The sequence below is a fragment of the Novosphingobium resinovorum genome (genome assembly GCF_036352595.1).
GTDB lineage: Bacteria > Pseudomonadota > Alphaproteobacteria > Sphingomonadales > Sphingomonadaceae > Novosphingobium > Novosphingobium resinovorum_B.
Map to the genome: position 1 here is coordinate 57,340 of NZ_JAZFAX010000018.1, position 56,241 is coordinate 113,580.

A 56,241-nucleotide genomic window follows, 5' to 3' on the forward strand; every position below is an offset into this window, starting at 1 on the left:
GCGCGCGGCCTGCTCCTCACGCGTGACTTCTGCGGACGTCGCCGCCAGCAGCGCCTCGACCTCGGGCAGATCACGCTTGTAGGCCGCCGCCAGCTCCGCTTCGCCCAGCGGCGCATCCGATGCCGCCACCATGAAGCCCGTCAGCGTATCCGGGTTGTGCATCAGTTCGAGGTAGACGAGGTTGTTGCGCCCGGCGCTGGCGTAGGCGTCCGCCAGCCAGCGCGCGTCCTCGCCGTCGGCGGCGGGGCCGAACTTGCCGAAGCTGGAGAAGAACTGGCTGTGCCCGGAAACCAGCACCGGGCCGATCCCCTTCTGGAAGCCGCGCGTCGAGATCGCGTCGACCAGCTTCGCATAAGTGAACGGATCCTTCTGCGCCATCGGGCCGATCTGCAGTTGGGCCGGGCACGGTCCCGGCACGATGCGGGTGATCCCGGCATCGGCGCACATGCCCTTGGCCGCGGCGACCTTCAGGAAATCCTCGGCATAGACCGAGCCGCCCAGATGATTGTGCAGGTCACCGCCCTTGGGCATCGCCTGCAGGAACACCCGCAGCCGCCCGGCATTGCCCGCGAAATCGTCGAGCATGGCCGAAGCAGCGGCCTCGCTTGCGGAACCGGCGGGGGCGTCAGCGGCCTGCGCGACTTGCGCGAAAGCGCATGCGGCACCGGCCATGGCCAGCGCACGCAGGGTTGCCCACCGGGGGCGGCCAGATCGAATCACACGCATTGTACCCCTGAACCCCGCAATCGGGAGCGCACCTGCTCCGGTCTCCATGCCATGGCGGCATGAGGGCCGGAACGAATGCGCTCCCGTCCGAAAGTGCGGCTCTGGCGAGTGCTGGTGTTCGGGGAGAGGATCGAACACTTGCATCGGCCGGATCGCACCTTCCGGTATCGTCAGTGGTGGTAAGGCACAGGGGATGGTGCTAGCAAACTCAATGAATCCCACAGTCCGTTGCAAAAATTAGAGCAGGTCAGAAACTACCGCCATGCCCGCCTTCTCCCGTTTCCTGCGCTACTTCATGGTCGTCGGCCGCCACGGATCGATCCGCAAGGCGGCGGACGAGCTCAACGTCTCGGCCTCCGCCATCGCCCGGCAGATCCTCAACGTCGAGGCGGACATCGGCACCCCGCTGTTCGAACGCCTGCCCACCGGGCTCAGGCTCACGGCGGCGGGCGAGATCATGATGGCGGCGGGCAACCGCTGGCAGAAGAACATGCAGGACATCCGCGCCCAGATCGAGGACTTGCGCGGGCTGAAACGCGGCCATGTCGACTTCGCGATCATCGATGCGCTGGCCAAGGGCTACATCCCGGCCATGGTCCGCTCGGTCCAGGAACGCTACCCCGGCATCACCGTGGGACTGAAGGTCCAGGGCAACGACGAAGTGCGCAAGGCGGTCGCCAGCGGCGAGGTCGACTTCGGCATCCTGTTCGAACCGCACAGCTACCGCGACCTGACCGTGCGCTCCTTCGTCGAAGTGGTGCTCGGCTTCGTCACACCGCCCGGCCATCCGCTCGGCCGCCAGCGCGAGGCGCGCTTTTCCGCCGCGATCGGCGAGCCGCTGATCGTGCCCGCCGACAGCCTCGCGATCAGCCAGCAGATCGCCGTACTCGAAGGCACTACCGGCATGGAGATGGTCCGCAAGGCTACCTCGGACAACATCCAGATGATCTCCTCGCTGGTGCAGGAAGGCGCGGGCGTGGGCATCCTCTCCTCGCTCGACGTCATTTCCGAAGTCCAGGCGGGGCAGGTCTGCTTCACCCGCATCTCCGACGCGCTGCTGCGGCCGATGACGCTGGCGCTGTGCACCAATTCGGCGCGCACCCCGTCCTACGCGGCGGGGCTGGTGCTTACCGAGATCGAGAACGGCTTCGCGGGGCTCAGCTATGCCGAATCGATGCTGGCGGCGCGGGATAATGGCGGCTGACCGGCCCGAACCCGATTGCCCTCGCGCCCTACTCGCGATATCGCCCTGTCTTTCCCGACATCGCCGGAACAGGATTCGCTCCGCATGAGCCATGAAGCCGAGCCCCAGTTGCACTATCTCGAATACTACGAGGAATTCCTCGCCAAGGTCCGCCTGCTCTCGCGCAAGATCCGCGAAGGGGAGTGGCAGCCCGAATTCATCATCGGCGTCGGTCGCGGCGGGCTGGTGCCGGCGGTCTACATCTCGCACCAGCTCGAACTGCCGATGCTGTCGATCGACCATTCGGCCAAGGTTCCCGGCTTTGCCGACGAACTGCTCGGCAAGGTCGCGGGGATGAGCGCGGAAGGGCGGCGGCTGCTGTTCGTCGACGACATCAACGACAGCGGCGGCACCATCGAGTACATCCGCACGCTGCTGGGCGACAACGGCTGCGAGCCGGACAACCTGCGCTTCGCGGTGCTCATCAACAACACCCGTTCCAAGGCCGTCGCCGAACTGTGGGTCGATGCCATCGACCGCGACGAGGACAAGCGCTGGTTCGTGTTCCCGTGGGAATCGGTGGGCACCAAGGACGCCATCGTCGAGGAAGCCCGATCGGTTCCCGAGAGGCTGGGCTGAGCATGCGGATCTGCGTCTATCTCGGCTCCTCGGCCGGCGTTAACCCGCTCTACCGCGAAGCCGCGCATGCCTTCGGCACGCTGCTGGCGAAGCGCGGCATCGGCCTCGTCTACGGCGGCGGCATGGTCGGCCTGATGGGTGTCGTCGCCGATGCGGCCTGCGCGGCGGGCGGCGAAGTCATCGGCGTCATCCCCGAGGCCCTGCGCGCGCGCGAGCACGACCACCAGGGCATCACCGAGTTGCACGTCGTCAAGACCATGCACGAACGCAAGGCGATGATGGCCAACCTCTCGGACGGCTTCGTCACCCTGCCCGGCGGCATCGGCACCTTCGAGGAGATGTTCGAGGCCTGGTGCTGGACTCAGCTCGGCTATCACGAGAAGCCGGTCGGCCTGCTCGACGTGAACGGGTTCTACACGGGGCTCCGGCAGTTCATCGACAACGTGGTGGAAGAAGGCTTCCTCCAGCCGCGCCATCGCTCGATGCTGATCGTCGAGAGCGATCCCGAGACGATGATCGATCGCATCGTCAACTTCGTGCCGCCCGAGAACGAACACTGGCTGGGGCCGCGCGACGTCTGAAGCAGGCCGCAGAGAGACGCACTCTGCTTTCTCTGCCGTCACCCTGAACATGTTTCAGGGTGACGGTGTTCATGGCGCGGTGCCTTTCACCCCGCCGCGTAGGCGTCCAGCGTCTCCAGATGCCGCGCCACCACTTCGGGCGGCAGGAACGAGCCGGTGAAGCTGTTGCGCGCCAGCGTCACCAGATCACCGCGTGACAGCCCGCGTGCCCTGGCGACGGCGCGGTAGTTGTCCGCGACATAGCCGCCGAAATAGGCCGGATCGTCCGAATTCACCGTCGCCTTCAGCCCCGCCGCCAGCATCCGGTCGAGCGGATGGTCGGCCAGATCCGCCACCACGCACAGCTTGAGGTTGGACAGCGGGCAGACCGTCAGCGTCATGCCCTCCTGCGCCAGCCGCGCCACCAGCGCCTCGTCCTCCAGCGCGCGGTTGCCGTGGTCGATGCGATCGACGCCAAGCATGTCGAGCGCCTCGTGGACATAGGCGGGCGGGCCTTCCTCGCCGGCGTGGGCGGTGATCCTGAGGCCCCTGGCGCGCGCCGCCGCGAAGACGCGCGCGAACTTGGCGGGCGGATGGCCGACTTCCGAACTGTCGAGGCCCACGGCGGCGATCCGGTCCAGCCACGGCCCGGCCATCTCCAGCGTGGCGAAGGCGGCATCTTCCGAAAGGTGGCGCAGGAACGAGAGGATCAGCTGCGAAGTGACCCCGTATTCAACCTCCGCCGCCGCCATCGCCGAGAGCAGCCCCTCGATCACCTCCTCGAAGGCGATGCCGCGATCGGTGTGGGTCTGCGGGTCGAACATGATCTCGGCATGCAGCACCCCGTCGGCCGCCGCCCGCGCGAAGTAGGCCATGGCGAGGTCGTGGAAATCCGCCCGGGTGCGCAGCACGTCGGCGCCCGCGTAGTAGATGTCGAGGAAGTCCTGCAGGTTGGAGAAGTCGTAGGCAGCGCGCACCTCCTCCACCGAGGCATAGGGGATGGCGACCCCGTTGCGCTGCGCCAGTTCGAACATCAGTTCGGGTTCGAGGCTGCCTTCGATGTGGAGGTGCAGTTCGGCCTTGGGCAGGCCGGCGATGAATTGGTCGAGATCGGTCATGGTGTCCTTTTGTACGCGCATTCGCCCAGCACGTAAGTAGCCGCGATGGCGCGCTCGTCGCCGAGGATTTGGAGCGCGAAGAGGCGCGTGGCAAGGTCGGCTTCCGCCGTGCGCCGCGCCATCAGCGGCGTCGCGGCGCTGTCGAGCACCACGAAGTCGGCCTCCTGCCCCACTTCCAGCGCGCCGACGCGGTCGGCGATGCGCAGCAGCGCGGCGCTCCCCGCCGTCGCCAGGTACAGCGCGCGGAACGGATCGAGCCGGTCCTCGCGCGCCAGCGCCGCCTGATAGGCAAGGCCCGCCGTGCGCAGCAGCGAGAACGACGTCCCCGCCCCCACGTCGGTGCCGAGGCCAAGCCGCAGGCCATGGCGCCGCGCCTGCCCGAAGTCGAAATGCCCCGACCCCAAGAACAGGTTGGAAGACGGGCACACCGCGATCCCCGCGCCGCTTTCGTGCAGCCGCGCGCAGGCGCGGTCGGACAGATGCACCCCATGCGCGAAGACCGAGCGCGGGGTGACGAGGCCGAAGCGGTCGTAGGCATCGAGGTAGTCGGCGCTGTCGGGGAACCGCTGCGCAACGGCGGCGATCTCGTGGCGGTTTTCCGAAAGATGCGTGTGCATCAGCACCTCGGGATGCTCGGCCAGCAACGCGCCCGCGTCGGCCAGTTGCGCATCGCTGGAGGCGAGCGCGAAGCGCGGCGTCACCGCGTAGCCCAGCCGCCCGCGTCCCTTCCAGCGCCGGATCAGCGCCTCGGTCCCGGCGCGGCCCGACGCGACGGTGTCGTTCAGGCCGTCCGGCCCCAGGTCCATCAGCACCTTGCCCGAGACGATCCGCATGCGCCGCTCCAGCGCGGCTTCGAACAGGGCATCGACCGATTGTTCGTGGACGGTCGGGAAGACCAGCGCGCTGGTGGTGCCGCTGCGTAGCAGTTCGTCGAGAAAGAACGCCGCCACCGCGTCGGCATGGGCCTTGTCGGCGAAGGCCTTCTCGGCCGGGAAGATGTGCTTGTCGAGCCAGTCGAGAAGCTGTTCGCCGTAGGAGGCGATGCGATCGGTCTGGGGATAGTGGACATGCGCGTCGATAAAGCCGGGCACGACGAGGCCGGGGAGCACTTCGGGTTCGGGGTAGCGGCCGGCAAGCTCGGCATAAGGCCCGCGCGCGGCGACCACGCCGTCCTCGACGACCAACAGGCCGTCGGGTTCGTGGCGCACCGCATCGGGCGCATCGTGCGCGACCGAGAGCAGTTCGGCGCGATAGGTACGGATCATCGTTCCTCCCCCGCACGGGGAAGGAACCTGGCGGTGTTCATCATGTCCCTCTCAATTGCAGCAATTGCGCGCAGACCGCGATGGCGATCACGTCGGGCTCCTTGCCGGAGACGCCGGGCACGCCGATCGGCGCGGTGAGCCGGGCCAGTGCCTCGGGCCCGATCCCGTCCGACGTCAGCCGCGAACGGAACCGCGCGATCTTGGTCGAGGAGCCGATCAGCCCCGTGAACGCCACCGGCTCCGCGCGTCCCAGCGCGGCCAGCGTCAGGTGATAGTCGAGCGGATGGTCATGCGTCAGGATCAGCACCGCCGCATCCGCCGGAGCCCCGGCCACGCAATCGGCGATGTCTTCCTCGGCCACCACGGTCACGCCGTCGATATGTCCCTGCTCGGGCCGGGTATCGAACCACGCAAGCTGGAGCGGCAGCCCGGTCAGGTGCCGCGCGATCGCCTGGCCGACGTGCCCCGCGCCGAACAGATAGACCGGACGCGGCCGCTCGCCCACCGGCTCGACGATCCGCGCGCCCGGCTCCGGACGCTCGCCGCGCGCCGACTGGCGGGTCGCGGTCTCGCGATCGAAGACCTGCCGGACCACCGCGTCGGCGCCGAAAGTGGTCGCCAGCATGCGCCCCGGCTCGGCATCGTGCAGCCAGCCGAGCGCGGCCGGATCGAGCCGCTCGACCAGCAGCCGCACCCGCCCGCCGCAGCACTGTCCCAGCAGAGGCCCGAGCGGATAGTCCTGCACCCGCCACGTCCCCGGCGGATGATCGAGAATCGCACGCGCCTGATCGACCGCGCGATATTCCAGCGTGCCGCCGCCGATGGTCCCTTCCTGCCCGTCCGCCGTCACCAGCATCCGCGTGCCCGCCCCGCGCGGGGCCGAACCCTCGCTGGCGAGCACCGACACCATCGCGGTCGGAACCCCGTGGTCCAGCCGCCGCAGCCAGCCGATCCACTGCGTCATGCGTCGTCGCCGCTGTCTTGCCTGAACGCGGCCACGGCCCTGAGGATGCGTTCGGGCGTGCAGGGCGCATCGAGCTGCGGCAGCGCACGGCGCTCGGGCGCGACGGCGGCGACCGCGCGGTTGATCGCGCAGAACACCGAATTCGCCAGCATGAACGGCGGCTCGCCCACCGCCTTGGAGCGGTTGATGGTGGGCTCCACGTTCTCGCCGTCCCACAAGGTCACGGTGAAGTGCCGGGGGCGGTCGGAGGCGGTGGGGATCTTGTAGGTGGCGGGGCTGTGCGTCAGCAGGCGGCCCTTGTCGTCCCACACCAGTTCCTCGGTGGTCAGCCAGCCCTGCCCCTGGATGAAGCCGCCCTCGATCTGTCCCTTGTCGATCACCGGGTTGAGCGAGCGGCCGACGTCGTGGAGGATGTCCACCGCCAGCACCCGATGCTCGCCGGTCAGGGTGTCGACCACCACCTCGCTCACCGCCGCGCCATAAGCGAAGTAGTAGAACGGGCGGCCCTTGAACACCGAACGGTCGTAGTCGATCCCCGGCGTCGCGTAGTACCCGGTCGAGGACAGCGAGATGCGCCCGATATGCGCCTTTCTCGCCACCTGGGCGAAGGCCAGCGTCTCAGGCCCGACGATCACGCCGCCGGGGGTGAAGTGGACCGCACCCTCCTCCACCCCATACGTGCGGGCGAGGAATTCGGTGAGCCTGTCGCGGATCGTCATCGCCGCGTTGTGCGCCGCCATGCCGTTGAGGTCCGCGCCCGAACTCGCCGCCGTGGCCGAGGTGTTGGGCACCTTGTCGGTGCGGGTGGCGGTGATGCGGATGGTCTCCAGCGGCACCGCGAAGACGTCCGCCACCACCCGCGCGACCTTGGTGTAGAGCCCCTGCCCCATCTCGGTGCCGCCGTGGTTCACCTGGATCGAACCGTCGGCATAGACATGCACCAGCGCGCCCGCCTGGTTGAGGTGCGTGGTGGTGAAGCTGATGCCGAACTTCACCGGCGTCAGCGCAATGCCCTTCCTGAGCACCGGGTTCCTGGCGTTGAACGCCTCCACCGCGCGGGCACGGGCGTCGTAGCGCGAAGTCTCGCGCAGGCGGGCGATGATCTGGGGGGCGATGTTGTCGGCGACGACCATCTCGTAAGGCGTCGTCTCGCGTCCCGGCCCGTAGAGATTGGCCACGCGCACGTCGAGCGGGTCGAGCCCCAGCGCGGCGGCGACATCGTCGACCACGCGCTCGATCGCCAGCATCCCCTGCGGCCCGCCGAAGCCCCGGAAGGCGGTGGCCGAGACGGTGTTGGTCTTCAACCGCTCCGACACCACCTCGACATCCGGCAGGTAGTAGCAGTTGTCGGCGTGGAACATCGCGCGGTCGTTGATCGCCGGCGACAGGTCCACCGTCGCCCCGCAGGCCGAGGCTAGGTGCAGCGACAGCGCCAGCACGCGGCCCTCGTCGTCGAAGCCGACCTCGTAGGACACCTCGAAGGGGTGGCGCTTGCCGGTCATGACCATGTCGTCGTCGCGGTCGCAGCGGAACTTGGCGGGGCGGCCGGTCTTGGCGGCGACGAGCGCGGCGGCGGCGGCGAACAGGGCGGCCTGCGTCTCCTTGCCGCCGAACGCGCCGCCCATGCGCCGCACCTCGACCGTGACGTCGGCGGAGGAGACGTGGAGCATGTGCGCGATCAGATGCTGTACCTCGCTGGGGTGCTGGGTGGAGCACAGGACATGGACCTGCCCGTCCTCGCCCGGCGTGGCGACCGAGATCTGCCCTTCGAGGTAGAAGTGATCCTGCCCGCCCATCGCGAAGCGGCCCGCGCGGCGGTGCGGCGCGGCGGCGAGCGCGGCCGGCGCATCGCCCCGCGCCATGCGCTGCACCGGCTCGATGTGCGATCCGGCGCCTTGCGCTTCGGCGATGGTCAGCGCGGGAGGCAGCGGTTCGTAGTCGATCCTGCCGAGCCGGGCGGCGATCCGCGCGGCGCGCTGGCTGGTCGCGGCGACAAGGAACACCGCCTGCCCCTGCGTGACGACCTCGCCGTCCGCGAGCAGGCGATCGTCGCCCGCGACCGGGCTGACGTCGTTGGCGCCGGGAATGTCGGCGGCGGTATAGACCGCGACCACGCCGGGCGCGGCGCGGACCTCGGACAAGTCCATGGTGACGATCCGCGCCCGCGCCTCGGTGGACTGGCCGAAGGCGAGGTGGAGCATGTCGGCGGGCTCGCCCAGGTCGTCGGCATAGCGCGCCTGGCCGGAGACGTGGAGCCGCGCGCTGTCGTGCGGGTGCGAGGGTTTGGGCAGCACCTTCCAGGCGGGGTCGCGCTCAGCCATCGTGGGCCTCGACCTCCAGCACCGAGACCGCCACGCCCTGCGAGCGCAGCCACAGGCGGCGCAGCAGATTGGCGGCGGCGTCGAGGCGATAGATGGAGGAGCCGCGCACGTCACTCAGCGGCTGGTAGTCCTCGCGCAGCGCTTCGGCGGCGCGCGTCAGGGTGGCCTCGGAGAACGGCTTGCCGATAAGGGCCGCCTCGCACGCTCCGGCGCGCTTCGGCGTCGCCGCCATGCCGCCGAAGGCCACGCGCGCGGCAGTGATCGTCCCATCGTCCACCTCCAGCGCGAAGGCACCGCAGACCGCCGAAATATCGCTGTCGAAGCGGCGCGAGAGCTTGGCGATGTGGATCACCGCGCTCTCTGCGGGACGCGGGATGCGCACGGATTCGACGAACTCGCCCGGCTGGCGGTCCTGCTTGCCGTAAGCGACGAAGTAGTCCTCCAGCGGCATCGTGCGCCGCCCGGCCGCGCTGCGCAGCGTCAGTTCGGCCCCCAGCGCGATCAGCGCGGGCGGCCCGTCACCGATGGGGGAGCCGTTGGCGATGTTGCCGCCCACCGTCCCGGCATTGCGCACCTGCAGGCCACCGATGCGCCGCACCAGTTCGCCAAGCTCGGGATGCAGGCGCGCTATCGCCGCATGGGCGTCGGCATAGCGCACCCCGGCGCCGAGGGTCAGCGCGCCCGCCGTCTCCTCGATCACGCCAAGATCGGCCACGTCGCCGAGGAAGATCACCGTATCGAGCGTGCGCAGGCCCTTGGTCACCCACAGTCCCACGTCGGTCGCCCCGGCGACCAGCCGCGCGTCGGGATGCTCGGCCAGCAGCGCCGCCAGCTCTTCGGCCGAGCGCGGCGCGAACCAGCGGCGGCCCTGCCATTCGCCCGAGGCGCTCTCCCGGCCCAGCGCCTTCAGCGCCGCCACCACCGGCGCATCGTCCTGCGGGCACGGCGCGGCGCCCTCGCCTGCCTCGATGATCGGGCCATAGCCGGTGCAGCGGCACAAGTTGCCGGCGATCACGTCCGCGACCGGCAGGTCGCAGCCGCGCGCGCCGATCGTCCGGCCATGAAGCGACATCACGAAGCCCGGCGTGCAGAAGCCGCACTGCGAACTGCCGTTCGCCGCCATCGCGCATTGCAGGGCATTGAGCCCCCCTTCGCCGCCGCCCAGGCTCTCGACCGTCATCAGCGCCTTGCCGTTCAGCATGGGCAGGAACTGGATGCAGGCATTGACCGCGCGCCAGGCCACGGCCTCGCCCTCAAGCGTGCCGACCAGCACGGTGCAGGCCCCGCAGTCGCCCTCGGCGCAGCCCTCCTTGGTGCCGGTGCGGCGCATGCGGTAGCGCAAGTGATCGAGCACCGTCGCGGTCGGATCGACCGCGTCAAGCTCGATCACTTCGCCATCGAGGAGGAAGCGCACCGCCATGTCAGCTGCCCCGGTACGTCGAATAGCCGAACGGAGAGACCAGCAGCGGCACATGATAATGCCCGTCCGCATCGGCGATGCCGAAATCGATCGAGACATGGTCGAGGAACGGCGGCTCCGGCAGTTTCACGCCCTTCTCGCGGAAATAGGCGGCCACCGCGAACGTCAGCCGGTAGGTGCCGGTGGGGAGCGCCGGCAGGCCGGGGCAGCGCCCGTCGGCATTCGTCTCGCCGGTGAACAGGATGGTACCGGAGCCGGTCTCGAGGCACAGCGAGATGCCCGTGGCGGGCGCGCCATGGGTGGTGTCGAGGACGTGGGTGGACAGGCTGCTCATGCGGTGGCCTCCTTCGGCCAGATCCCGAGGAATTCGTGCTCGTCGTAGTCGAGGAAATCGGCCACCAGCGCCTCGCGGTCATCGAGGAACAGCTGGTCGGCCAGGCCCCTGACCAGCCGGGGCAGCGCATTGTGCAGCCCCGACAGCGCCGAGGCCGAAAGCCCGAGGCTGACCAGCGCGGAATAGTTGAACGCGAACAGGCCGTGCAGCGGCGCGCCGTCCACCCCCTCGCGCGGGAGGAACTCGAACGCCTCGCCCAGATAGGGATGCGCGTCGATCAGGGCATTGGACCTTCCGGGCGGGGTCACGCGGTCAGCCCAGCGGGCGATGAGATCGGCCACGCCCGCCAGTTCGGGACGCAGGCCGGGATCGCTGAGCAGGCCGGTGGAGATCACCACGAAATCGAAATCGTGCGTCCCCTGCGGCGTGGTGACGCGCACCAGTCCGTCATGCTCAGCCACGTCCAGCCACGGCGCGCCGAGGTGGAGGGCAAAGCCCGGCCATGCCGCCGCGCGATCGAACGTATCGTTGGTCGGCGGCTGGTTGTGGCCGAGGAAGGCGTCCATCGCCGCGTACTTGGTGGCGTCGTCCAGCGCCGGGTAGCGGGCGGTGAAGCCGACGCGCTCCATGAAGCGGATCGGGTTCACGCGCGGCAGCTGCTTGCGCCGCATGAACACTTCGGCCGCCGCCACGCCTTGCGTCAGCGCATAGTTGGCGTTGTCGAAGGCCGAGGCGCCGCCGCCGAGCACGCCGATGCGCTTGCCGTGCAGCGCGGTGAAGTCGATCGGCTCGCTGGTGTGCGCCCACAGCCGCCGCGGCAGGTTGTCGCGCACCATCGCCGGGGTGAACCACTCGCCGCCGCCCTGGATGCCGGTAGCGAGCACGACCTTGCGCGCATGCTCCACCGCGCCGCCCGCGAAATGCAGGCGATGCAGGCCAAGGGCGGGCAGCGGCTCGATCCGCTCCAGCTTCGCGCCGTTGACCACCGGCAGGTCGAGCACGCGGCGATACCAGCGCAAGTATGCCATCCAGTCGCCGCGCGCGATCTTGTCGAGAGCCTCCCAGCCCGCGAGACCGTGCTGTGCCTCCCACCAGGCGCGGTAGGTCAGCGAAGGCACGCCGAAGTCGATCGGGTTGAGGTGCTTGGGCGTGCGCAGCGTGACCATGCGCGCATACGTCTCCCAGGGCCCCTCGAACCCGGCCGCGTTCTCGTCGAAGACGCGCACGTTGGTGACGCCCTCGCGCCGCAGGCCCAGCGCGGCGGAGAGGCCGCACTGGCCGCCGCCGATCACCGCGACGTCGAGCACCGGCGCGCCGTCAAGCTCACGCGGGCGCACCCATTCGGGGCGAGCGAAGCCGATCAGCTCCAGCTCGCGGGCAAGCTGCGCCTCGAGGGCGGGAAGGCCGATTGCATCGTTCATGTCATGTCTTCCAGGCGCAGGCGGACGATTTCGCCGATCTGCTCCAGCGCGGTGGCCACCTCGGTCTCGCGGTCGTTGGCGAGGCGGCGGTCCATCGCGGCGAGGATACCCGCCTTGTCGGTCAGGCGCACGCAGATGATGAAAGGAAAGTCGAAGCGCTCGCGGTAGAGCGCGTTCAGGCGGTGAAACTCGGCATATTCGAGCGGGGTCAGGCGATCCAGCCCGGCGCTGGCCTGCTCGGCGGTGCTGGCCTCGGTCAGGGTGCGGTCGATCGCCGCCTTGCCCGCGAGTTCGGGGTGCGCGCGGATCAGCGCCAGTTGCTCGTCCGGGGTGGCGGCGTGCAGCACCGCCATCAGGTCGGCATAGCGATCGCCCGTCGAAGGCCGCGCGTCGGCGCGCGCCTCTACCCAGGGGCTGTGTTCGAACAGGGCGGTCACGAGGTGCTCCCCTCAAGGCTGACGTGGGCGGAGACGACCTTCCAGCCATCGGCGAAGCGCACCCACGACTGGGTCTGGCGGCCGCGGCGATCGGCGCCTTCGCGGAAGAATTCGGCGTCGGCCGTGGCGAAAGTATCGCCGTAGACGATGATCGCCACGCGGCCCAGCTTGCGCTGCGGAGACCCGCCGCGTCCCTTGCGGAATGCGCGGATTTCTTCGATGCCGTAGAGCACTTCGCCCACGCCGTAGCGGTTGGTGGTGGGCGCATCGTGGAACAACGCGTCCATCGCAGGAATGTCGTCCGCCATCAGCGCCGTCTCGTAGGCGTGGAAGGCGTGGGTGACTTCGGCGAGGAGCACGGGGTCATTGATCCGCATAAGGATGCACCTCCATCCAGTGCCGGGCGATATCGATACGCCGCGCCACCCAGGCGTCGCCGCTGGCGGTGACATGATCGAGGAACCGCGCCAGCCACCGCGCGCGGCCGGGTTTGCCGGCGATGCGGGCGTGGAGGCCGATCGACATCATCCGCCCGCCCTCCTCGCGCAGCTGGTCGAAGGTGTCGCGCATGTGACGGAAGAACTGCTCGCCCTCGGTGAAGCCGTTGAGCGCGACGATCTTCATGTCGTTGACGTCGAGGGTGTAGGGCACGATCAGCTGCGGCTTGCCGTACTTCGTATCCCAGTACGGCAGGTCGTCGGCGTAGCTGTCCGCGTCGTAGGCGAAGCCGCCCTCCTCGGCCACCAGCCGCGCGGTGTTGGGCGAGGTGCGGCCCTGATACCAGCCGAGCGGGCGCTGGCCGGTGAGCTTTTCGTGGAGCGCGATGGCCTCGGCGATGTGCGCGCGTTCGACTTCCTCGGGCTGGTACTGGTAATCGATCCAGCGCAGACCGTGGCTGGCGATCTCCCAGTCCGCCGCCAGCATCGCCGCGACCGCGTCGGGATTCATCTCCATCGCCTTGGCCACGCCGAAGACGGTGACGGGCAGCCCGCGCTCGGTGAACAGGCGATGCAGGCGCCAGAAGCCGGCGCGGCTGCCGTATTCGTAGAGGCTTTCCATCGCCATCGCCCGGTCCGGGTGGCTGCCCGCGCCGACCATTTCGGACAGGAACGCCTCTGAACCCTTGTCGCCGTTCAGCACCGAGTTCTCGGCGCCTTCCTCGTAGTTGACGACGAACTGCACCGCAACGCGCGCGCCGCCGGGCCACTGCGGGTCGGGCGGGGTCTGGCCGTAGCCGATGAGGTCGCGGGCGCTCATGCGTCCTCCCCGGTACGGGGAAGGGGACCACCCGCAGGGTGGTGGAGGGGCACAGGCGCTTTACGGAAGGTCAGACCGCGCGGCACGTGCCCCTCCACCATGCTGCGCATGGCCCCCCTCCCCGTGCCGGGGAGGAATGGCGATCCCATCCTCATGCCTCCCACGCCGCGATGGCCGCCGGCACCGCCTCGCCTGGCGGCAACGCGAATCCCTGTATCGCCAGGCACGATTCCAGCGCCGCGAGGGTAAGCAGGACTTTGTGCTTCATCGCGTTGTAACCCATCGCGCCGATACGCCAGATCTTGCCTTGAAGCGGCCCGAAAGCGGTGCCGATCTCGATCTCGAACAGCTCGCGCATCGCGCCCCGCACGGCTTCGCCGTCCACGCCCTCGGGGATGTACACGCCGGTCACGTTGGTCATGCGATGGCGGTCGTCGCCGAACACCGTCAGCCCCATCGCGCGCAGGCCCGCCGTCATCGCCCGGCCCGCCGAGGCATGGCGGGCATAGCGCGCCTCAAGCCCCTCGCCCAGCACGATGCGCGCGCATTCTCGGGCGGCATAGAGCATCGAGGTCGCCTCGGTGTGGTGGTTCAGGCGCTTCTCGGACCAGTAATCCATTATCATGGCGAGGTCGAAGTAGTTGGAGCCGATGCGCGGCCCGGCGCCGTCCACCGTCCCGGCGCTGCGGATGCCCTGCTCGACATGGCGGCGCTTGCCGATGTGCTCGGCCGCGCGGTCCGAGATCGTGATCGGGGCCGATCCCGAGGGGCCGCCGAGGCACTTCTGCAGGCCGCCGGTGACCACATCGACATCCCAGCGATCCGCCGCCAGTTCCATGCCGCCGATCGTCGCGGTGGCATCGACGTAGGACAGCGCGCCCGCCCGGCGGCACAGTTCTCCGAAGCCTTCCAGCGGCTGCGCCATCGTCGTCGAGGTGTCGCCGTGGATGGTCGCCACGATCTTGGGGTGACAGCGGGCGATGGCCTCGGCGATGCGCTCCATCGGCACGACTTCGCCCCAGGGCGCCTCGACCGTCTCGATGATCGCGCCGATGCGCTGGAGGATTTCCGTCAGCAGCAGGCCGAAACGGCCGAAGTTGACCACCAGCACCACGTCGCCCGGCGCGACGAGGCTGACCAGCGCCGCCTCGATCCCGGCGCGGGCGGTGCCGTCGACCAGCATCGTCCACTTGTTCTGCGTCCCGAAGATCGGGCGGTAGAGCGCCATGACCTGATTCATGAACCCGGTCATCTCGGGATCGAACTGGCCGAGCAGGTCGGCGCTCATCGCCCGCAGCACGCGCGGGTGGGCGTTGATCGGCCCCGGTCCCATCAGCAGGCGCTGCGGCGGATCGATCTCTCCGAAAAGCTGCGGATCAAGTGCGGGCGACAAAGTTCTCTCCAAGACGATCGATGAAGCCGAGCATCACCTGCAGCGCGATCTCCGCGTCCGCAGGCTCGACATGCTCGGCCGGATTGTGGCTGATGCCTTCGCGGCACCGGATGAACAGCATGGCGGTGGGGCACAACGCGGCCATGTTCATGGCATCGTGCCCCGCGCCCGAGACGAGGCGGCGCACCGGCTGTCCGGCGGCTGCAAGCGCGGCATCCATCATGTCCATCAGCGCGGGATCGCTGGGGCTGGCGGCCAAGTCGTGGATCAGGCTGACGGCCAGTTCTAGCGCCCGCGCCTCAGCGATTTCCTCGATCCGCGCGAGGATCGCCTCGGCTACCGCGTCGCGCCGTGCTTCCGCGCCCGAGCGGACGTCGATGGTGAAGCGCACTTCGCCGGGGATGACGTTGGGCGCGCCCGGCAGCGCCTCCAGCACGCCCACGGTGGCGACGACGTCGGAGTTGTCCGCGCGGGCGATCTGCTCCACCGCCAGCACCATCGCCGCCGCACCCGCCAGCGCATCGCGGCGCAGGCGCATCGTCGCGGTGCCCGCGTGCCCGGCCATGCCCTTGACGGTGACGCGGTAGCGCAGCTGCGCAGCGATGCCGGTGACGGTGCCGACCGCGAGGCCGTCCGCCTCCAGCACCGGCCCCTGCTCGATATGCGCCTCGAGATAAGCCAGCGTGGTATCGGGCGCGCGGGCGGCGGTGAGATAGTCGGGAGCGGTGACCAACGCCTCGGCCAGCGTCACGCCTGCCGTATCCATGATGTCGAGCGCGGCGGCATCGAGCGTCCCGGCCACCGCCCGGCTGGTCAGCATCGCGGCGGGGAAGCGCGAGCCTTCCTCGTCGCCGAAGGCATAGACCTCGATCGGGAACGGCAGACGGCGCCCTTCGGCATGGAGCGCGGCGACCGCCTCGATACCGAGCATGATGCCCAGCGGGCCGTCATAAGGCCCGCCATCGCGCACGGAATCGAGATGACTGCCGATCAACAGCGCCGGGGCATGGCCGAGGTGACCGTCATAACGGCCCACCAGATTGGCGGCGGCGTCGACATGGATGCGCATGCCTGCGGCCTCCATCCACCGGGCCAGTTGCTCCTGCGCGGCGGCATAAGCCGGAGTGAGGTAGGCGCGGAACAGGCCGCCTTCCATGTCGCTGTAGGGCGCTATCCGCAGGGCATCGCACCGTGCGACAGCGCGGGCGCCGCCCGGGATGTCGAGGGCGGTCATGCGATTGTCTCGGCATGGAGGAGAAGACAGTGCCCGGGCTTCGACAAGCTCAGCCTGAGCGGGGTGGAGGAAATGCCGACAGGTTTGACACACTCCGCCCAAATCCCGCTCAGGCTGAGCTTGTCGAAGCCCCCAAGGCGAAGCGCAAAGCTCACCATCCGGCTGCTTCGCCATCGCTGCGGGGGTCGGATGCGCCCTCGAACCAACCGTCCGCAAGGCGCACCACCGCACCCGCATGCCCCATCGTCGCAGTCAGCCCCCCGACGCGCTCGACGTCGTGGCCGGCATCGGTGAGCTGCGCATAGAGCGCTTCGTCGAAACCATCCTCCAGCTTGAGCGAGGTCGTGACGTCCCCCCAGGTCCGGCCGAGCAGCCAGCGCGGGGCGCTGATGGCGTCCTGCAGGTCCATTCCGAAACGGGCATAGCGCGTGAACAGCGCCGCCTGCGTCTGCGGCTGGCCCTCGCCGCCCATCGTGCCATATGCCATGACGCGCCCGTCCTCGAACACCGCCAGTGCCGGGTTGAGCGTATGGAACGGCTTGCGTCCGGGCTTCAGGGCATTCCAGCCGGACTCGGCAAGGCGGAACGAACTGCCCCGGTTCTGCCAGGTGATGCCGGTCTGCGGCAGCACGAGGCCCGAGCCGAACTCGAAATAGGTGGACTGGATGCACGACACCACCCGCCCCTCGGCATCGGCGGCGCCGAACCAGCAGGTATCGCCCCACTGCGGCGGCTGCGGCCATTCCAGCGCCTTGGCCGGATCGATCCGCGCGGCGAGTTCGTCCAGCGCGGCGGGGTCGGAGAGCAGCGCCTGAAAGTCGAAGTCCGTGTACGCCGGATCGCCGACATGCACGTCGCGCAGCAGGAACGCCTGCTTGGTCGCCTCGACAAGGCCATGGACGTGGTCGAAGCCTTCGGGTGCATCCGCCTTGAGCCGGTCGAACAGCGCCAGGATCAGCAGCGAGGCGAAGCCCTGCGTCGGCGGCGTCGCGTTGTAGAGCGTCGCACCGCCGATCGCGGTATGCAGCGGATCGGGCCGGGTTGCGGTATGCACGGCGAGGTCGGCGGCGGAAACCGGGCTCCCCAGCGCCTCCAGATCGGCGGCGATCAGAGCGGCCAGTTCGCCGGTGTAGAAATCCTGCAGGCCGTTCGTCGCCAGCTTGCGCAAGGTCTGCGCCAGCGCAGGCAGACGCAGCGTGTCGCCTTCGGCCAGCGGGCGGCCTTCCGGCTCGAAGGTCGCGGCGTAGGCGCCGGGCTGGCCGCGCAGTTCGTCGCCCTTCCCCGCCGCGATGCCCGCGCCGCCCTTCGTCACCGGCACGCCGTTCTCGGCATGGGCGATCGCATCGCGCAGCAGGCGCTCCAGCGGGAGGGTGCAGTAATCCGCCTCCAGCGCCGCCGCCCAGCCGGAGATCGTGCCTGCCACCGTGTTCGCCGCCAGCGGTCCGCGCGTCGGCACTGCGTCCAGCCCGGCGTAGAGCGACAGGTCCGCGCTTGCCGCAGCGCCGCCGCAGCCGTGGATGGAGTGCACGGTGCCGTCCGGCTCGCGGATCACCCAGAAGCCGTCGCCGCCGATCGCGGTCATGTGCGGGTAGACGACGGCCAGCGTCGCGGCGATGGCGACGCAGGCCTCCACCGCACTGCCGCCGTCGGCAAGCACGTCCCGGCCCGCCTGCGCCGCGAGGAAGTGCGGCGCGGTGGCGATGCCGTTGCTGGCGGTTACGGTCTGCATGGAACCTCTCAGTCCGGAAGCGCCGCCACGAAGGCGCGCACCACGTGGGCGGAGTTCACCGAGGCAAGGCGCTCGTACGTGTCCTCCATGTTCTTATGTTTGTCGCCGCCGGCAAGGTCCGACAAGGATCGGAACACGATCGTCGGCACCTGGTTGGCATAGGCGACCTGCGCCACCGCGCCGCTCTCCATGTCGAGCACGCGGGCGTGCCAGGCCTTGTAGAGATACTCTCGGAACTCGGCATTGTCGGCATAGACCCCGGCGCTGACCCCGGTGCCGCCGACGACGACCTTGGGCGGCTTGGCGAGGCACAGTTCGCTGCCGGGAAGCTGGTGCTCCGAAGGCGGGACGCAGCGTTCCATCGCGATCGTCGGCGCTACCTTGCGCGCGAGGTCGAGCAGCGCCGGGTCCATCGCGAAGGTGAAGAACCGCCTGGGCGGGGTCGCCGCGTTGGGAACCGTCACCCCGCGCGGGAAGATGAAGTTCCAGTTGCCGGGCGCTTCGGGCAGGACGGCCTCGGGCGATTTCCAGCCCTTGCGCCCGTTCTTGCGCGCGAAGTTGACTTCCAGATACTGGCCCCAGTCCTCCGCCACGATGACGTCGCCGATGGTCAGCGAGGGATCGACGCCGCCCGCGATGCCCGAAAAGACGATGCGCTTCACGGAGAAGCGGTCGATCACCAGCTGGGTGTTCATCGCCGCGTTCACCATCGACACGCCGCTCTGCATCAGCAACACCGGTTTGCCCTCCAGCGTGCCCGTGAGGTAGGTGGAGCCGTTGAGGCTGTATTCCTTCTGGTCGCTGACCGCATGGACGAGCGCGTTCCATTCGGGCTGGTACGCCGTCATCACCAGCGTGCGGGGCGTCAGGTCGAGCCTTTCGTCGGCCAGCGCAGGAGTGGACGCCAACGTGAGGGCGGCGGCGATTGCAAACGAGCGCATCAGGCCCCTCCCATCCACACGAAGCGGGCGACGAACAGCAGCGCCAGCACCAGCAGGAACGCGTCCTTCCTGGTGATCGTCCCGCGCACGATCTTGAGCGCGGCATGGGCGGTGATGCCGAAGGCGAGGCCATTGGCGATCGAGAAGGTGAGCGGGATCATCGCCACCGTCAGGAACGCGGGGATCGCCGAGAGCGGGTCTTCCCACTCCACCTCGGTCAGCGGCAGCAGCATCAGGCCGCCGACGATGATGAGCGCCGGCGCGGTCGCCGCCAGCGGGATCACCTGGGCATAGGGCGCCACGAACATCATCGCCAGGAACAGCACGCCGGTGACCACCGCGGTCAGCCCGGTGCGCCCGCCCGCCTGCACGCCCGCCGCGCTCTCGACGTAGCTGGTGACGGTGCTGGTGCCCGCCATCGAGCCGACGATGGTGGCGGCGGCATCGGTGATGAGGATGCGGTTGAGACGCGGGATGCGCCCGTTCGCATCCATCAGCCCGGCCCGCTTGGTGACGGCGACGAGAGTGCCGATGTTGTCGAACAGGTCGACGAAGAGGAACACGAACAGGATCTCCAGCAGGCCGAGGCCATGCTTGCCCGAGAGCCCGAAGACGCCGCCGAGGTCGAGCTGGAACGCGGTCCCGGTCAGCGCCGAGAGCGAGTACGGCTCGGGGCTGATCGTCACCATGCCCGCGATCCAGCCGACCACGGTGGTCGCCAGGATGCCCACCAGCATCGCCCCGCGCACGTTCCACACGCTGAGCGCGCCGATGACGACGAGGCCGAACAGCGCCAGCGCCGCGCCGGGGCTCTTGAGATCGCCCAGCGCCACGAACGTCGCCGGATTGGCGACGACGATGCCGGAATCCTTCAGGCCGATGAAGCCGATGAACAGGCCGATGCCCCCCGCCACCGCCGCGAACAGGTACTGCGGGATCGAGGTGACGATCAGTTGCCGGATACCCGTCAGCGTCAGCAGCAGGAAGGCGACGCCCGAGATGAACACGCAGCCCAGCGCCACCTGCCAGGGCACGCCCATCTGCTGCACCACGGTGAAGCTGAAATAGGCGTTGAGCCCCATGCCCGGCGCCAGCGCCAGCGGGGTATTGGCGACGAAGCCCATCAGGATCGAGGCGAAGGCCGCCGCGAAGCACGTCGCCGCCGCCACCGAGGCCACCGGCATGCCGGCGCTGCCCAGGATCGCCGGGTTGACCAGCACGATGTAGGCCATCGTCAGGAACGTCGTCATCCCCGCCAGCACCTCGGTACGCGCCGTGGTGCCCCGCGCCGTCAGCGCGAAGTAGCGGTCGAGCCTGCCGGAGGGCGGGGCGTCGATTGTCTCATCGATGGTCGCGGTCGTCATGCGTGAGCCCCCTATGCCGCGTCCTGCGGCATGCAATGTCCAGATGCCGCCCCCTGCGGCATGCCATATCCGGTGATCCCGTCGGCCTCCAGCTTCGCGGCGAACGCGAAGAGATCGGCCTCGCGCCCGGCCCTGCCGATCAGCTGCAATCCGATCGGCAGTTCGCCCGGACGGTAGAGCGGAACCGCCAGCGACGGCAATCCGGTGAAAGTGATCGGCTGGGTATGAATGCCAAGATCCGCCCGCGCCGGGGACAGCGCCCCGTCGATCAGGATGCGCGGGTCGGCGATCGCGGGCGCGAACGTCGGCGTCGCCGGGGCGAGCAGCACGTCGTAATCGGCCACCAGCGCGCGGATGCGGGCGCAGTAATCGGCGCGGAAGGCCTGCGCTTCCTGGTAAAGCGCCTCGGGCAGGAGAGCGCCGGCGATCAGGCGGTCGCGCACTTGCGGGTCGAAGGCCATCGCTTGTCCCGCCAGCGCCTCGCGGTGCAGCGCGCCGCCTTCGCAGGCGGTGATGAGGAACGCCGCCGAGCGGGCGCGGGCGATCTCGGGCAGTTCGACCAGCGGCGCATCGGGCGCGATCGCATCGATCGCGGCAAGCTGCACCGGTTCGGCGTTCTCGCGAAAGCGGCCGCCCAGGCGGGCGACGCGAAAATCGCCGCTCCCGTCTGCCCTGCCCCCGTCCACCCTGCGCCCGGCCAGCACCTGCCAGACCAGCGCCATGTCCTCCACCGAGCGGGTGAACGGGCCGATGTCGTCGAAGCTCTCGGCAAAGGGGAACACGCCGCCCAGCGGCAGGTCGCCATGCGTGGGCTTGAGGCCGTAGAGCCCGCATAGGCTGGCCGGCACGCGGATCGAGCCGTTGGTGTCCGATCCCAGCGAAAACGCGAGCAGCCCGGCGGCGACGATCGCCGCCGAGCCACCCGAGGAGCCGCCTGCAAGGCGGGAGGGATCACTGGGATTGCGCGTGGTGCCGTAAGCCGCGTTGATGGTCGCGAAGCCGTAGGCGAATTCATCCATGTTGAGGGTGGCGACGCAGATCGCGCCCGCCGCCGTGAGCCGCGCGAGCGCCTCGGCATCGGCCCCGGCGGGCGCGGCATCGGCGTAGAGCCCGGAGCCGGCGGTGGTCGGCAGCCCGCAGACGTCGAACAGATCCTTGACGCCGTAAGGCACCCCGGCCAGCGGCCCCGGATCGCGGCCCGCCGCGACCATCGCGTCGATGGCATCGGCTTCGGCGCGGGCACGGTCGTGCAGTACGCGGGTGACCGCGACGTGCGTGTCGGCGACGAGCGCGATGAGCGTGTCCTCGACCAGCGCGCGGGCGCTGAGCGTCCCGGCGCGGACGGCGGCGGCGGTTTCGAGCACGCCCCTCATGCCGGTTCCCCGCGCATGATACGGGCATGGCGGGCCAGCAGCGCCAGATTGGCGGCGACGCCGGGGGCGCATTCGGGAAGGATCGGCAGGCCGCGCGCGGCCGCGACGGCGGCGATCTCGGCATCCCCCGCGGGCACGTCCCGGCGGATCGGGGCGACCGGCGGTTCGGCAGGGGGATCGACAGGAATCTGGGCCATGGTCTCGCGCGGTCGGAGGAAGCGGATAACGATGCGCCACGCGGTCATGATGACCGCGCCCCGCACCCATTGCCTAACTGCCTTGCCAGACCTGCGCGATCAAACGCAATGATCGGAACAGATCGTTGCAAAAATCAGCGCGGGGGTCGGGGCTATGGCGCCCCCCCTGCCCCGGCGTGTCGCCTGCAGCACGATGATACCGGGTTGCCGGTACAGCGGGAATGCCGATGTACCGGAGCCGGGCCCGCCCCAGGCGGCTTGGACAAATTCCACAGCGCCTAGCCCGGCAGCATCGTCCCGGTGTCGATGAAGCGCTGGTGCCATGACAGCGCCTCGCTCGGCAACGAAGGCGCGTGGCGGCCGTAGCTGCTGTGGTACGCGCGGTCGTAGTAGTCGCGCAAAGCATCGCGGTACATCGGATGCGCGCAGTTCTCGATCACCAGCGCGGCGCGCTTGCGCGGGGTCAGGCCGCGCATGTCGGCAAGGCCCTGCTCGGTGACCAGCACCGCCACGTCCTGCATGATGTGATCGACATGCGCCGCCTGCGGCACGATCGCGGAGATGGCGCCGCCCTTCGCGGTCGAAGGCGTCATGAAGATCGAGACATAGGCATTGCGCGCGAAGTCGCCCGAGCCGCCGATGCCGTTCTGGATGCGGCTGCCCATCACGCAGGTGGAGTTGACGTTGCCGTAGATGTCCGCCTCGATCAGCCCGTTCATGGCGATGCAGCCGAGGCGCCGGATCAGTTCGGGGTGGTTGGAGATTTCCTGCGGGCGCAGGATCATCCGGCTGGCATAGCGCGCCATCTCGGCATTGATCCGCTCTGCCGCCTCTGGGGAGAGCGAGAACGCGGTGGCCGAGGCCATGCGCAGTTTCCCTGCGTCGATCAGGTCGAGCATGCCGTCCTGGATCACCTCGGTATAGGCGGTCAGGTCGTCGAACGGGCCATTGACGAGGCCGGTCAGCACGGCGTTGGCGATGTTGCCGACGCCCGACTGCAGCGGCAGCAGCGAGGCAGGCAGGCGGCCCTTCGCCACTTCATGGCTGAGGAACTCGATGATGTGATCGGCGATCTTCAGCGCGCTGGCGTCGGGCGCGGTGAAGGGCAGGTTGCGGTCAGGCGCGTCGGTCTCGACGATCGCGACGATCTTGGCCGGATCGCACTGCAGCGTCGCCTGACCGATGCGGTCGTCGGGGCGCACTAGCGGGATCGGCACGCGGTGCGGGGGCAGCGCGGTGCCGTAATAGATGTCGTGCATCCCCTCCAGCGCCGGGTTCTGCCAGGAATTGACCTCCAGGATCACCTTGTCGGCGCGGTCGAGCCAGGTCTTGTTGTTGCCCACCGAGGACGAGGGCACAAGCGAACCGTCGGGCCGGATCGCGGTCACTTCCACCACCGCGACGTCGAGGGGGCCAAGGAACCCCTGCCACGCCATCGGCGCCACCTGCGACAAGTGCATGTCGAGGTAGTCCATCTCGCCCTTGTTGATCCGCTCGCGCGCAATGGGATCGGAGTTGTAGGGCAGGCGCAGTTCGATGCCGTCGGCCCTGGCCAGCGCGCCGTCGAGTTCAGGGCCGGTCGAGGCGCCGGTCCAGACCTTCACACGCATCGGGCGGCCGGCGGCGTGCTCGCCCTCGATCCGCGCGGCCAGCGCCATCGGCACCGCCTTGGGATAGCCGGAACCGGTGAAGCCGCTCATGCCCACGGTCTGGCCATGGTGGATGAGCGCGGCGGCGTCGGCTGCGGACATGACCTTGGAACGCAGGTCGGCGCGGGCGATACGATCTGTCATGGGGTGCCTCTCAGTCTCTTGTGTGCCTTCTAGGTGCCGTTGAGGTCCATCGATCCGTGCGCAGATGAAGACAATACAGCAAATGAGCACATGACTTGTGCTAAAGGCGTTCAGATGAGCGACCTCATCCGATCCCTCCGCCTGTTCGTGCGCCTGAGCGAGGAAGGCAGTTTCTCGGCCCTGGGCCGGCGGCAGAACCTCAGCCACACCACGATATCCCGCGCGATCGGCGATCTCGAGGCCCATTTCGGCATCCGCCTCTTCCAACGCACGACTCGCCGCCAGACCCTGACCCGCGACGGCGAACGCCTGCTGGAACACGCCGTAGCGATCCTCGACCAGTTCGGCCTCGCCGAAGCGGACCTGGCGGGCACCGTGGCGGCGCGCGGACTGGTGCGGGTGGGCGTGACGACGGCGCTCGGCCTGCATTACGCGCAGCGCCTCGGAGCCCTGCGCGATCGGCATCCCGGCCTCATGGTCGAGTTCCTCGTCGCCGACTGGCGCGAGGCCGCGGCGGGCGGCGGCCTCGACCTGTGGCTACAGGTCGGCGAGGCCGATGCCCCGGACGGCGTCGCCCTCGGCCTCCTGCCACGCATCCTCGTCGCCGGGCCGGGATACGTCGCCAGGCACGGGCTACCGCGGACCGCAGGGGAACTGTCCGGACACGAATGCCTCGCCTACGGCTATGCCGCAAGGTCCGAACCCTGGCCGATCGAGGGCCAGGATCTGCGCGTCTCCGGCTTCCTGCGCGCCAACAGCAGCGAGGCGGTGCTGCGCGCGGTGCTGGGCGATCTCGGCATCGGCCTGCTTCCCCGCATCCAGGTGGCCGAGGATCTGGCGCGCGGGCTGGTGGTGCCGGTCCTGCCCGAAGCGGCGATCCCGCCCCTGCCCATCTACGTCGCCACCGGCTTTCGCGGAATGCGCATGCCCATGAGGGCGCGGGTGGTGATGGATTTCCTGGTCGAGAATTTCCCGCCCTAGCCGATCGGGCTACCGGACAGGAACCTGTCCAGCAGAACGGCCGTCTCTTCGGGCTTCTGCTGATGCAGGAATGCGCCGGCGCCCGGCACATCGACCGCGCTCGCACGGGGCAGCGATCGCAGCGCCGTGTCGCGATAGCCGCGGTATGCCCCGGCATTGGCAGTGCCGTATACCAGCAGCGTGCGGCTCGCGATGCGCGGGAGGTAACCGGCGATCCCGCATGTGAAGACCCCGCGCTCCGAAGGACGGATCCACAAGCCCGCCGCCGCGCGCGACGCGTTCATTTCAACCGCGATCTGCGGCGTGGCGCCGAACCGCGCGGCCATCTCCTCCACCGGCCGGGGCAGCGGCATGCCCCCGGTATCGTATCCCCCATCGCGCGCATCGTAGGCGGCGAGGTCGGCCGCGTTCATGCGTTCGCTCACGGCGACGCTGACGAGCGCGAGGTTCTCCACCTCGTCAGGGAACAGCGCCGCCATGATCGCGGCGACGCAGCCGCCCAGCGAATTGCCCGCGAGGGAATAGCGCTCGATCCCCAGCGCCGCGAGCATCGCGCGGACCATGGCGGCGGATTCCGGCAGGGTCTGCACATGAGGCACCGGGCCGGGAAAAACGGAGCCGCCGTGGCCGGGCGGATCGATCGCGACGACCCGGTAGCGGTTCGCCAACTGCAGGGCGACATCGCGCCAGTCGGCAATCCAGCCGCCGAGCTTGGGCATCACCACCAGCACAGGGCCTTCTCCAATCGAGGCCCAGTGCATCCGCCCGCCGGCGCGATCGACGAAGCCCTCGTGCGACCAGCCCGCGCCGCCGGCCGGTTCGCTCGCCAGCACCGGGCGCGCCGCCAGCGTGGCTCCGGCGAGGCCTGCGGTAGCAAGGAGCCGGCGACGGTCGACGCGAAAAGCGGACATGGAACTCCTCCTGACGCGGGATCGCGGCGGCGAGCATGCTCCGCCGGACACGCCCGCGCGCCAAGCCGGCCTTCGCACCTGCCCGTCAGGCGAGCGCTGCAGATTTGCTTCGACTTGCCCGGCCGACCCGCTAGGTAGGGCACCATGCGCGTTGGCGGCGCATCGTTCTCACCATCCCAGCGGGACAATGCGCAGATGCCGTTCCGGCGTTCCGACCTTGCCGACCTCAGCTATTTCCTCGCCATCGCGCGGCATCGGAATTTCCGCAAGGCGGCGACCGAACTGGGCGTCAGCGCCTCGGCGCTCAGCCATTCGCTGCGGGGGCTGGAAGAGCGGCTCAAGGTTCGGCTGGTCAACCGCACCAACCGCTCGGTCACGCTGACGGCGGCTGGCGAGGACCTGGAGGGGGCGATCCGTGATCCCTTCGCCGCCATCCACGACGCCGAGGAACTCCTGAACCTCCACCGCGACGCACCGACCGGGCGCGTACGCATCAACGTCCCTGACGAGGCGGCGACGCGGCTGCTGGCGCCGGTGATCCCGGAATTCGTCAGCCGCTATCCCGAAGTCGAGCTGGACATCTGCGTCGACAATACGCTGGTGGACGTGATCGAGGAAGGCTTCGACGCCGGCATCCGCTTCGGCGGCACCGTGCCCGAGGACATGATCGCCCAGCGTCTCTCGCCCGACTTTCGCTGGCTGGTCGCCGGGGCGCCTGCCTACTTCGAGCGTTTCGGAGAACCCGAGCATCCCCGCGACCTGATGCACCACCGCTGCATCCGCCTGCGGCTGGGAAACGGGCGCATGTACCACTGGGATTTCGAGCAGGGCCAAGAGGTCTTCGCGCTCGATGTGCCGGGGCCGGTCACGGTGGACAACAACAGCGCCTGCCTGGCGCTGGCGCTGAGCGGGATGGGCCTCATGTATGCGGCAGAACCGGGCATCGCCTCGCTCGTGGCGCAGGGGCGGCTGCGCACGACGCTGGCCGAATGGTCCTCGCCCGGGCCCGGCTACTTCATCTACTATTCGAGCCGGCGGCAGGTGCCGCGCGGCATGCGGCTGCTGGTGGACCTGGTCCGCGAGATACGGCCGCTGGGCTGAATGCCGCCCCGGATTGCTCCGGGGCGGCATTCAGCCTCAGAAGTCCTCGGTATCGATCGTCGCGTTCATCGTCGCCGCGTAGCGATGGCCGCTTACGGTCTGCTGGTTGATGAGATCGCCGGCACGCGCCAGCACCTGCGCATCGATGGTCAGCCCCATCGTCGCATGGTTCTGGTCGGAGTGCGCGATCGAGCGGGTCCCGGGGATGGCGTGGACATGCTCGCCCTGCGCCAGCACCCAGGCCAGCGAAAGCTGCGCGGGCGTGACCCCGGCGTCGGCGGCCAGCGCCTTGAACCGCTCGATCAGTGCTAGATTGGCGGGCCAGTGTTCGGCCGAGAAACGCGGCATCGACAAGCGGATGTCCTTGCCGCCGAGCTGCTCGGGCGCGGTGATGTCACCGCACAGCGCCCCGCGCCCGACCGGCGAGAAGGCGACGAGCGCGATGCCGAGTTCACGCGTGGTTTCCAGCACGCCCAGTTCGACCTGCCGCGTCCACAGCGAATACTCGGTCTGGACCGCCGCCATCGGGTGAACAGCATGGGCCTCGCGGATGTGCGCGCTCGACCATTCGGAGACGCCGTAGCTGCCGATCTTGCCCGCTTCGATCGCGCGCACCATCGCGCCCACCGAATCCGCGATCGGCACCTTGGGGTCGAAGCGGTGCATGTAGAACAGATCGACGTGATCGGTGCCCAGCCGCTTGAGGCTGGCGTCGAGCGAGGCGGTGATGCTGTCGGGATGGCAGTCGATCCCGCGACGCTCGCCATCGAGGACGATGCCGGTCTTGGTGGCGAGGAAGAATTCGCCGCGCCTCTCGATGATCGCCTCGCGCAGGATCTCCTCGCTCACGCCCATGCCGTAGATGTTGGCCGTGTCGAAGTGGTCACAGCCGGCATCGAGCGCGTGCCGGAACAAGGCCACGGCCTCTCGCCGCGACGGCGCCATGCCGTAGGCCCAGGCGACGTTCATGCAGCCGAGGCCGATGGCGGCGACTTCGCGGCCAGCGAGAATGCGATTGGTCATGTGCAGTCCTGTCAGTTCCAGTTTGGCGCGGAGGTCGGCCAAATCGGCCGGCTCGTCAAGCGCCCGGTACGCAGAATGGATTGCGATCATTGCGCGCTTATATGTGCGACTAATTCGCAATAGCAGTGGACATGGCGGTGTCGGGGCTTATCTAGCCCTGCACAGACATCATCAAGCGAAGGAGGCCTCGATCTCATGGAAACCCGCCGCGAATCCGACAGCATCGGTGAAATCGACGTACCCGCCAGTGCCTACTGGGGCGCCCAGACCCAGCGTTCGATCGAGAACTTCCCCTTCGGCGAGACCGAGCGCATGCCGATCGCCATTGTCCATGCCCTCGCGCTGGTGAAACAGGCGGCGGCGCGGGTGAACCGCAAGCACGGGCTCGACGCGAAAGTGGCCGACGCCATCGAAAGTGCCGCGCGGGAAGTCGTCTCGGGCAAGCTCGACGACCAGTTCCCGCTGGTGATCTGGCAGACCGGCTCGGGCACGCAGTCCAACATGAACGTCAACGAGGTGATCGCGGGCCGCGCCAACGAGATCCTGACCGGCACGCGCGGCGGAAAGTCGCCGGTCCATCCCAACGACCATGTGAACATGGGCCAGTCCTCGAACGACAGCTTCCCCACCGCGCTTCATGTGGCGGCGGCGCGCGCGGCGACCGACAAGCTCTATCCCGCTATCGACCAGCTTCATGCCTCGCTGGAGGCCAAGGCGAAGGCGTGGAAGGACATCGTCAAGATCGGTCGCACGCACTTGCAGGACGCGACGCCGGTGACGCTGGGGCAGGAGTTCTCGGGCTATGTCCATCAGGTCTACCGCAGCCGCAAGCGTATCGAGCCTGCGGTTTCGCATGGCATGACCGCGCTGGCGCAGGGCGGTACGGCGGTCGGCACGGGGCTCAACGCCGCGCCGGGCTTCGACGTCGATGTGGCGCAGGAACTGGCGAACCTGACGGGCCTTCCGTTCCGCCCGGCCGAGAACAAGTTCGAGGCGCTCGCCTCCAACGATCCGCTGGTGCACCTCTCGTCCACGCTGGCGACGCTGGCGGTGGCGCTCACCAAGATCGCCAACGACGTGCGCTGGCTGGGCTCGGGCCCGCGCTCCGGCCTTGGCGAACTGGACCTGCCCGCCAACGAGCCGGGCAGCTCGATCATGCCGGGCAAGGTCAACCCGACCCAGTGCGAGATGCTGACGATGGTGTCGGCACAGGTCATCGGCAACCATCAGGCGGCAACCATCGGCGGCTTGCAGGGCGCGTTCGAGCTGAACGTGTTCAAGCCGCTGATCGGCGCGGCGGTGATCCGCTCGATCGACCTGCTGTCGGTCGGCATGGTCAGCTTCGCCGAACGCTGCGTCGACGGCATCGAGCCGAACCGTGCGCGGATCGCCGAACTGCTCGACCGCTCGCTGATGCTGGTGACCGCGCTGGCGCCCGAGATCGGCTACGACAACGCTGCCAAAATCGCCAAGCACGCCCATGCCGAGGGTCAGACGCTCAAGCAGGCGGCGCTGGAACTGGGGCTGGTGGACGAGGCCACCTTCGACCGCGTGGTGCGCCCCGAAACGATGGTGTGATGCGTCGGCCGGGGAGCGCATCCCGCGCTCCCCGGCCAGTCATTGTCAGGCCAGCGCCGGTTCCGGGCGCTGCATCAGTTCCTCGGCCATGCGATCGGCGACCACCGGCGGCGGCAGGCCGTCGCGTCCGGCGGCATCGAGGATCGTGCGCGTTCTCGGCCCGATCTCCATCACCCGCCCCTTCACTTCGCCTTCGCTTTCGCCAAGGTACTCTGCCGCGACGTTGATGATGCCGCCGGCGTTGACGACATAGTCCGGCGCATAGGCGATGCCGCGCTCCACCAGCAGGTCGGCCATGTCGGGCGAGGCCAGCTGGTTGTTGGCGGCGCCGCAGACCACCCGGGCCTGCAACGCGAGGACGGTCGCCTCATCCAGCGCGCCGCCGAGCGCGCAGGGGGCAAAGACTTCGGCCTCGACGCCCGCGATCGCCTCGATGCCGACCACTTCGGCACCCAGTTCCTCGGCAAGCCGCGCGCAGCGCAGCGGATCGATGTCCGCCACCACCAGGCGTGCCCCGGCACCGTGCGCCAAGCGCGCCAGCCCGGCGCCGACATTGCCGACGCCCGAGACCGCTACCCGCAACCCGGCCAGTCCGCTACTGTAGCGGAACTCCACCGCGGCCTTCATCGCCTCGAACACGCCGAGCGCGGTCCACGGCGAGGGATCGCCGCCGGCAAGCCCCGGCAGCGCGGTACGCCCGGCGACGTGACGGGTATGGCGCGCGACGCATTCCATGTCGGAAACACCGGTGCCGACGTCCTCGGCGGTGACGTAACGGCCATCGAGCTTCTCGACCGCGCGGCCGAATGCCTCGAACAGGGCGCGCCGGTCGAACGCGCCCGGCGGACGGCGCAGCACGGCCTTGCCGCCGCCGAACGGCAGCCCGGCCATGGCGTTCTTGTAGCTCATGCCTTCGGCAAGGCGGAACGCGTCGGTCATCGCCGCGCCCGGATCGTCATAAGTCCACAGCCGGCAGCCGCCGGCGGCGGGCCCGCGCGCGGTGGAGTGAATGGCGATGACCCCGTCGAGGCCGGCTGCTTCGTCGGACAGGCGAATATATTCCATCGGCGGCATCATGCGCCGGTGCCGGGCTACCATCGTCAAGGCTCCTGAGGTGCTGTGGAGATGCTGCGCAGTGTGCCAGCGCCAGCGCGGGATTTCTGACCTCATTACGGCCCATGATCGTAAAATCGGACAAGACTCGGTCGCGATTCGTCTGCTATTAGAATGAAATGACCGACCTCGATGCATATGAGAGAAAAATTCTCCGCGAGCTGCAGCGTGACGCGAATCAGACGACCGCGCAGATCGCCGAGCGCGTCGGGCTGTCCGCCTCGCCCTGCTGGCGCCGCATCGACCGGCTCGAGCGCGAGGGCTTCATCCAGCGCCGCGTCGCCATCGTCGACCGGCACAAGGTGGGCCTCAACGCGCATGTCTTCGTGCAGGTGAAGCTGAACGCGCACGGCCGCGCCAACCTCGACGAGTTCGCCGCCAAGATCCGTGAATTTCCCGAGGTGCTGGACTGCTACGTGCTGCTCGGCTCGATCGACTTCATGATCCGGGTGGTCGCGGAGGACATCAGCGCCTATGAACGCTTCTTCTTCGAGAAGCTGTCCCAGCTTCCCGGCGTTCAGGAAATCACCTCGACGGTCGCGCTGTCGGAGATCAAGGCGACGACCGCGTTGCCCATCTAAGGGGGGCTTCGACAAGCTCAGCCTGAGCGGAATTGAGAGCAGGTCTCCAAATCCCGCTCAGGCTGAGCTTGTCGAAGCCCCCTCGGTACAAGCTGCCAGCGGTTCTGGATGATGAAAGGTATCGTATGTCGCACCCTCTCACGATCGAACCCACCCCCGAGGCCCCGCAACTGACGGACAGGATGCGCTTCAAGGCCATCGTCGCGGGCTCCGCGGGCAATCTGATCGAGTGGTACGACTTCTACGTCTACGCCTTCACCGCGCTCTATTTCTCCTCCGAGTTCTTCCCCAAGAGCGACGCGCTGGTGCAGGTCATGGCGACCAGCGGCATCTTCGCGGTGGGCTTCCTGATGCGGCCGATAGGCGGGTGGTTCTTCGGGCGTTATGCCGACCGGCACGGGCGGCAGAAGGCGATGGTCGTCTCGGTGCTGATGATGGGTGCGGGGGCACTGCTGATCGCGTCGCTTCCGACATACGCGACGATCGGCGTCGCGGCTCCGGCACTGCTGCTGGTGGGACGCATGCTGCAGGGCTTCTCGACCGGCGGGCAGTACGGCACGGCAGCGACGTACCTTTCCGAGATCGCCGGGCCGAAGCGGCGGGGGTTCTGGTCCTCGTTCCAGTACGTCACCCTGATCGGCGGGCAGCTGACCGCGACGCTGGTGATCCTGGTGCTGCAACAGCTTTTGGGCGATGCCGGGATGAAGGCGTGGGGCTGGCGGATCGGCTTCCTGATCGGCGCGGTCGCCGCCGGGTGCATTGTCATCCTGCGCGACCACATGCACGAAACCGCCGACGCGAAGGACCGTGAAGGCGCCGAGGCTGGAAGCCTTGCGGAACTGTTCCGCCACTCGACCCGCGCTTTCCTGATCGTCGCGGCGCTGACGGCGGGCGGCAGCCTGATGTTCTATTCCTTCACCACCTATATGCAGAAGTTCCTCGTCCTGACCGTCGGCATGGCCAAGGAGACGGCGACGCTGATGATGACGGCGGTGCTGATCGTGTTCATGATCCAGCAGCCGCTGATGGGCCTGCTCTCCGACCGGATCGGGCGGCGCAACAACATCGTCGCCTTCGCCGCGCTGGGCGTGGTGTTCACGGTGCCGCTGTTCAGCGCGCTGGCGGTGACGAAGAGCCCGGTCACCGCGTTCCTGCTGATCGCGGCGGGGCTGACGATCTGCAGTTTCTACACTTCCGTCAGCGGGCTGTTCAAGGCGGAGCTGTTCCCCGTCCATGTCCGCGCGCTGGGCGTGGGCCTTGCCTATGGTGTGGCCAACGCGCTGTTCGGCGGCACAGCGGAGAACGTGGCCTTCGCCTTCAAGCAGATCGGCATGGAGCAGGGCTTCTACTGGTACGTCACTGCCTTCTGCGTGGTGTCGCTCGTAGCGGCGCTGATGCTGCCGGATACCCGGCGCGAAAATCCGCTGGACCGCGTAGCCACGGCCTAGAGCCTGCATCGTCGTTGCGAGTGAAGCGAAGCAATCCAGGGCAGTCTTGCGCCGCTCTGGATTGCTTCGCTGCGCTCGCAATGACGAGAAGAGGTGTAATCCAATATCGACATGCGGGGCGGTACTATATTCTGCCGTGTATAGTTATGCTGTGCACAGTGATGAACATTACTCAACATCGCATGCAATCGTGACGCCGTAGCGCAGGGCAACTTATCCGGGCAGAGTGGGTTGATGGTCACATAGGGCGCGCCTTGGGCAAGGAAGGCGTGAACCGGCTGCGGTTTTGCCGTGGTCGCCCCTTGAAAGAAAGCATCACCCATGACGGAAGGATACGGAGCGATCTCTCGGCGCGACGTTCTCAAGACCAGTGCGACGGGCGCGGCGATCGCCGGTTCGCTCGGCCCTGGCAACGTGGCGATGGCGCAGGCCCAAACCGCCGCGCCGCCGCATGCCGCCGTCAGCCTCAAGATCAACGGCAAGGCGACCCGGCTGGAGCTGGACACCCGCACCACGCTGCTTGATGCCCTGCGCGAGCATGTGAAGCTGACCGGCACCAAGAAGGGCTGCGACCACGGCCAGTGCGGCGCCTGCACGGTCATCGTCAACGGCCGCCGCATCAACTCGTGCCTGACCCTGGCGGTGATGCACGAGGGCGACGAGGTGACCACCATCGAGGGCCTCGGCAGCCCGGACAACCTGCACCCGATGCAGGCGGCGTTCGTCGAGCATGACGGCTACCAGTGCGGCTACTGCACCCCGGGCCAGATCTGCTCGGCCGTCGCGGTGCTGGAGGAAATCCGCGCCGGCGTGCCCAGCCATGTCACCGCAGACGTCTCCAAGCCCTCGCCGATGACGACGACCGAGATGCGCGAACGGATGAGCGGCAACATCTGCCGCTGCGGCGCTTACTCCAATATCGCCGAGGCCATGGCTCAGGTCGCAGGAGTGAAGGCATGAGGCCGTTCACTTACGAGCGCGCTACCAGCGCGCAGGATGCGGCTGCGAAAGTCGCCGCGACGCCGGGCGCGCGCTTCATCGCGGGTGGCACCAACCTGCTCGACCTGATGAAGCTGGAGATCGAGACGCCGACGCACCTGATCGACGTCAACGGCCTCGGTATGGATAAAATCGAAGCCATAGACGGCGGCGGCCTGCGCATCGGTGCGCTGGTGCGCAACACCGACCTCGCCGCCGACGCGCGTGTGCGCAAGGACTACGGCGTGCTCACCCGCGCGCTCGTTGCGGGCGCTTCGGGCCAGCTGCGTAACAAGGCGACGACGGCGGGCAACCTGCTCCAGCGCACCCGCTGCCCGTATTTCTACGACGTCAACATGCCCTGCAACAAGCGCAAGCCCGGATCGGGCTGCGCGGCGATCGGCGGTTTCAGCCGTCCGCTCGGCGTGATCGGCACCAGCGACGCCTGTATCGCCACGCATCCCAGCGACATGGCGGTGGCGATGCGCGTGCTCGATGCCTCGGTCGAGACGATCCGCCCCGACGGCACCACCCGCGCCATTCCCATCGCGGACTTCCACACGCTGCCGGGGCAGACCCCGCACGTGGAAACTGCACTGGAGAAGGGCGAGATGATTATCTCCGTCGCCCTGCCGAAACCGCGCGGCGGCACGCATATCTACCGCAAGGTGCGCGATCGTGCGTCCTACGCCTTCGCGCTCGTCTCCGTCGCGGCGGTGATCGGCAAGGACGGCAAGGGCGCTGTCGCGCTCGGCGGCGTCGCGCCCAAGCCGTGGCGCGTCGAGGAAGCCGACGCGCTGCTGCCCAAGGGCTCGAAGTCCGTCGCCGACCGCCTCTTCGCCGGGGCCACCCCGCGCGAGGACAATGCATTCAAGCTGACCCTCGCCCAGCGCACCATCGCTGCCGTTCTCGCGGAGGCAAAAGCATGAAGTTCGATCAACCCGCAGGGACCAACCCGATCGACCGCATGAAGGTCGTCGGCAAGCCCACCACGCGCATCGACGGCCCGCTCAAGGTCACCGGCCACGCGCCTTACGCGTACGAGCATCAGGAATTGCCGGGCGCCCCTGACTCTGGCCCTGCTTACGGCTACGTCGTCGGCTCGGCGGTGGCGAAGGGCACGATCCGCTCGATGGACACCTCCCGCGCCGAACGCGCGCCGGGCGTGGTCGCCGTAGTCACGCACCGCAACGCGGGCAAGATCGCCAAGGGCAACTTCAACACCGCGATGTTGCTCGGCGGCCCGAAGATCCAGCATTACCATCAGGCGATCGCCGTGGTCGTCGCCGAGACGTTCGAGCAGGCCCGCTCCGCCGCCGCACTGATCGACGTCGATTATGCGCGCGACGGCGGCGCCTTCGACCTCGCCGTGGCCAAGGTCGATGCGCCCGATGCCACCGGTTCGGACGCGCCGACCGCCGTGGGCGACTTCGCGGGAGCCTTCGCCGCCGCGCCGGTGCAGCTCGACCAGATGTACACCACGCCCGACCAGAGCCACGCGATGATGGAGCCGCATGCCACCATTGCCGCGTGGGAGGGCGACAAGCTCACGGTCTGGAGCGCCAACCAAATGGTCGCGTGGGGTGCGGGCGACCTTGCCCGCACGCTGCAGATTCCCCCTGAGAACGTCCGCCTGATTGCGCCTTATATCGGCGGCGGTTTCGGCGGTAAGCTGTTCCTGCGCTCGGACGTGCTCATGGCCTCGCTGGGTGCGAAGGCGGCGAAGCGTCCGGTCAAGGTCGCGCTGCCGCGTCCGTTCATGGGCAACAACACCACGCACCGCCCCGCGACGATCCAGCGCATCCGCCTCGGCGCGACGCAGGACGGCAAGCTGACCGCGATCGGCCATGAAAGCTGGTCGGGCGATCTCGAAGGCGGCGGCCCGGAAAGCGCCACGCAGCAGACCAAGCTGCTCTACGCGGGCGCCAACCGCATGACCGCGCTGCGTCTCGCCGTTCTCGACCTGCCCGAAGCCAACGCCATGCGCGCGCCGGGCGAGGCGCCCGGCCTGATGGCGCTGGAAATCGCCGTCGACGAACTGGCCGAGAAGCTGGGCATGGACCCGGTGAAGCTGCGCGTCATCAACGATACCCAGGTCGATCCCGAAAAGCCCGAGCGCCCGTTCTCGCAGCGCAACCTCGTGCGCTGCCTGGAAGAGGGCGCCGAGCGCTTCGGCTGGGCGCGGCGCAAGGCTCCGGGCCAAGTGCAGGACGGCCGCTGGCTGATCGGCATGGGCGTGGCGGCGGCGTTCCGCAACAACCTCAACATGAAGTCCGGCGCGCGCGTCCGCCTCAGCCCCTCGGGGCAGGTGACGGTCGAAACCGACATGACCGACATCGGCACCGGCACTTACACCATCATGGCGCAGACCGCGGCCGAGATGATGGGCGTGCCGCTTGCCAAGGTGACGGTGAAGCTGGGCGATTCCTCGTTCCCGGTCTCGGCCGGATCGGGCGGGCAGTGGGGCGCGAACTCCTCGACGGCGGGGCTCTATGCCGCCTGCGTCAAGCTGCGAGAGGCGATCGTCGGCAAGCTGGGCTTCGGGCCGGGCGAGGCGGTGTTCGAGAATGGACAAGTCCACGTCGGCAACCGCGTCGCGGACATTGCTGCTGCGGCCAAGGGCGGCGAGATCGTGGTGGAAGACTCGATCGAGTTCGGCGATCTAGGCAAGAAGTTCCAGCAGTCCACCTTCGGCGCGCACTTCGTCGAGGTGGCGGTCGATCGCTACACCGGCGAGACGCGCGTGCGGCGCATGCTGGCGGTCTGCGCGGCGGGGCGCATCCTCAACCCCACGGCGGCGCGCAGCCAGGTCATCGGCGCGATGACCATGGGCGTGGGCGGCGCGCTGATGGAGGAACTGGCGGTCGACAAGCGCTTCGGCTTCTTCGTCAACCACGACCTCGCCGGGTACGAAGTGCCGGTCCATGCCGACATTCCGCATCAGGAGGTCGTATTCCTCGACGAAGCCGACGACAAGGTCTCGCCGATGAAGGCCAAGGGCGTGGGCGAACTGGGCCTGTGCGGCGTCGGCGCGGCGGTGGCGAACGCGATCTACAACGCCACCGGCGTGCGCGTGCGCGACTATCCGATCACGCTGGACAAGCACCTCGACAAGCTGGGCGAAGTGGTCTGATCGTCAGGCCGCTTCGACTTCCACCAGTTCGTCCCCAAACTCGACGAGGTCGTTGGCGGCGGCTCGCACGGCACTGACTATTCCCGAGGCCGCGCTGACCACCTCGGTCTTGCGGCCCAGCACGTCGAGGCGGGCCAACACGTCGCCGATCTTCACCGCGTCACCGGGCGCGCAGCACGGTTCGAACAGGCCAAGGTGCGGGGCCTGCGATACAATCGCCTGCGCGCTCGCGACAACCGCCTCGACCGCCTGTTCCTCCAGCGCCAGCAGCGGGTTCGCGCCGCCGTCCGGCCGGGCGAGGAACAGCGACCAGTCGGCCGAGCGGAAGTACAAGTCCTTCAGTGGCGAGCGCTCGAACTGCAGCAGCATCGCGCGGATATCGTGAATGGGCGAGGTCATCGGCTCAGTCCTCCAGTGCGACCAGAAGGGCCGGGAGCACCGGCTCGGTTATCATGCGTGTAATCCCCGCGCGCCGGGCGATGCGCGCGATCTCGGCATTGGCGAGGCCGCTGCCACGCGCCGCGGCGTGGCCCGCCAGCGCGCTCGCCAACTGTTCGTGGGTGCCTTCGGCCAGCAGCAGATCGACGTCCACCGCATCGGCGGAGGCGGCGTCCCCGGGGCGCAGCACTTCGATCGGGCAGCGCTCGCGCGCCCAGCCGATCAGGCGGGAGAGGCGCTCGTCCTCGTCCTCGCGCGGCACCTGCGTTGCGAGTGCGCCTGCAAAGACCTTGCCGCTGGCGCCGTCCACGGTGACCATCTGCCCCGCCAGCGCCAGGGCGCCGCTGCCGGTGCCGACCACGCAAGGGCGCCCCAGCGCCCGGCTGACGACGGCGGCATGGGAGGTGGAGCCGCCCTGCTCGGTCACGACGGCGCGTGCGGCGATCATGCCGTGGACATCGTCGGGACTGGTGGTGGCGCGCACCAGGATCACCGCTTCCCCGGCGGCGGCGCGGCGTTCGGCCTCGTCGGAATCGGCCACCAGCACGCCGGTGGCGACACCGGGGCAGGCGCCCTCGCCTTGCGCCACCACCTGTGCGCCCTCGGCGGCGTGGGGGGCGAGGCGCGGCAGCAGCAGCGTCGAGACCTGCTCGGCGCTGACGCGGGAGAGCGCGGTGGCGGCGTCGATCCGCCCCTCGCCCACCATGTCCACCGCGATCCGCACCGCCGCCTCCGGCGCGCGCTTGGCCGAGCGGGATTGCAGCAGGTACAGCCTGCCCGACTGCACGGTGAACTCGATATCCTGCACATCGCCGTTCTCACGCTCCAGCATGTCGCTGGCGGCAATCAGCGCGGCGTGCGCCTCGGGCACATGCGCCTGCATCGCGCCCAGCGAAAGCGGGGTGAACTTGCCTGAAACCACGTCCTCGCCCTGCGCGCGCGGCAGGTATTCGCCATAAGGTGCGGGGTCGCCCTGCAGCGGATTGCGGCTGAACAGGACGCCGGTGCCGCTCAGGTCATCGAGGTTGCCGAAGACCATCGCCTGCACCGTCACCGCCGTGCCCATGTCGTGCGGGATGCCGTTGTGTTCGCGGTAACGCCGGGCGCGGCGGGTGTTCCAGCTGTCGAACACCGCCCGAACCGCGCCGAGAAGCTGGTCGTGCACCGCGCCCGGAACCTCGCCGATCGCCGCGCGCCACTGCGCCGGGCTTTCGCTCGCTTCCAGCTCGACCGGCTGCTTGAGCACGATCGCGCTGTAGAGTTCGAGGAACCGCCGATGCGTATCGCGGGCGAAGGCGGGCAGGCCCGTCTCGGCCGCCAGCGCCGCTTCGCCGTCATCGTCGATGCCGAGGTTGAGCACGGTGTCCATCATGCCCGGCATCGAGATCGCCGCGCCCGATCGGATCGAGAGCAGCAGCCGCTTGTCGCCCGCGCCGAAGCTGCGGCCGGTGCGGCGCTGCAGCCAATCGAGCCCGGCGGCGATCTCCGCCTCCAGCCCCCCGGGCATTTCGCCGCGCTCCAGATAGGCGAGGCAGGCCTTGGTGGTGATGACGAAGGCGGGCGGCACGTCGAGGCCGAGCGCGGCCATGCGCGCCACCGACCATGCCTTGCCGCCGATCAGCGCGCGGTCGGGCAGGTCGGCACCGTCGAGCAGGAGAGTCCAGTCGGCCATCGTCATTCCTCCCGCTCGCGGCCCATGGTCCGCAGCAGTTCCTCGTGCAGTTCGAACCAGACGGTATGGTAGCTGTCGCGCCGGATATCGCTGACCCATTCGGGGTCGCCGTCCTCCGCCGCTTCCAGCGCGGCGAGCAGCTTGTCGGCGTAGTATTGCAGGCGCGGCAGGCGGCTCGCCAGCTTGGCGAGGATCGGCTCGGCCTGTTCGTGCAGGGCGCCGAGGCGGTCGATCACCGCATCGTCGTGGGCCTTGTCACTATGGTCGTTGGCCACCTTGGCGCCGCCGATATCCAGCGTCTGCCAGTCGGTGATGATCTGCTTGAGCGTGCGGTTGATCCGCTCGAAACCCTCGTAGGCGCCGACGAACGCCGCATCCTCACGCACATCTGCAAAGTGGCGCGCATAGCGTGCGGTGAGCGCCACGCCCGCCAGCGGCGTCAGCGCATAGGCGCCGCGCGCCTCGATCACGCGGCCGGTGGCGACGGCCTGGTCGATCACCGCCTGCGCCGTGGCTTCGGGAAGCCCGGCAAGATGGGCGATGGCGGGCAGCGGGGCATGGCGCTTGATCGCCGTCGCATGGAGCACCAGATCGCGCTCGGTCATGGTCGTCGCCATCACGCCGCCTCCCCGATCACCCAGACCCGCGCGACGCGCTCGACGCCCTTTTGATAGTCCTCCGTCGTCTTAGCCGGGGCGGAGACTTCCACCGAGATGCGATCGCCTTCGCGGATACCGGCCACCTTGGCGTTCATCAGGCAGGGGATGTTGTACTCGCGCGTCAGGATGCCGAGGTGCGAGCGGACCGAGCCCCCGGCGCAGACCACGCCCGCGAACTGGTCGATGATCGGCGCGGTCAGGGTGCCGCCCGAATCGTCGATGATGGCGATGGCACCGGTGGGGACGCCGCTCGACAGCAGTTCCATGACCCGCTCGTTCGAACGCACGTAAAGCGCCTGGCCGACGATGTCGGTGGGATAACGCACGACGTTGTCGCCAAGGCCGCGCAGGGCCTTGCCATCACCGTCCGCGTCGCCGCTGGGCGCCTCTGGATGCGCAAAGCCGGTATTGGCTTCCGAAGCGGTGCCATCGGGCTTGTGCGCATCGGGCCGCTCGGTGACGGAGACGCGGGCGGACCAGTCGAAGCGGTGGCCGCTGGCGAGGATGCGGGCCTCGACGGACTCGATGTCCTCACGCGTGACGAGGTCGTCGGCGGCGGTCAGCGCGAAGGCGTCCCAGTCCAGCGCCGATTCGCCGAAACGCGCGCGGATGCGTTCGCGCACAAGGTCCAGCACGGCTTCCACCAGCGGCGTCGCCGGCGGACCTGCGTGCAGCACGTCGTCGATAGGCAATTTAACGGAGCCCACGGTCCCTCCCAATCCTCTTTGTTGCGCACAGGGATGCCGCATGCCGATCACCCTGTCAACATGATTGGATGAAATCGTCGGACGATCTTGACCGCGCACGCAGGCTGTCGTAGCCCTCGGTCGGGAATGATCGGGAGGATATGGATGACTGGAACCCCACCGCGCGTATTGCTCGTCAACGACGACGGGATCGACGCGCCCGGCCTTGTGCTGCTGGAGAAGATCGTGCGCCGATTCACCGACGACGTGTGGATCGTGGCGCCGGACGACGAGCGTTCGGGCGCGGGGCACTCGTTCTCGACCACGCTGCCGATTCGCGTGAAGCAGCGGGACGAGCGGCACTTCGCGGTGAAGGGCACGCCGACCGACTGCGCGCTTCTGGCGATTTACGAGCTGATCGAAGGCAAGCGGCCCGACATCCTGATCTCCGGCATCAATCGCGGCCCGAATCTGGCCGAGGACATCACTTATTCCGGCACGGCGGCGGCGGCGATGGAGGGGGCTTTGCTGGGTATCCCAGCGATCGCGCTCAGCCAGTGCTTCCGCCCGCCGAACGCGGTGCCCTGGGACAATGCCGAGCGTTTCGCCGGGGACGTGATCGAGAAGCTGCTGCGCTTCGACTGGAAGCCGGGGCTGTTCGTGAACGTCAACTTCCCGGAATGCCCGGCCGACGAAGTGACCGGCATGCGCGTGACCACGCAGGGGCAGCGGCCGCCGGGCGCGTTCATCCCCGAGCGCCGCGTCGATGCGCGGCACTTCCCATATTACTGGGTGAAGATCGCCCTTCCGGCGGGCGGGCATGCTGCGGGGAACGACCTGCAGGCGATGCTGGACCGGGAGATTTCGATCACGCCGATGCAGCTCGACATGACGGCGCATGCGGCGAAGTCGGGGCTGGAGGCGCTGTTTGGGTGAGGGGAACGCGGCGGTCCGGGGGCAGTATTACGACGCCCTGGATTGCTGCGGCCCTACGGGCCTCGCAATGACGATGGTGGGGCTGAAGCTCTCGTGTTCTCTCTCATTTCGTCATTGCGAGCGTAGCGAAGCAAGCCAGGGCAGTCTTGAGCCGCCCTGGATTGCTTCGCTACGCTCGCAATGACTGAGGGGAACACTTAATCCCGCGCGAGGATCGTCACCGCCGACATGCCGTCCTCGACACCGTAAAACCCGCCCGAGTTCTCCGCCACAGCCACGCACGCGCCTTCAACTTGTCGCTTGCCGGCCTGCCCACGCAGCTGCGTGACGAGTTCGTGGATCTGCCCCAGCCCGGTCGCCGCCAGCGGATGCCCCTTCGACACCAGCCCACCCGAGACGTTCACCGGAACCCGGCCGCCCAATGCCGTCTCCCCGCGCTCGGCGGCGAGCCCGGCCTCTCCCTGTGCGCACAGGCCGAGCGCTTCGGTCTGGATCATCTCGCCGATCGAACTAGCGTCATGGACTTCGGCAAGGTCTACGTCCTGCGGGCCGACCCCAGCGCGCTCGTAAGCCAGCGCCGCGACCTGGCGGGTGACGTGGTTCGGATAGTCGTCGGGCGCGCGGTCGCTGCCGGTGCGGTTTTCCGCCGCCAGCACGCGAATCGGCGCACCGGAGAAGCGCTTCGCGAAATCCGCCGAGCACACGATCGCCGCCGCCGCGCCGTCGCTGATGGGCGCACACATCGGGTTGGTGAGCGGCCAGGCGACTTGCGGCGCGGCAAGGATTTCCTCGACACTCATCGCCTCGCGGTATTGCGCCAGTGGGTTGAACTGCGAATGCCAGTGATCCTTGGCCGCCACCGCCGCGATCTGGGCCTGCGTCGATCCGTAAGTGCCCATGTGCAGACGGGCCTGCGCGGCGTAGGCTTCCATCAGCACATTGGGGCTGGCCGCGCGCTTATCCGCCGGGACGGGCGTGAGGAGATCGCGGGTTCGCTCGATATAGGCCACCGCCTCCACCATGTCGCGCGGCTGCTGGAACACGGCGAAGCGCTTGGCGCGGTCGTCGCTGTAGAGCTTCTCCACGCCGACGACGAGCGCCACTTCGGCAAGGCCCGCCTTCACGTAGTCGACCGCGAGGTGCAGGCCCACCGTGGAACTGGCGCAGGCCTGCTCGACATGGAACCCGCGCACGCCAGAAATGCCCAGCGGGCGCAGCGCATACTCGCCCGGGATCGACATCTCGCCCGCGAAGAAGCCCTGGATGACGTTGGCATAGACCGCCATGTCGATCGCCGCACCATCAAGCCCCGCATCCTCCAGCGCCAGCCGCACCGCGGCCTGCGTGAGCTGTTCGTGGCTCTTGTCCAGATAACGGCCGAAAGGCGTCATGCCGACGCCGAGGATCACCACGTCGCGCATCAGATCGCCCTTCCCGCCGCCTGCCAGTGGCGCTTGCGCAGTTCGGCCCGCAGCACCTTGCCCGCGTTGGAGCGCGGCAGCGCGGCCATCACTTCCACCCGCTTGGGCGTCTTGACCGGGCCGAGCCGCTCGCGGGCTTCTGTCAGCAGGCGGTCCAAATCGATGGTGCAGCCGCCGCGCGGTTCGACGACGGCGACGACGGCCTCGCCCCACTTGTCGTCGGGCACGCCGATCACGGCGCAGTCCTGCACTTGCGGATCGGCCATCAGCGCCTGCTCCACTTCGGCGGGGTAAACGTTGAAGCCGCCAGAGATGATCATGTCCTTCTTGCGGTCCACCACGTAGAACCAGCCTTGATCGTCGCGCAGGCCAATGTCGCCGGTATGATGCCAGCCATGGGCGGAGACTTCGGCGGTCGCCTGAGGGTTCTTGTAGTAGCCCTGCATCACCAGCGGCCCGCGCACGACGATCTCGCCGCGCTCTCCGGGGCCGAGGATGCGGCCGTCGTCATCCATGATCTCGACGATGGAGAGCAGGTTCGCGCGTCCGCAGGAACCCGGGTGCGCGAGGTTGCCCGCATCGTCCAGATGTTCGTGCGGCGGCATCGCGGTGACGCACATCGGCGCCTCGGTCTGGCCGAAGCTGGCGTTCATCACCGGGCCCAGCAGCGCGATGGCTTCCTTCAACCGGTCGAGCGACATCGGCGCCCCGGCGTAGGAGATATATTCGAGGCTGGAGAAATCGGAGGTCTGTGCGGACGGCTCCGCCAGCAGCATGTAGATCGCGGTGGGCGGCAGGAACATGTAGGTGACACGATGGCGCGCGATAGCCGCTACCACCTCGGTCGCATCGAAGCGCGGCAGCACCACCACCGTCCCGCCCAGCGCCATGCTGGCAAGCGCGAGCGGCCCCGCCGCATGCGTCATCGGCGCGGCAACGAGGTTCACCGGCGGGCGCTTCATCGGCATCGAGGCGACGAGGCTGGACACCAGCGCCTGCCAGTTGCCGTTCGACAACATCACGCCCTTGGAGCGCCCAGTGGTGCCACCGGTATTGGCGAGGAAGCCCAGCTCCTCCGCCGCGCCCGAACGGCGCTGGGGGACAGGTTCGTCGCTTTCCACGAGCATGTCGCCAAGGAAGCGGTCGGCCTCCGCAAACGCGCGGTCGAGCGCGATGAAGCGGCGGATGTTGGGGCAAGCCTCGCGGAAATGCGCGACCCGGTCCGCCACTTCGGAATGGACGAAAAGCGTGTCCACATCGAGCAGGTCGAGCAGGTAGGCGTTCTCGTCCAGCGAGGCGCGGTTGTTGGCCATCACCCAGACGCCGTCGGCGCGCAGGATGCCCAGGATCGCCTCAAAGGCGCGAACGTTGTTGCCGCTCAGCACCGCCGCATGGCCGCCCGCCGGGAAGCCGTCGGCGATCAGGGCGCGGGCGATGGCATCGCTGCGCGCCTTGACCTCGCCATACGTGCTGACCGTATCGCCTTCGATCATGCAGGCCCGGTCGGCGCCCATGCGCGCGCCGCGGTCGAAGAAGTCGATCATCCGCATCCGCGCGTTCCCGTCCGTCAGCGCCGCATCGAGAGTTCGAGCTGGCTGGAGCGCAGCTGCACCAGCGGCAGGTTCGCCACCTTCATCAGCCGCGCCACCTGATCCAGTTCGGGCGAGGACAGCGTCGGATAGTCCCGGCGCGGGGCGCCCGAAAGGCGCATGCGGTCGATGTCGGCGGACGGCACCAGTGCGCGCAGCAGCAGTTCGTCGTCATCCCCGCCGGTGCCGTGGCGGCGATGCAGTTCCTCGCGGTCGGGCTGTTCGGGCGGGCTGGCGAGAATTTCCTTCGCGCGCGGCTTGGACAGGATGCGGTCCAACACGTCGGCGTCGATCGGCGCGACAGGCTCGCCGTAGAAACCGGCTGCGTACTGGATCACTTCGTCCGGCACCACCGAGTAGCGCTTGCCCGTCACGATGTTGAGCACCGCCAGCGTGCCGACCAACTGCGCGAACGGCGTCGCCATGCCGGGATAGCCGAGCTCGCGGCGCACGCGGGCGACTTCCTCCAGCACATCGGGCAGACGGTCGAGCATGTTCTGCTGCACCAGCTGCGCGCGCAGGGTCCCCATCATGCCGCCCGGGATCTGGTGCTTGAGCGAGGTGACGTCATACTCGAAGTGCTGGTTCACCAGGAACCCGGCGGCCTTGCCGACCTTCTCGAAGTGATCCGCCACCGGCTTGAACAGCGAGGTATCGAGGTTGTGAGTATGGCCCAGCATCTCGACGTTGCGGGCCATGATCTCGACCGAAGGGATCGAGGGGCCGTTGGCCATCGGACGCACGGCGGTGTGGATCGTCGTCACCCCGAACTCGATCGCGTCGATGTAGGATTTGGCCGACTGGCCGAGCATGTTGTTGGCATGCATCTCGATCGGCTTGCCGCGCGCCTTGGCCTTGATCGCGGGGACCAGCGTGGAAATCCGGTCGCGATCGAGCACGCCGCCGGTGTCGTAGAGCAGCAGGCTGTCCACTTCGTCCAGCGCCGAAAGCTTGTCCGCCTTGTCCGCGTAATAGGCATCGTCGTGGACCGGAGAGAGCGTGAACAGCATCGTTCCCGCCACCTGGCACTGGTGCCGTTTCGCGATGCGCGCGAGGCGGTGCATCTTGTCGATGTTGAATAGCACGTCATAGAGCCAGAAGCTGCGGATGCCGTGAGCGCAGAGGCGGTCCACCCAAATGTCCATCAAGGCATCGGGCGTGAAGCCGAAGGTCACCGACCCGTTCGAGCGGCACCCGGCGCGCAAGGGCGTGTCCGGCATCGCCTTCACCAAGAGGTCGAGGCCCGCCCAGGGGTCTTCCTGGCAATGCCGGATCAGCACTTCGAACAGCGAGGAACCGGCAAGGCTGATGATCTGGTAGCCGGTCCTGTCGATCAGCGGCGCCACCGGCAGGGCCATGCCCGCCTGCATCCGCATGCCCCACAGGCTCTGCTGGCCGTCGCGCAGGGTTTCGTCGAGGAACTGGATATGCGCCATGGGGATTACTCCGCTGCCATGCGCTGCGCGGTGAACAGATCCTGTTCCAGCCAGCGTGTGTGGATCCGGTTGGCCCGGAATTGCTCGTCGCGAAGGATCTCGCGGTGGAGCGGGATCGTAGTGGGCACGCCCTCGACCTCGAAGGCATCGAGCGCGCCGATCATGCGGTCGATCGCGGCGTCGCGGGTGGCCGCGTGGACGATCAGCTTGCCGATCATGCTGTCGTAGAATGGCGGGATGCTTGCGCCTTCACGCATGTGGCTGTCGAGGCGGATGCCCTCGCCCTCGGGCGGGCGCCAGCGGGTGACGGTGCCCGGCACCGGCACGAAATCGCGCGCGGTGTCCTCGGCATTGATGCGGCATTCGATGGCGTGGCCGGTGAGCACCACGTCCTGCTGGCGCACCGACAGGCCCTTGCCCGCCGCCACGCGCAGCTGTTCCTGCACCAGATCGCGACCAGTCACCATCTCGCTGACCGGATGCTCCACCTGGATGCGGGCGTTGACCTCGATGAAGTAGATCTCCTCGCGCATCACGTCGTAGAGGAACTCGCACGTCCCGGCGTTGCGGTAGTTGACGCTTTTCGCAAGGTTCACCGCCGCTTCGTGCAGCTGCGCGCGCAAGGCGTCGGGCATCGCCACGCAGGGCGCTTCCTCCACCACCTTCTGGTAGCGGCGCTGGACCGAGCAGTCGCGCTCGCCGAAGTGGATCACCTCGCCCTGCCCGTCGCCCATGAGCTGGACTTCGACGTGGCGCGCCTCGGGCACGAAGCGTTCCATGAACAGGGTGCCGTCGTTGAAGGCGGCGAGCGCCTCGGCGCCGGCGCGGTGGTATCCGGCCTCGACTTCGGACGGGCCATTGACGATGACCATGCCGCGTCCACCGCCGCCCGCCGCCGCTTTGAGCAGCACGGGATAGCCGATTTCGCCTGCGATGCGGCGGGCATCGGCGGCCGAGGCGATCTCACCGCTGCCGGGCACCAGCGGTACGCCTGCGGCGGCGGCCATCTCACGGGCGCGCAACTTGTCGCCCAGCGCCTCGATCATGTCGGCTTCGGGGCCGACGAAAGTGATGCCGTGCTCCTTGCAGAGCCGTGCCAGTTCGGCGCGTTCGGACAGGAAGCCGTAACCGGGATGGAGCGCGTCGCAGCCGCTCGCCTTGGCGGCCTGCACCACCAGCCGGGAGTCGAGATAGCTTTTCGCCGCAGGTCCGGGGCCGAGCACCAGCGCGCGGTCGGCCATCTTTGCGGTCACGCTGTCGCGGTCGGCATCGGAGACGCCGATCACGGTTTCCAGGTTCAGACCTTGCGCGGCGCGCAGCACGCGCAGGGCGATTTCCCCCCGGTTGGCGATGAAGAGACGGGACAGGGCCATGGCGCTATTCCGGCCGGATCACGAAGAGCGGCTGCCCGGCCGAAACCAGATCGCCGTCACTGGCGAGCACTTCCAGAACCGTGCCCGAAGCCCCGGCGCGCACGGCGGTGAACAGCTTCATCACCTCGACCAGACAGACCTCGGTTTCGGCGGAAACACGCCCGCCCACCTCGACATAGTTGGGCGCACCGGGCTTGGGCGCGCGGTAGAAGGTGCCAAGGTAAGGCGCCGTCACGACGACCGCGCCGTCCGGCACCGCAGGCGCTCCCGCCGGTGCCGCCACGGCAGCTGCAGGCGCGGCGGCCTTGGAGGCAGGTGCAGCGCTGGCAACCGGCGCAGCGACCGAGACGCGCGGGGCGTCAAGCCCGGAGGCATCCGCATCCTGTGAGAGATAGACCTCCAGTTCGCCGCAGCGTGCGTGCAGTTCGCGCAGGCCCGACTGCTTGAACTCCGCGATCAGCAGTTCCAGTTCGGGCAGCGAGGTTTCGTCAGGGTCTTTGCCGCTCATGCGCGCGCACTCCGAATGGCTTCGACATCGTCACGGCTGAGGCCCACGCCCCGGCCCGCCAGCGGCGAGCCTTCCTGTTCAAGCCGGTAGAGCGCCTGAACCTGTGCATCGTCGGGGTGGAACTTGGCCGTGGTGTCGCAGATGAAACGATACTCGGGCGCCATTTGCGCGGGTTGCAGCGCCCTTGCGCGGGCGTTGTACTCGGCCAGCGGCAAGCGTCCGGCGGTGGTGGTGTAAAGGTCCTGCTTGGGCGGGAGGTGCGAGACGCCCGGCCCGATCGGCGTCAGCTTGCCGCCCTCGCCCTCCCGCCCCAGCACCGAATAGGGGATCTGCGAGATGTAGCGCACCGGGTTGTTGTTGTGCTGCATCATCGCATAGCGGCTCAGCTGCTGGCTCGGCAGCGAGACGAGGCCCACCATCTCGCCCAGGAAATCGCGGCCGAACTCGTCGTTGAACAGGCTGCGGAACCGGTCGGCGCGCGGGTCGATCGTCATCCAGTCGTTCACGTCGTAAACGCCCGCGATATGCGCGATCTCCTTGATGAGCGAGAAGTAGACGAGCGCGCCCGCATCCATCATCTCGTCGCGCGACCAGGTGGCCGTGCGCTTCCACAGTTCGACGGTGGCCTTGCGGATGCGGTCGGTCAGATCCTCGAAAGTGGCGGCCAGTTCCTCGGCCGAACCCATGCCGACCGGGATGTAGCCGCCCGACAGCGCATCGGACGTATAGAGGCCCACGCCGGTCAGCTTGTCGGCGGTGAATTCGGGGCGGGATTCGAAGCTGCCCCAGTCGTCCATCAGGTAGAACTGGCAGCCGGTGGCCTCCATCGTCACCGTCAGGTTGCTGAAGGGGATGTCGCCCGCCACGCCGTCAAGCCAGGGATAGTCGCCCTCGGCCAGATCGGAGAAGTCGCGGATGATCATCTCGCGGTCTTCGGCGAGGCGATAAGGCCCGGAATTGTTGAGTGCGCAGCGGCTTTCGCACGAGACGAGGAAGCCGTACTGCGACACCGTCGCCAGAAACGCCTGCGCCGCGTGGCCGAGCCGGTCGCCGGGCTTGCAGGGCAGCAGTTCGGAATGGAAGCGCTGCACCCGGCGCTCGGGCAGGTGCTGCACGCGCTGGCCGAATTCGCGGGCGTTGAGGTGCCCGTCCTCGCGCTGCTGCGCCAGCTTGAAGCGGCGCCAGAAGTCCATGACATAAGCCACATCCTCCGCCGCATCCTCGGGCGCGAGCATGCCGAAGTTGATGAGTATCTCACGGCCCAGCAGGTAGAAGGTCGGCAGCGCCCAGCCCGGCAGGTTACCCAGCTTGCCGCCGATCAGGCGCGAGCGGTCGCCCACTTCCTCGGCCGGCATCACCGCCTCCACCTTCCGCAGCAATTCCGGGTAGCGGTAGAAGCAGCAGAGGTACGAAAGCAGCATGTACGACGGCACGGGAAACAGCTTCGATTCCTGCACGGTGCGCGTCACACAGAGCCAATAGGTATCATCACCTATGGTCTGGATAGCGTTGTTGGCCTCCAGCAAGCGAACGTAGTCGGTCATCATCCCCTGCCCTTGTCTTTGTTGCGAACCTTGTGGACTGCAGCTTCGTGGTCTGTCAATATCGTCCTACGATTTTGATCGATAGAATTTGCCTTTGACGGCCGGACACATTGGGAGAGTACCAGAAATGCCGCAGGGATCGCCGTTCTCCACCACTCCTCGTAACGACTGGACCCGCGAGGAGATCGCGGCGCTGTTCGACCTGCCGTTCACCGAGCTGGTCTTCCGCGCCGCCGAGGTCCACCGGGCCAGCCACAAGGCCGACGAAGTGCAGCTTTCCACGCTGCTCTCGATCAAGACCGGCGGGTGCGTGGAGGATTGCGGTTACTGCTCGCAGTCGGTCTCGGCCAACAGCGGCGTCAAGGCGACCAAGCTGATGGAAGTACAGGCCGTGCTGCAGCGCGCGGCGCAGGCGGCGGATCAGGGCTCGACCCGCTTCTGCATGGGCGCCGCCTGGCGCAACCCCAAGGACCGCGACATGCCCGCCATCATCGAGATGGTGAAGGGCGTGCGCGCGATGGGCATGGAAACCTGCATGACGCTGGGCATGCTGACGCCTGAACAGGCCGACATGCTGAGCGAGGCGGGCCTCGACTATTACAACCACAACATCGACACCTCGCCCGAGCGCTACGATCAGGTCATCACTACGCGCACGATGGACGACCGCCTCGATACGCTGTCGAACGTGCGCATGGCGGGCATCAACGTATGCTCGGGCGGCATCGTCGGCATGGGCGAAACGCGGGCCGATCGCGTGGGCTTCGTTCACACGCTCGCGACGTTGCCGGAACATCCGCAGTCGGTGCCGGTGAACGCGCTGGTGCCGGTGAAGGGCACCGTGCTGGGCGACATGCTGGCCGACACCCCGCTCGCGAAGATCGACGACGTGGAGTTCGTGCGCACCGTCGCGGTGGCGCGCATCACCATGCCGGGCTCGATGGTGCGCCTCTCGGCGGGGCGCGAGTCGATGTCGGAAATGACGCAGGCGATGTGTTTCCTGGCGGGTGCAAACTCGATCTTCACCGGCGACAAGCTGCTGACCGCGCCCAACGCGGGCGACGACAACGACCTGGCGATGTTCGCGCGCCTTGGCCTCAAGCCGATGGCCATCGAACTGACGCCCGCGCAAGTCGAAGCCCAGCGCATGCCCAAGGGCTGCGCGAAGCTGGCGGCTGCCGAGTGATGTTTACGCGGCAATCACCTCACGCTTCACCGTCTCGCCGTGCACTTGCTCGGCCCGGTGAAGGTCGTAGGCGGATTGCATGTTGAGCCATAAGCGCGCGGACGTGCCCAAGCTCGCTTCGAGCAGCTGGGCATTTTCAGTGTCAGGGCTGATACCTCTCCAGGCGGGCGCCGGACCATCTCTGCATAGGATACGACAGCCTATCCGCATGGACCACGCGGCCGAGCCTAGTCGGTACGGACAAATTCCTCGCGATCACGATAGGCCACATTTGCGCCGGGCGAGGCGCTCCGACTGACTAAAGTAAAGCCCTAGAGCACATCCATCTGGCGCAGCAGCGCGCGCAATTGCGCGGGCTTGACCGGCTTGTTCAGCACCGGCAGCGACAACCGTGCGAGCTGGGCCTTGGTCTCCGGACTGCGATCTGCGGTGATGACCATCGCCGGGATCGGCCGCCCTGCCCTTGCCCGCAGCATCGCCACCGCAGCGTCGCCCGTCAGCCTGTCGTCAAGGTGATAATCGACGATCAGCATGGCCGGCCCCTGCTCCAGCGCAGCGAGCGCCGAGGCGTCAGAGGGATCGTTGGCCGTCACCACCTCTAGCCCCCAGTTCTCCAGCAGCGCCTCCATCCCGGCGAGGATGCCCGGGTCATTGTCCACCACCAGCACCGTCCCGCCCGCCCCGGCACGCGACGCGACCGGCCCGGCGCCGGGCTCCACCGCAGAGGCGACCGCGGCGACGCGCGGCAGGCGGATCGAGAACGCCGCCCCCGCTCCCGGCGCCGTATCGAGGTCGATCGCATGGCCCAGCATCGTCGTGACGCGCCGGACGATGGCGAGGCCCAGCCCTTTGCCGGGGATCTTTTGCGTCTTGCCGACGCGGCGAAACTCCTCGAAGATCTCCTCTCGGTCGGCCTCGGCGATGCCCGGCCCGGTGTCGCGCACCCTCACCACCACCTCCGCCGCCCGCTCCGCGACCTCTACGGTGACGCTGCCGTGCTCGGTATAGCGGATCGCGTTGGACACGAAGTTCTGCAGCACCCGGCGCAGCAGGCGCGGGTCGGAGCGCACCCACAGCAGGGTGTCCGGCACCGCGAAGTCGAGCCCGCCGGCGATCGCCAGCGGCGCGAACTCGACCCGCAGCGCCGACAGGATCGCACCGAGCGGGATATCCGCGAACTCCGCCTGGATCGCGCCCGCGTCGAGCCGCGAAATCTCGAACAGAGCCTCGAGCAGATCCTCCACCGAATCGAGCGCTGTCGAGGCCTGATGCGCCAGCGAGCGCGGCCTATCGGGCATCGGATGACCGTCCATGGCGGAGACGAACAGCCGCGCGGCGTTGAGCGGCTGAAGCAGATCGTGGCTGGCGGCGGCGATGAAGCTGGTCTTGGAGCGGTTGGCCGTCTCCGCCTCGTTCTTCGCCTCGACGAGCTGGCGGTTCACCTCGACCAGTTCAGCGGTGCGCTCGGTGACGCGGCGCTCCAGCGTCTCGGCGGTCTCGGTCAGCGAGCGTTCGAACTGGACGTGGTCGGTCACGTCGTCGAAGGTGAAGACCATGCCGCCATTCTTGAGCGGCACCGAGCGTACGGTGAAGTGACGCCGACCCATCACACAGTTGGTGGCCACGCGCGCACCGCCGCCCTCGCGCCAGTCGAGCGCCTCGACCCGGTCCAACCCCAGCTGGCCGACGCACCAGCGCGACAGCGCCTCGTGCGAATCGATGCGCGGACTTTCCTCGGTCAGCGACAGCACCAGCAACACGCCCTCGTTCCAGGCCTGCAACTGGCGCCGGGCATCGAACAGGCAGACGCCTTCGGAGAGCGTGTCCAGCGTCGCCTGCAACGCCAGGTTGCGTTCGGCCAGTTCGCGGGCGCGCTGGCGGGCGTCCTCGGCCTTCACCGTGGTGATGTCGGTATAGATGCCGACGGTGCCGCCCTCGGTCGTGCGCAGCTCGTTGATCTGGATCCAGCGGCCATCGGCCAGCGCCTGCACGTGCGCGCCCTGCGCTCGCTGATGCTGCGCCATGCGGTCCTTGAGCCAGCGCTCGGGGGCCATGCGCGAGCCCATGGTGGCGCCGGTCTGCGCGAGGCGGCTGGCGAGTTCGGCGAATTCGGGCGCATCGCCCTGCACGCCTTCGAAATTGGGGAAGATCTTCAGGTAAGCGCGGTTGCACAGGACCATGCGGTCTTCCGCATCGAACAGTGCGAAGCCGTCCGACAAGGACTCGATGGCATCGCGCAGCATCACGCGGGCGGCGGTGGCGTCGCCATGAGCGGCGGCGAGCTGCGCATTGACGGTGTTGAGCCGCTCCAGCGCGACTTCCAGCGCGCCAGTACGGTCGCGCACCATGGCGTCGAGCGAGATCGCCGTCTCGAACATCGAGAACGCCCCGCCCTGCATGTCGGTGGAGCGTTCCACGCGGTCCATCAGCGCGGCGTTGATCTTCTCCAGCTGCGCGATGCGGGCGCGCAGGCGGGCGGTTTCGGTGTCGCGGGTTTCGGGATCAGTCAGGGCCATGGCCACTCCATAACCACACACCCCCTTCGTCATTGCGAGCGCAGCGAAGCAATCCAGGGCCGCGCAAACCGCCCTGGATTGCTTCGCTGCGCTCGCAATGACGAACGAAAGGGCAAGGCATCGTCATGGCCGTGCCGGTTCATCCACCGCCCGCCCGATCGCCAGCCCGCTGAAGGTCTGGTTCATGTGCGCGGCGAGGAACTGCTCGCCATACGTGCTGAACCCCAGCACGTTATTCTCGACATAGATGTCCGAGACTTCGCGCAGGATCTGCCGGTCCTCGGCATCCAGCCGGTTGAGCACGCAATCGAAGCCGATGATATGGTCGATCTCCCCCACCTTGCGCGAGACCGACTGGAACAGCTCGCGCATCCAGGTCAGCCGGTCCACCGGCTCGCCGATGGTCAGGACGACGCCGGTGTCGATCGCGCAGTAGAAGGTCAGCGAACCGTCGGGGTTCGCGCTCTGCACCGAGCGGACATGGAACTGGCCGCCGGTGCGCACCATCGGCGGATGGGCGGCGAAGAAGTGGACGTCGAGTTCCTCGCCCGGAGAGCCCGACAACCGCAGGTACTCCTCGGCGGCGGGGGCGGCGTTGATTTCGTAGACGGTGCGGGTTTCCGGGTCCGCTTCGGTGATGACCATCTTGGCCGGGCCGGGGCGGTAGTGATTGGCGCAGAACACGTGCATCGGGCGGCGGCTGGTCAGCACCGCGATCACCGCCGCGTCGGAGTGGAAGCGCCCTTCGTGCAGCACCGCCGTCTCGCGGAACGAGAGGCCGTCGCCGCTGGAGCCGCCGATCAGCTGGACGTCGCCCAGCGCGTGCTGCGCGGTCATCGTCAGCAGTTCCTCGCGGTGCGACAGGCCGTCCACGAAGAACAGCGCCACCTGATGCAGATCCTCCGCCGCGCCGTGATCCAACCGCGCCCCCGCGACGAGCTGGCGGATGGCGCCCTGCGCGGTCACCGGGTCGAAATTGTCGAGATCTTCGAACCGCAGCGAAGCCATCGAAAAGCCGGCAGCGGGAAAGCCGATCAGCAGCAGGCTGTCGGTGTCGTAGCCCCGGCTGGTGAGTTCGCCCGCGCTGGTGCAGCCGATCAGCGGCACCCCCGGCAGCCTTGCGGTGAGCACGCGCGCCAGTTCCTCGCGCGGGTAGCGGTGCGAGCAGAACAGCAGCGCGCCTGCCAGTTCCACGCCGCCTATCGCCTCGACCAGTTCCGCGACGGCATCAGCCGGGTCCTTCGCATGCGAGGCGCAGGCCACCAGCGGGCGGTCACCATCGTGAATCTGTGCTGCCATTCGCATGTCCCTCTCCTTCCGGCCGCCCTCTTCGGTGCGGTCCGTGACCCAAGCGCGAAAGTCTAGGCCGAACCGCCCCCACCGCCAAGCGCATTGACGAGGTCGCCCCGCAGTGGGTCACCTGCCGCTTCGAGCGCCGCGTTCTCCTCATCGGTGAAGATGCGGCTGCGCACGATGAAGCGCACGCCCTCGGGCGCCTCCAGGCTCATGCCAGAGCCGCGTCCGGGCACTACGTCGATGGTGACCTGGGTGTGGCGCCAGTACTCGAACTGCGCCGCGCCGATCCATACGCGGGTGTTGCCGATGAGCGAGCCGAGCAGCACGTCCTGCGCACCGACGCGGAACTCGCCCTCGGTGAAGCACATCGGCGCGGAACCGTCGCAGCAGCCGCCCGACTGGTGGAACATCAGCGGGCCGTGGATGGCGCGCAGGCGCTCGATCCATTCCTCCGCCGCCGGAGTGGCGAGGATGCGGGCCGGGAGGCTCATGACGCCGAAAAGCGGCGGATGGCGTGGGGGCCATCCGCCGTTTCGAGGTATCCGGCGCCGTTATGGTGGCGGGACGCCGGGTTGAGAGCTCTTGGCGAACCCGCCACGATCAGAAGAAGCCGAGCTTCTTCGGGCTGTAGCTGACGAGCAGGTTCTTGGTCTGCTGGTAGTGATCAAGCATCATCTTGTGGTTCTCACGACCGATCCCCGACTGCTTGTAGCCGCCGAACGCCGCGTGGGCGGGGTAGGCGTGGTAGCAGTTGGTCCACACGCGCCCGGCCTGAATGCCGCGGCCGATGCGGTAGGCCCGGGTTCCGTCGCGTGTCCACACCCCGGCGCCGAGGCCGTAGAGCGTGTCGTTGGCGATCTCCAGCGCCTCCTCGTCGGTCGAGAACTTGGTCACGGCAAGGACCGGGCCAAAGATCTCCTCCTGGAACACGCGCATCTTGTTGTGGCCTTCCAGCACGGTCGGCTGCACGTAGTAGCCCTGCGCCAGCTCGCCGTCATGCGAGGCGCGCTCGCCGCCGGTCAGGACCTTCGCACCTTCGTCCTTGCCGATCTGGATGTAGCTGAGGATCTTCTCCAGCTGGTCGTTGGAGGCCTGCGCACCGATCATCGTCGCCGCATCCAGCGGGCTCCCCAGCTTGATCGCCTCGACCCGGGCGATCGCCTTTTCGATGAAGCGGTCGTAGATCGATTCATGCACCAGCGCGCGGCTCGGGCAAGTGCAGACCTCGCCCTGGTTGAGCGCGAACATGGTGAAGCCTTCGAGCGCCTTGTCGAGGAAGTCGTCGTCGTGATCCATCACATCGGCGAAGAAGATGTTGGGGCTCTTGCCGCCCAGTTCCAGCGTGCAGGGGATCAGGTTCTCCGACGCATACTGCATGATGAGGCGGCCGGTCGTCGTCTCGCCGGTGAAGGCGATCTTGGCGATGCGCTTGTTCTGCGCCAGCGGCTTGCCCGCTTCGATGCCGAAGCCGTTGACGATGTTGAGCACGCCGGGCGGCAGCAGATCGGCGATCACTTCGGCCAGCACCAGGATCGACATCGGCGTCTGCTCGGCGGGCTTGAGCACCACGCAGTTGCCCGCCGCCAGCGCCGGGGCCAGCTTCCACGCGGCCATCAGGATCGGGAAGTTCCACGGGATGATCTGGCCGACCACGCCCAGCGGTTCGTGGAAGTGATAGGCGATGGTGTCGTGGTCGATCTCGGCGATCGAGCCTTCCTGCGCGCGCAGGCACGATGCGAAGTAGCGGAAGTGGTCGATCGCCAGCGGGATGTCGGCGGCGGTCGTCTCGCGGATCGGCTTGCCGTTGTCGATCGTCTCGGCCAGCGCCAGCTTGTCGAGGTTGGCCTCCAGACGATCGGCGACCTTGAGCAGCGTGTTGGCGCGCTCGGTCGGCGAGGCCTTGCCCCATGCGTCCTTGGCGGCATGCCCGGCGTCGAGCGCCAGTTCGATGTCCTCGGCGGTGCCGCGCGCCACCTGGCACACGACCTGCCCGGTCACCGGCGAGATATTGTCGAAGTACTGACCCTTGACCGGGGCGACCCACTTGCCGCCGATGAAGTTGTCGAACTTCTCGCGGATGAGCGACTCACCCGAGAATTTGCCAATGGCCTGTTCCAGCATCCCAAATCTCCGAACCTGACCCCCGCGGGGTTTCGACAGGCAATGTGGGCCGATGGGGCGGCCGGGCCAATTGTACCTTGGGACGATGAGAGGCGGGATGTGCTGCGAATCGGCCCGTCCCCTTTCGCTGCCGCCCATCTCCTCCTTTCCCTTCGTCATTGCGAGCGCAGCGAAGCAATCCAGGGCAGCGCAAACCGCCCTGGATTGCTTCGCTGCGCTCGCAATGACGAAATGTGGGGTCACGACGTTGGAGTGACGACGCGGGGATGGCGGCGTGAGCGCACGAAGGCACAGGACGCAACTTTCCGGATAACCGCCCCGCCGCGCTTGCACCCCGCCCCCCG

49 protein-coding genes (1 of these 49 only partly in view) are annotated in these 56,241 nt (G+C 68.3%); 13 read left to right on the plus strand and 36 right to left on the minus strand.

Annotated elements, in window-relative coordinates:
* A protein-coding gene (locus V2S85_RS16765) for an adenosine deaminase (RefSeq protein WP_330703984.1) crosses the window boundary here: on the minus strand, positions 1-672 show its beginning. The gene continues 861 nt to the left of window position 1, outside the view; 672 of the gene's 1,533 nt are visible here — the first part of the coding sequence; the start codon lies at positions 670-672; the stop codon falls past the left edge of the window.
* Positions 673-988: 316 nt separating this feature from the next.
* Here V2S85_RS16765 and V2S85_RS16770 point away from each other — a divergent pair, with 316 nt between their 5' ends.
* The 3 genes from V2S85_RS16770 to V2S85_RS16780 all read left to right on the plus strand — a co-directional run bounded on the left by V2S85_RS16770 (position 989) and on the right by V2S85_RS16780 (position 3,129).
* On the plus strand, positions 989-1,930 hold the full coding sequence (locus tag V2S85_RS16770; RefSeq protein ID WP_330703985.1) for a LysR family transcriptional regulator: 942 nt from the start codon (positions 989-991) through the stop codon (positions 1,928-1,930).
* Between the two features lie 84 nt (positions 1,931-2,014).
* Entirely contained in the window at positions 2,015-2,548 is a 534-nt protein-coding gene (locus V2S85_RS16775; protein WP_330703986.1) for a phosphoribosyltransferase, read from the plus strand.
* 2 nt (positions 2,549-2,550) lie between these two features.
* Positions 2,551-3,129, plus strand: a complete 579-nt coding sequence (locus tag V2S85_RS16780; RefSeq protein WP_330703987.1) for a TIGR00730 family Rossman fold protein — start codon at positions 2,551-2,553, stop codon at positions 3,127-3,129.
* Between the two features lie 86 nt (positions 3,130-3,215).
* Here V2S85_RS16780 and V2S85_RS16785 read toward each other — a convergent pair whose 3' ends face one another.
* From V2S85_RS16785 to V2S85_RS16870, 18 genes are all read right to left on the minus strand, one after another.
* Complete coding sequence (locus tag V2S85_RS16785) at positions 3,216-4,226, minus strand: adenosine deaminase (RefSeq protein ID WP_330703988.1); 1,011 nt, start codon at positions 4,224-4,226, stop codon at positions 3,216-3,218.
* Entirely contained in the window at positions 4,223-5,491 is a 1,269-nt protein-coding gene (guaD, locus tag V2S85_RS16790; RefSeq protein ID WP_330703989.1) for a guanine deaminase, read from the minus strand. The genes V2S85_RS16785 and guaD overlap by 4 nt, the downstream gene beginning before the upstream one ends.
* A gap of 40 nt (positions 5,492-5,531) precedes the next feature.
* Positions 5,532-6,455 carry a xanthine dehydrogenase accessory protein XdhC gene (gene xdhC / locus V2S85_RS16795; RefSeq protein ID WP_330703990.1) on the minus strand — a complete coding sequence of 308 codons (924 nt, stop codon included), beginning with the start codon at positions 6,453-6,455 and terminating at the stop codon, positions 5,532-5,534.
* The gene (gene xdhB / locus V2S85_RS16800) at positions 6,452-8,776 is read right to left on the minus strand and encodes a xanthine dehydrogenase molybdopterin binding subunit (RefSeq protein WP_330703991.1); all 2,325 of its coding nucleotides are present in this window, start codon (positions 8,774-8,776) and stop codon (positions 6,452-6,454) included. Before xdhB ends, xdhC begins: the two co-directional genes overlap by 4 nt.
* Positions 8,769-10,196 carry a xanthine dehydrogenase small subunit gene (gene xdhA / locus V2S85_RS16805; RefSeq protein ID WP_330703992.1) on the minus strand — a complete coding sequence of 476 codons (1,428 nt, stop codon included), beginning with the start codon at positions 10,194-10,196 and terminating at the stop codon, positions 8,769-8,771. Before xdhA ends, xdhB begins: the two co-directional genes overlap by 8 nt.
* Position 10,197: 1 nt before the next feature.
* Complete coding sequence (gene uraH, locus V2S85_RS16810; protein WP_330703993.1) at positions 10,198-10,530, minus strand: hydroxyisourate hydrolase; 333 nt, start codon at positions 10,528-10,530, stop codon at positions 10,198-10,200.
* Entirely contained in the window at positions 10,527-11,951 is a 1,425-nt protein-coding gene (locus tag V2S85_RS16815) for an NAD(P)/FAD-dependent oxidoreductase (RefSeq protein ID WP_330703994.1), read from the minus strand. The genes uraH and V2S85_RS16815 overlap by 4 nt, the downstream gene beginning before the upstream one ends.
* Entirely contained in the window at positions 11,948-12,388 is a 441-nt protein-coding gene (gene uraD / locus V2S85_RS16820) for a 2-oxo-4-hydroxy-4-carboxy-5-ureidoimidazoline decarboxylase (RefSeq protein WP_330703995.1), read from the minus strand. The genes V2S85_RS16815 and uraD overlap by 4 nt, the downstream gene beginning before the upstream one ends.
* The gene (gene hpxZ, locus V2S85_RS16825) at positions 12,385-12,765 is read right to left on the minus strand and encodes an oxalurate catabolism protein HpxZ (protein ID WP_330703996.1); all 381 of its coding nucleotides are present in this window, start codon (positions 12,763-12,765) and stop codon (positions 12,385-12,387) included. Before hpxZ ends, uraD begins: the two co-directional genes overlap by 4 nt.
* Positions 12,752-13,645: an allantoinase PuuE gene (puuE, locus tag V2S85_RS16830; protein WP_330703997.1), complete on the minus strand. Its 894-nt coding sequence runs from the start codon at positions 13,643-13,645 to the stop codon at positions 12,752-12,754. Before puuE ends, hpxZ begins: the two co-directional genes overlap by 14 nt.
* Before the next feature lie 151 nt (positions 13,646-13,796).
* The gene (locus tag V2S85_RS16835) at positions 13,797-14,978 is read right to left on the minus strand and encodes a pyridoxal-phosphate-dependent aminotransferase family protein (RefSeq protein WP_419198210.1); all 1,182 of its coding nucleotides are present in this window, start codon (positions 14,976-14,978) and stop codon (positions 13,797-13,799) included.
* A 43-nt stretch (positions 14,979-15,021) separates the two neighbouring features.
* Positions 15,022-16,272, minus strand: coding sequence for an allantoate amidohydrolase (locus V2S85_RS16840; RefSeq protein ID WP_330703999.1), 1,251 nt, complete (start codon positions 16,270-16,272; stop codon positions 15,022-15,024).
* Between the two features lie 151 nt (positions 16,273-16,423).
* Entirely contained in the window at positions 16,424-18,001 is a 1,578-nt protein-coding gene (locus V2S85_RS16845; protein WP_330704000.1) for a gamma-glutamyltransferase family protein, read from the minus strand.
* Between the two features lie 8 nt (positions 18,002-18,009).
* Positions 18,010-18,942: a 5'-methylthioadenosine/S-adenosylhomocysteine nucleosidase gene (locus V2S85_RS16850; protein ID WP_330704001.1), complete on the minus strand. Its 933-nt coding sequence runs from the start codon at positions 18,940-18,942 to the stop codon at positions 18,010-18,012.
* Positions 18,942-20,306, minus strand: a complete 1,365-nt coding sequence (locus V2S85_RS16855; RefSeq protein WP_330704002.1) for an NCS2 family permease — start codon at positions 20,304-20,306, stop codon at positions 18,942-18,944. The genes V2S85_RS16850 and V2S85_RS16855 overlap by 1 nt, the downstream gene beginning before the upstream one ends.
* An 11-nt stretch (positions 20,307-20,317) precedes the next feature.
* Positions 20,318-21,679, minus strand: a complete 1,362-nt coding sequence (locus tag V2S85_RS16860; protein WP_330704003.1) for an AtzE family amidohydrolase — start codon at positions 21,677-21,679, stop codon at positions 20,318-20,320.
* Positions 21,676-21,924: an AtzG-like protein gene (locus V2S85_RS16865; protein WP_330704004.1), complete on the minus strand. Its 249-nt coding sequence runs from the start codon at positions 21,922-21,924 to the stop codon at positions 21,676-21,678. The genes V2S85_RS16860 and V2S85_RS16865 overlap by 4 nt, the downstream gene beginning before the upstream one ends.
* A gap of 230 nt (positions 21,925-22,154) precedes the next feature.
* Complete coding sequence (locus V2S85_RS16870) at positions 22,155-23,669, minus strand: acetyl-CoA hydrolase/transferase family protein (protein ID WP_330704005.1); 1,515 nt, start codon at positions 23,667-23,669, stop codon at positions 22,155-22,157.
* A gap of 114 nt (positions 23,670-23,783) precedes the next feature.
* Between V2S85_RS16870 and V2S85_RS16875 the strand changes: the two genes are divergently transcribed.
* Positions 23,784-24,650 carry a LysR family transcriptional regulator gene (locus tag V2S85_RS16875; RefSeq protein ID WP_330704006.1) on the plus strand — a complete coding sequence of 289 codons (867 nt, stop codon included), beginning with the start codon at positions 23,784-23,786 and terminating at the stop codon, positions 24,648-24,650.
* Here the strand turns inward: V2S85_RS16875 and V2S85_RS16880 are convergent.
* On the minus strand, positions 24,647-25,561 hold the full coding sequence (locus V2S85_RS16880; RefSeq protein ID WP_330704007.1) for an alpha/beta hydrolase: 915 nt from the start codon (positions 25,559-25,561) through the stop codon (positions 24,647-24,649). The two genes, V2S85_RS16875 and V2S85_RS16880, sit on opposite strands and share 4 nt — an antisense overlap.
* A gap of 195 nt (positions 25,562-25,756) precedes the next feature.
* Here V2S85_RS16880 and V2S85_RS16885 point away from each other — a divergent pair, with 195 nt between their 5' ends.
* Positions 25,757-26,662 (plus strand): LysR family transcriptional regulator, encoded by a 906-nt coding sequence (locus tag V2S85_RS16885; protein WP_330704008.1) that lies wholly within the window; start codon positions 25,757-25,759, stop codon positions 26,660-26,662.
* Positions 26,663-26,698: 36 nt separating this feature from the next.
* Here V2S85_RS16885 and V2S85_RS16890 read toward each other — a convergent pair whose 3' ends face one another.
* Positions 26,699-27,685 (minus strand): aldo/keto reductase, encoded by a 987-nt coding sequence (locus tag V2S85_RS16890; RefSeq protein WP_330704009.1) that lies wholly within the window; start codon positions 27,683-27,685, stop codon positions 26,699-26,701.
* A 195-nt stretch (positions 27,686-27,880) separates the two neighbouring features.
* On the opposite strand from V2S85_RS16890, the gene fumC reads away from it, so the two are divergent.
* Entirely contained in the window at positions 27,881-29,263 is a 1,383-nt protein-coding gene (gene fumC / locus V2S85_RS16895) for a class II fumarate hydratase (RefSeq protein WP_330704010.1), read from the plus strand.
* Between the two features lie 45 nt (positions 29,264-29,308).
* On the opposite strand, the gene V2S85_RS16900 is transcribed toward fumC, so the two are convergent.
* Positions 29,309-30,361 (minus strand): Leu/Phe/Val dehydrogenase, encoded by a 1,053-nt coding sequence (locus V2S85_RS16900; RefSeq protein WP_330704011.1) that lies wholly within the window; start codon positions 30,359-30,361, stop codon positions 29,309-29,311.
* Positions 30,362-30,495: 134 nt separating this feature from the next.
* On the opposite strand from V2S85_RS16900, the gene V2S85_RS16905 reads away from it, so the two are divergent.
* The 5 genes from V2S85_RS16905 to paoC all read left to right on the plus strand — a co-directional run bounded on the left by V2S85_RS16905 (position 30,496) and on the right by paoC (position 36,516).
* Positions 30,496-30,957, plus strand: coding sequence for an Lrp/AsnC family transcriptional regulator (locus tag V2S85_RS16905; RefSeq protein ID WP_330704012.1), 462 nt, complete (start codon positions 30,496-30,498; stop codon positions 30,955-30,957).
* 125 nt (positions 30,958-31,082) lie between these two features.
* Complete coding sequence (locus V2S85_RS16910) at positions 31,083-32,405, plus strand: MFS transporter (RefSeq protein ID WP_330704013.1); 1,323 nt, start codon at positions 31,083-31,085, stop codon at positions 32,403-32,405.
* A 321-nt stretch (positions 32,406-32,726) separates the two neighbouring features.
* Positions 32,727-33,365: an aldehyde dehydrogenase iron-sulfur subunit PaoA gene (gene paoA / locus V2S85_RS16915; protein WP_008832260.1), complete on the plus strand. Its 639-nt coding sequence runs from the start codon at positions 32,727-32,729 to the stop codon at positions 33,363-33,365.
* A complete protein-coding gene (locus V2S85_RS16920) occupies positions 33,362-34,312 on the plus strand; it encodes a xanthine dehydrogenase family protein subunit M (RefSeq protein ID WP_330704014.1) in 951 nt (316 codons plus the stop codon). The genes paoA and V2S85_RS16920 overlap by 4 nt, the downstream gene beginning before the upstream one ends.
* On the plus strand, positions 34,309-36,516 hold the full coding sequence (paoC, locus tag V2S85_RS16925; protein ID WP_330704015.1) for an aldehyde oxidoreductase molybdenum-binding subunit PaoC: 2,208 nt from the start codon (positions 34,309-34,311) through the stop codon (positions 36,514-36,516). Before V2S85_RS16920 ends, paoC begins: the two co-directional genes overlap by 4 nt.
* Before the next feature lie 3 nt (positions 36,517-36,519).
* Here the strand turns inward: paoC and V2S85_RS16930 are convergent, their stop codons facing one another.
* Genes V2S85_RS16930 through V2S85_RS16945 form a run of 4 tightly spaced genes read right to left on the minus strand, consistent with a single transcriptional unit; the run spans position 36,520 to position 39,992 of the window.
* Positions 36,520-36,915, minus strand: a complete 396-nt coding sequence (locus V2S85_RS16930; RefSeq protein ID WP_330704016.1) for an acetyl-CoA carboxylase biotin carboxyl carrier protein subunit — start codon at positions 36,913-36,915, stop codon at positions 36,520-36,522.
* 4 nt (positions 36,916-36,919) lie between these two features.
* On the minus strand, positions 36,920-38,626 hold the full coding sequence (locus V2S85_RS16935) for a pyruvate, phosphate dikinase (protein WP_330704017.1): 1,707 nt from the start codon (positions 38,624-38,626) through the stop codon (positions 36,920-36,922).
* Between the two features lie 2 nt (positions 38,627-38,628).
* Entirely contained in the window at positions 38,629-39,243 is a 615-nt protein-coding gene (locus V2S85_RS16940; protein WP_330704018.1) for a hypothetical protein, read from the minus strand.
* Positions 39,243-39,992, minus strand: coding sequence for a PEP-utilizing enzyme (locus V2S85_RS16945; protein WP_330704019.1), 750 nt, complete (start codon positions 39,990-39,992; stop codon positions 39,243-39,245). The genes V2S85_RS16940 and V2S85_RS16945 overlap by 1 nt, the downstream gene beginning before the upstream one ends.
* A gap of 144 nt (positions 39,993-40,136) precedes the next feature.
* Here V2S85_RS16945 and surE point away from each other — a divergent pair, with 144 nt between their 5' ends.
* Entirely contained in the window at positions 40,137-40,907 is a 771-nt protein-coding gene (gene surE / locus V2S85_RS16950; protein ID WP_330704020.1) for a 5'/3'-nucleotidase SurE, read from the plus strand.
* A 197-nt stretch (positions 40,908-41,104) separates the two neighbouring features.
* Here surE and V2S85_RS16955 read toward each other — a convergent pair whose 3' ends face one another.
* The 6 genes from V2S85_RS16955 to V2S85_RS16980 are packed head-to-tail and all read right to left on the minus strand — an operon-like array spanning position 41,105 to position 48,778.
* Positions 41,105-42,328, minus strand: a complete 1,224-nt coding sequence (locus V2S85_RS16955) for a thiolase family protein (protein ID WP_330704021.1) — start codon at positions 42,326-42,328, stop codon at positions 41,105-41,107.
* Positions 42,328-43,878 (minus strand): class I adenylate-forming enzyme family protein, encoded by a 1,551-nt coding sequence (locus V2S85_RS16960; protein WP_330704022.1) that lies wholly within the window; start codon positions 43,876-43,878, stop codon positions 42,328-42,330. Before V2S85_RS16960 ends, V2S85_RS16955 begins: the two co-directional genes overlap by 1 nt.
* 17 nt (positions 43,879-43,895) lie before the next feature.
* Complete coding sequence (locus V2S85_RS16965; protein WP_330704023.1) at positions 43,896-45,353, minus strand: pyruvate carboxylase; 1,458 nt, start codon at positions 45,351-45,353, stop codon at positions 43,896-43,898.
* Between the two features lie 5 nt (positions 45,354-45,358).
* Positions 45,359-46,726 (minus strand): acetyl-CoA carboxylase biotin carboxylase subunit, encoded by a 1,368-nt coding sequence (locus tag V2S85_RS16970; RefSeq protein WP_330704024.1) that lies wholly within the window; start codon positions 46,724-46,726, stop codon positions 45,359-45,361.
* Positions 46,727-46,730: 4 nt separating this feature from the next.
* Positions 46,731-47,234: an acetyl-CoA carboxylase biotin carboxyl carrier protein gene (accB, locus tag V2S85_RS16975; RefSeq protein WP_330704025.1), complete on the minus strand. Its 504-nt coding sequence runs from the start codon at positions 47,232-47,234 to the stop codon at positions 46,731-46,733.
* Positions 47,231-48,778: a hypothetical protein gene (locus tag V2S85_RS16980; protein ID WP_330704026.1), complete on the minus strand. Its 1,548-nt coding sequence runs from the start codon at positions 48,776-48,778 to the stop codon at positions 47,231-47,233. The genes accB and V2S85_RS16980 overlap by 4 nt, the downstream gene beginning before the upstream one ends.
* Before the next feature lie 127 nt (positions 48,779-48,905).
* Here V2S85_RS16980 and bioB point away from each other — a divergent pair, with 127 nt between their 5' ends.
* A complete protein-coding gene (gene bioB / locus V2S85_RS16985; RefSeq protein ID WP_330704027.1) occupies positions 48,906-49,964 on the plus strand; it encodes a biotin synthase BioB in 1,059 nt (352 codons plus the stop codon).
* Between the two features lie 311 nt (positions 49,965-50,275).
* Here bioB and V2S85_RS16990 read toward each other — a convergent pair whose 3' ends face one another.
* The 4 genes from V2S85_RS16990 to adh all read right to left on the minus strand — a co-directional run bounded on the left by V2S85_RS16990 (position 50,276) and on the right by adh (position 55,897).
* The gene (locus V2S85_RS16990; RefSeq protein ID WP_330704028.1) at positions 50,276-52,480 is read right to left on the minus strand and encodes a PAS-domain containing protein; all 2,205 of its coding nucleotides are present in this window, start codon (positions 52,478-52,480) and stop codon (positions 50,276-50,278) included.
* Between the two features lie 123 nt (positions 52,481-52,603).
* On the minus strand, positions 52,604-53,779 hold the full coding sequence (locus tag V2S85_RS16995) for an FIST N-terminal domain-containing protein (RefSeq protein WP_330704029.1): 1,176 nt from the start codon (positions 53,777-53,779) through the stop codon (positions 52,604-52,606).
* A 62-nt stretch (positions 53,780-53,841) separates the two neighbouring features.
* Positions 53,842-54,267, minus strand: coding sequence for a DUF779 domain-containing protein (locus V2S85_RS17000; RefSeq protein WP_330704030.1), 426 nt, complete (start codon positions 54,265-54,267; stop codon positions 53,842-53,844).
* Positions 54,268-54,376: 109 nt separating this feature from the next.
* Positions 54,377-55,897, minus strand: coding sequence for an aldehyde dehydrogenase (adh, locus tag V2S85_RS17005; protein ID WP_330704031.1), 1,521 nt, complete (start codon positions 55,895-55,897; stop codon positions 54,377-54,379).
* Positions 55,898-56,241: the final 344 nt, after the last annotated feature.

Bases quoted from the DNA above. Each gene is read 5' to 3' on its own strand.
- V2S85_RS16835 (WP_419198210.1), bottom strand. From the start codon at position 14,978: ATGGGACCGGGGCCGATCAACGCCCACCCGCGCGTGCTGCGGGCGATG.
- V2S85_RS16955 (WP_330704021.1), bottom strand. From the start codon at position 42,328: ATGCGCGACGTGGTGATCCTCGGCGTCGGCATGACGCCTTTCGGCCGT.
- V2S85_RS16960 (WP_330704022.1), bottom strand. From the start codon at position 43,878: ATGCGGATGATCGACTTCTTCGACCGCGGCGCGCGCATGGGCGCCGAC.
- V2S85_RS16775 (WP_330703986.1), top strand. From the start codon at position 2,015: ATGAGCCATGAAGCCGAGCCCCAGTTGCACTATCTCGAATACTACGAG.
- fumC (WP_330704010.1), top strand. From the start codon at position 27,881: ATGGAAACCCGCCGCGAATCCGACAGCATCGGTGAAATCGACGTACCC.
- V2S85_RS16980 (WP_330704026.1), bottom strand. From the start codon at position 48,778: ATGACCGACTACGTTCGCTTGCTGGAGGCCAACAACGCTATCCAGACC.
- V2S85_RS16875 (WP_330704006.1), top strand. From the start codon at position 23,784: ATGAGCGACCTCATCCGATCCCTCCGCCTGTTCGTGCGCCTGAGCGAG.
- V2S85_RS16770 (WP_330703985.1), top strand. From the start codon at position 989: ATGCCCGCCTTCTCCCGTTTCCTGCGCTACTTCATGGTCGTCGGCCGC.
- V2S85_RS16885 (WP_330704008.1), top strand. From the start codon at position 25,757: ATGCCGTTCCGGCGTTCCGACCTTGCCGACCTCAGCTATTTCCTCGCC.
- V2S85_RS16990 (WP_330704028.1), bottom strand. From the start codon at position 52,480: ATGGCCCTGACTGATCCCGAAACCCGCGACACCGAAACCGCCCGCCTG.
- adh (WP_330704031.1), bottom strand. From the start codon at position 55,897: ATGCTGGAACAGGCCATTGGCAAATTCTCGGGTGAGTCGCTCATCCGC.
- V2S85_RS16785 (WP_330703988.1), bottom strand. From the start codon at position 4,226: ATGACCGATCTCGACCAATTCATCGCCGGCCTGCCCAAGGCCGAACTG.
- uraH (WP_330703993.1), bottom strand. From the start codon at position 10,530: ATGAGCAGCCTGTCCACCCACGTCCTCGACACCACCCATGGCGCGCCC.
- V2S85_RS16970 (WP_330704024.1), bottom strand. From the start codon at position 46,726: ATGGCCCTGTCCCGTCTCTTCATCGCCAACCGGGGGGAAATCGCCCTG.
- V2S85_RS16855 (WP_330704002.1), bottom strand. From the start codon at position 20,306: ATGACGACCGCGACCATCGATGAGACAATCGACGCCCCGCCCTCCGGC.
- surE (WP_330704020.1), top strand. From the start codon at position 40,137: ATGACTGGAACCCCACCGCGCGTATTGCTCGTCAACGACGACGGGATC.
- V2S85_RS16860 (WP_330704003.1), bottom strand. From the start codon at position 21,679: ATGAGGGGCGTGCTCGAAACCGCCGCCGCCGTCCGCGCCGGGACGCTC.
- accB (WP_330704025.1), bottom strand. From the start codon at position 47,234: ATGAGCGGCAAAGACCCTGACGAAACCTCGCTGCCCGAACTGGAACTG.
- V2S85_RS16930 (WP_330704016.1), bottom strand. From the start codon at position 36,915: ATGACCTCGCCCATTCACGATATCCGCGCGATGCTGCTGCAGTTCGAG.
- V2S85_RS16840 (WP_330703999.1), bottom strand. From the start codon at position 16,272: ATGACCGCCCTCGACATCCCGGGCGGCGCCCGCGCTGTCGCACGGTGC.
- V2S85_RS16920 (WP_330704014.1), top strand. From the start codon at position 33,362: ATGAGGCCGTTCACTTACGAGCGCGCTACCAGCGCGCAGGATGCGGCT.
- paoA (WP_008832260.1), top strand. From the start codon at position 32,727: ATGACGGAAGGATACGGAGCGATCTCTCGGCGCGACGTTCTCAAGACC.
- V2S85_RS16935 (WP_330704017.1), bottom strand. From the start codon at position 38,626: ATGGCCGACTGGACTCTCCTGCTCGACGGTGCCGACCTGCCCGACCGC.
- V2S85_RS17000 (WP_330704030.1), bottom strand. From the start codon at position 54,267: ATGAGCCTCCCGGCCCGCATCCTCGCCACTCCGGCGGCGGAGGAATGG.
- V2S85_RS16845 (WP_330704000.1), bottom strand. From the start codon at position 18,001: ATGCAGACCGTAACCGCCAGCAACGGCATCGCCACCGCGCCGCACTTC.
- hpxZ (WP_330703996.1), bottom strand. From the start codon at position 12,765: ATGCGGATCAATGACCCCGTGCTCCTCGCCGAAGTCACCCACGCCTTC.
- V2S85_RS16880 (WP_330704007.1), bottom strand. From the start codon at position 25,561: ATGTCCGCTTTTCGCGTCGACCGTCGCCGGCTCCTTGCTACCGCAGGC.
- paoC (WP_330704015.1), top strand. From the start codon at position 34,309: ATGAAGTTCGATCAACCCGCAGGGACCAACCCGATCGACCGCATGAAG.
- V2S85_RS16905 (WP_330704012.1), top strand. From the start codon at position 30,496: ATGACCGACCTCGATGCATATGAGAGAAAAATTCTCCGCGAGCTGCAG.
- xdhC (WP_330703990.1), bottom strand. From the start codon at position 6,455: ATGACGCAGTGGATCGGCTGGCTGCGGCGGCTGGACCACGGGGTTCCG.
- V2S85_RS16965 (WP_330704023.1), bottom strand. From the start codon at position 45,353: ATGGCGCATATCCAGTTCCTCGACGAAACCCTGCGCGACGGCCAGCAG.
- V2S85_RS16890 (WP_330704009.1), bottom strand. From the start codon at position 27,685: ATGACCAATCGCATTCTCGCTGGCCGCGAAGTCGCCGCCATCGGCCTC.
- bioB (WP_330704027.1), top strand. From the start codon at position 48,906: ATGCCGCAGGGATCGCCGTTCTCCACCACTCCTCGTAACGACTGGACC.
- V2S85_RS16815 (WP_330703994.1), bottom strand. From the start codon at position 11,951: ATGAACGATGCAATCGGCCTTCCCGCCCTCGAGGCGCAGCTTGCCCGC.
- V2S85_RS16900 (WP_330704011.1), bottom strand. From the start codon at position 30,361: ATGGTAGCCCGGCACCGGCGCATGATGCCGCCGATGGAATATATTCGC.
- V2S85_RS16780 (WP_330703987.1), top strand. From the start codon at position 2,551: ATGCGGATCTGCGTCTATCTCGGCTCCTCGGCCGGCGTTAACCCGCTC.
- V2S85_RS16865 (WP_330704004.1), bottom strand. From the start codon at position 21,924: ATGACCGCGTGGCGCATCGTTATCCGCTTCCTCCGACCGCGCGAGACC.
- xdhA (WP_330703992.1), bottom strand. From the start codon at position 10,196: ATGGCGGTGCGCTTCCTCCTCGATGGCGAAGTGATCGAGCTTGACGCG.
- V2S85_RS16910 (WP_330704013.1), top strand. From the start codon at position 31,083: ATGTCGCACCCTCTCACGATCGAACCCACCCCCGAGGCCCCGCAACTG.
- V2S85_RS16940 (WP_330704018.1), bottom strand. From the start codon at position 39,243: ATGGCGACGACCATGACCGAGCGCGATCTGGTGCTCCATGCGACGGCG.
- V2S85_RS16850 (WP_330704001.1), bottom strand. From the start codon at position 18,942: ATGCGCTCGTTTGCAATCGCCGCCGCCCTCACGTTGGCGTCCACTCCT.
- V2S85_RS16995 (WP_330704029.1), bottom strand. From the start codon at position 53,779: ATGGCAGCACAGATTCACGATGGTGACCGCCCGCTGGTGGCCTGCGCC.
- xdhB (WP_330703991.1), bottom strand. From the start codon at position 8,776: ATGGCTGAGCGCGACCCCGCCTGGAAGGTGCTGCCCAAACCCTCGCAC.
- puuE (WP_330703997.1), bottom strand. From the start codon at position 13,645: ATGAGCGCCCGCGACCTCATCGGCTACGGCCAGACCCCGCCCGACCCG.
- V2S85_RS16870 (WP_330704005.1), bottom strand. From the start codon at position 23,669: ATGACAGATCGTATCGCCCGCGCCGACCTGCGTTCCAAGGTCATGTCC.
- guaD (WP_330703989.1), bottom strand. From the start codon at position 5,491: ATGATCCGTACCTATCGCGCCGAACTGCTCTCGGTCGCGCACGATGCG.